Origin of the sequence: Luteibacter sp. ME-Dv--P-043b (assembly GCF_030209605.1) — a bacterium.
GTDB lineage: Bacteria > Pseudomonadota > Gammaproteobacteria > Xanthomonadales > Rhodanobacteraceae > Luteibacter.
Genome location: NZ_JARVRT010000005.1, coordinates 115,344 through 170,908 on the forward strand (window position 1 = coordinate 115,344; position 55,565 = coordinate 170,908).

Annotated in this window: 51 protein-coding genes and 6 tRNA genes (1 of these 57 only partly in view); 41 read left to right on the forward strand and 16 right to left on the reverse strand. The window is 66.5% G+C overall.

Annotated features, from left to right (window positions below):
• Positions 1–264 precede the first annotated feature (264 nt).
• The 6 genes from QRN34_RS03450 to QRN34_RS03475 all read left to right on the forward strand — a co-directional run bounded on the left by QRN34_RS03450 (position 265) and on the right by QRN34_RS03475 (position 5,785).
• Positions 265–774 (forward strand): CinA family protein, encoded by a 510-nt coding sequence (locus QRN34_RS03450; protein WP_285402006.1) that lies wholly within the window; start codon positions 265–267, stop codon positions 772–774.
• A 97-nt stretch (positions 775–871) separates the two neighbouring features.
• A complete protein-coding gene (gene recA / locus QRN34_RS03455) occupies positions 872–1,912 on the forward strand; it encodes a recombinase RecA (protein ID WP_036140566.1) in 1,041 nt (346 codons plus the stop codon).
• Positions 1,899–2,405 carry a regulatory protein RecX gene (locus QRN34_RS03460; RefSeq protein WP_285402008.1) on the forward strand — a complete coding sequence of 169 codons (507 nt, stop codon included), beginning with the start codon at positions 1,899–1,901 and terminating at the stop codon, positions 2,403–2,405. Before recA ends, QRN34_RS03460 begins: the two co-directional genes overlap by 14 nt.
• A gap of 70 nt (positions 2,406–2,475) precedes the next feature.
• A complete protein-coding gene (gene alaS / locus QRN34_RS03465; protein ID WP_285402011.1) occupies positions 2,476–5,109 on the forward strand; it encodes an alanine--tRNA ligase in 2,634 nt (877 codons plus the stop codon).
• Between the two features lie 303 nt (positions 5,110–5,412).
• The gene (csrA, locus tag QRN34_RS03470) at positions 5,413–5,616 is read left to right on the forward strand and encodes a carbon storage regulator CsrA (RefSeq protein WP_285402013.1); all 204 of its coding nucleotides are present in this window, start codon (positions 5,413–5,415) and stop codon (positions 5,614–5,616) included.
• A gap of 76 nt (positions 5,617–5,692) precedes the next feature.
• Positions 5,693–5,785, forward strand: a tRNA-Ser gene (locus QRN34_RS03475).
• 81 nt (positions 5,786–5,866) lie between these two features.
• Here QRN34_RS03475 and QRN34_RS03480 read toward each other — a convergent pair.
• The gene (locus QRN34_RS03480) at positions 5,867–6,907 is read right to left on the reverse strand and encodes a serine hydrolase domain-containing protein (RefSeq protein ID WP_285402015.1); all 1,041 of its coding nucleotides are present in this window, start codon (positions 6,905–6,907) and stop codon (positions 5,867–5,869) included.
• Between the two features lie 412 nt (positions 6,908–7,319).
• Here QRN34_RS03480 and QRN34_RS03485 point away from each other — a divergent pair, with 412 nt between their 5' ends.
• Entirely contained in the window at positions 7,320–8,471 is a 1,152-nt protein-coding gene (locus tag QRN34_RS03485) for a hypothetical protein (protein WP_285402017.1), read from the forward strand.
• A gap of 274 nt (positions 8,472–8,745) precedes the next feature.
• Positions 8,746–10,185 carry an HWE histidine kinase domain-containing protein gene (locus QRN34_RS03490; protein WP_285402019.1) on the forward strand — a complete coding sequence of 480 codons (1,440 nt, stop codon included), beginning with the start codon at positions 8,746–8,748 and terminating at the stop codon, positions 10,183–10,185.
• A 61-nt stretch (positions 10,186–10,246) separates the two neighbouring features.
• On the opposite strand, the gene QRN34_RS03495 is transcribed toward QRN34_RS03490, so the two are convergent.
• Positions 10,247–10,323, reverse strand: a tRNA-Pro gene (locus QRN34_RS03495).
• Between the two features lie 156 nt (positions 10,324–10,479).
• Here QRN34_RS03495 and hisS point away from each other — a divergent pair.
• Both hisS and QRN34_RS03505 read left to right on the forward strand, forming a co-directional pair.
• Positions 10,480–11,871, forward strand: a complete 1,392-nt coding sequence (gene hisS, locus QRN34_RS03500; RefSeq protein ID WP_285402021.1) for a histidine--tRNA ligase — start codon at positions 10,480–10,482, stop codon at positions 11,869–11,871.
• 30 nt (positions 11,872–11,901) lie between these two features.
• Positions 11,902–13,797 (forward strand): aromatic amino acid lyase, encoded by a 1,896-nt coding sequence (locus QRN34_RS03505; RefSeq protein WP_285402022.1) that lies wholly within the window; start codon positions 11,902–11,904, stop codon positions 13,795–13,797.
• Here the strand turns inward: QRN34_RS03505 and QRN34_RS03510 are convergent, their stop codons facing one another.
• Positions 13,798–14,496: a response regulator gene (locus QRN34_RS03510; protein WP_051938681.1), complete on the reverse strand. Its 699-nt coding sequence runs from the start codon at positions 14,494–14,496 to the stop codon at positions 13,798–13,800.
• A 146-nt stretch (positions 14,497–14,642) separates the two neighbouring features.
• Between QRN34_RS03510 and QRN34_RS03515 the strand changes: the two genes are divergently transcribed.
• The 9 genes from QRN34_RS03515 to hisIE are packed head-to-tail and all read left to right on the forward strand — an operon-like array spanning position 14,643 to position 22,014.
• Positions 14,643–14,960, forward strand: coding sequence for a YerC/YecD family TrpR-related protein (locus QRN34_RS03515; RefSeq protein WP_036140576.1), 318 nt, complete (start codon positions 14,643–14,645; stop codon positions 14,958–14,960).
• Entirely contained in the window at positions 14,957–15,850 is an 894-nt protein-coding gene (gene hisG / locus QRN34_RS03520; RefSeq protein ID WP_285402023.1) for an ATP phosphoribosyltransferase, read from the forward strand. The genes QRN34_RS03515 and hisG overlap by 4 nt, the downstream gene beginning before the upstream one ends.
• Positions 15,847–17,154 (forward strand): histidinol dehydrogenase, encoded by a 1,308-nt coding sequence (hisD, locus tag QRN34_RS03525; protein ID WP_285402025.1) that lies wholly within the window; start codon positions 15,847–15,849, stop codon positions 17,152–17,154. Before hisG ends, hisD begins: the two co-directional genes overlap by 4 nt.
• A complete protein-coding gene (hisC, locus tag QRN34_RS03530) occupies positions 17,151–18,209 on the forward strand; it encodes a histidinol-phosphate transaminase (protein WP_285402027.1) in 1,059 nt (352 codons plus the stop codon). Before hisD ends, hisC (QRN34_RS03530) begins: the two co-directional genes overlap by 4 nt.
• Positions 18,206–19,270, forward strand: coding sequence for a bifunctional histidinol-phosphatase/imidazoleglycerol-phosphate dehydratase HisB (hisB, locus tag QRN34_RS03535; protein WP_285402029.1), 1,065 nt, complete (start codon positions 18,206–18,208; stop codon positions 19,268–19,270). The genes hisC (QRN34_RS03530) and hisB overlap by 4 nt, the downstream gene beginning before the upstream one ends.
• Entirely contained in the window at positions 19,270–19,860 is a 591-nt protein-coding gene (gene hisH, locus QRN34_RS03540; RefSeq protein WP_285402031.1) for an imidazole glycerol phosphate synthase subunit HisH, read from the forward strand. Before hisB ends, hisH begins: the two co-directional genes overlap by 1 nt.
• Positions 19,857–20,609, forward strand: coding sequence for a 1-(5-phosphoribosyl)-5-[(5-phosphoribosylamino)methylideneamino]imidazole-4-carboxamide isomerase (gene hisA, locus QRN34_RS03545; RefSeq protein ID WP_285402033.1), 753 nt, complete (start codon positions 19,857–19,859; stop codon positions 20,607–20,609). Before hisH ends, hisA begins: the two co-directional genes overlap by 4 nt.
• The gene (gene hisF, locus QRN34_RS03550; protein WP_036140585.1) at positions 20,603–21,373 is read left to right on the forward strand and encodes an imidazole glycerol phosphate synthase subunit HisF; all 771 of its coding nucleotides are present in this window, start codon (positions 20,603–20,605) and stop codon (positions 21,371–21,373) included. The genes hisA and hisF overlap by 7 nt, the downstream gene beginning before the upstream one ends.
• A 35-nt stretch (positions 21,374–21,408) precedes the next feature.
• A complete protein-coding gene (hisIE, locus tag QRN34_RS03555) occupies positions 21,409–22,014 on the forward strand; it encodes a bifunctional phosphoribosyl-AMP cyclohydrolase/phosphoribosyl-ATP diphosphatase HisIE (protein WP_285402035.1) in 606 nt (201 codons plus the stop codon).
• A gap of 152 nt (positions 22,015–22,166) precedes the next feature.
• Here hisIE and QRN34_RS03560 read toward each other — a convergent pair whose 3' ends face one another.
• The 3 genes from QRN34_RS03560 to QRN34_RS03570 are packed head-to-tail and all read right to left on the reverse strand — an operon-like array spanning position 22,167 to position 25,518.
• Positions 22,167–23,840 carry a pseudouridine synthase gene (locus tag QRN34_RS03560; RefSeq protein ID WP_285402037.1) on the reverse strand — a complete coding sequence of 558 codons (1,674 nt, stop codon included), beginning with the start codon at positions 23,838–23,840 and terminating at the stop codon, positions 22,167–22,169.
• Positions 23,837–24,688, reverse strand: a complete 852-nt coding sequence (scpB, locus tag QRN34_RS03565) for an SMC-Scp complex subunit ScpB (RefSeq protein ID WP_285402038.1) — start codon at positions 24,686–24,688, stop codon at positions 23,837–23,839. Before scpB ends, QRN34_RS03560 begins: the two co-directional genes overlap by 4 nt.
• Positions 24,689–24,711: 23 nt before the next feature.
• Positions 24,712–25,518 carry a ScpA family protein gene (locus QRN34_RS03570; protein ID WP_285402144.1) on the reverse strand — a complete coding sequence of 269 codons (807 nt, stop codon included), beginning with the start codon at positions 25,516–25,518 and terminating at the stop codon, positions 24,712–24,714.
• Positions 25,519–25,910: 392 nt separating this feature from the next.
• Here QRN34_RS03570 and dinB point away from each other — a divergent pair, with 392 nt between their 5' ends.
• Both dinB and QRN34_RS03580 read left to right on the forward strand, forming a co-directional pair.
• Complete coding sequence (gene dinB, locus QRN34_RS03575; RefSeq protein ID WP_285402039.1) at positions 25,911–27,098, forward strand: DNA polymerase IV; 1,188 nt, start codon at positions 25,911–25,913, stop codon at positions 27,096–27,098.
• 155 nt (positions 27,099–27,253) lie between these two features.
• Positions 27,254–27,583 (forward strand): PilZ domain-containing protein, encoded by a 330-nt coding sequence (locus tag QRN34_RS03580; RefSeq protein ID WP_285402041.1) that lies wholly within the window; start codon positions 27,254–27,256, stop codon positions 27,581–27,583.
• Positions 27,584–27,910: 327 nt separating this feature from the next.
• Here the strand turns inward: QRN34_RS03580 and QRN34_RS03585 are convergent, their stop codons facing one another.
• Complete coding sequence (locus tag QRN34_RS03585; protein WP_285402043.1) at positions 27,911–29,602, reverse strand: AMP-binding protein; 1,692 nt, start codon at positions 29,600–29,602, stop codon at positions 27,911–27,913.
• A 358-nt stretch (positions 29,603–29,960) separates the two neighbouring features.
• Complete coding sequence (gene acnA, locus QRN34_RS03590) at positions 29,961–32,708, reverse strand: aconitate hydratase AcnA (protein ID WP_285402045.1); 2,748 nt, start codon at positions 32,706–32,708, stop codon at positions 29,961–29,963.
• A gap of 229 nt (positions 32,709–32,937) precedes the next feature.
• Between acnA and QRN34_RS03595 the strand changes: the two genes are divergently transcribed.
• A complete protein-coding gene (locus QRN34_RS03595) occupies positions 32,938–33,867 on the forward strand; it encodes a LysR family transcriptional regulator (protein ID WP_285402047.1) in 930 nt (309 codons plus the stop codon).
• Between the two features lie 180 nt (positions 33,868–34,047).
• Here the strand turns inward: QRN34_RS03595 and hflD are convergent, their stop codons facing one another.
• The 3 genes from hflD to QRN34_RS03610 are packed head-to-tail and all read right to left on the reverse strand — an operon-like array spanning position 34,048 to position 36,285.
• Entirely contained in the window at positions 34,048–34,674 is a 627-nt protein-coding gene (gene hflD, locus QRN34_RS03600; RefSeq protein WP_285402049.1) for a high frequency lysogenization protein HflD, read from the reverse strand.
• Positions 34,675–34,705: 31 nt separating this feature from the next.
• The gene (gene mnmA / locus QRN34_RS03605; RefSeq protein ID WP_285402051.1) at positions 34,706–35,800 is read right to left on the reverse strand and encodes a tRNA 2-thiouridine(34) synthase MnmA; all 1,095 of its coding nucleotides are present in this window, start codon (positions 35,798–35,800) and stop codon (positions 34,706–34,708) included.
• Complete coding sequence (locus tag QRN34_RS03610) at positions 35,797–36,285, reverse strand: NUDIX hydrolase (RefSeq protein ID WP_285402146.1); 489 nt, start codon at positions 36,283–36,285, stop codon at positions 35,797–35,799. Before QRN34_RS03610 ends, mnmA begins: the two co-directional genes overlap by 4 nt.
• A gap of 124 nt (positions 36,286–36,409) precedes the next feature.
• Between QRN34_RS03610 and clpS the strand changes: the two genes are divergently transcribed.
• Both clpS and clpA read left to right on the forward strand, forming a co-directional pair.
• Positions 36,410–36,742, forward strand: a complete 333-nt coding sequence (gene clpS, locus QRN34_RS03615) for an ATP-dependent Clp protease adapter ClpS (RefSeq protein WP_036140598.1) — start codon at positions 36,410–36,412, stop codon at positions 36,740–36,742.
• A gap of 78 nt (positions 36,743–36,820) precedes the next feature.
• A complete protein-coding gene (clpA, locus tag QRN34_RS03620; RefSeq protein WP_285402054.1) occupies positions 36,821–39,088 on the forward strand; it encodes an ATP-dependent Clp protease ATP-binding subunit ClpA in 2,268 nt (755 codons plus the stop codon).
• Positions 39,089–39,327: 239 nt separating this feature from the next.
• On the opposite strand, the gene infA is transcribed toward clpA, so the two are convergent.
• Together infA and QRN34_RS03630 are read right to left on the reverse strand one after the other, a co-directional pair.
• On the reverse strand, positions 39,328–39,546 hold the full coding sequence (infA, locus tag QRN34_RS03625; protein WP_019466733.1) for a translation initiation factor IF-1: 219 nt from the start codon (positions 39,544–39,546) through the stop codon (positions 39,328–39,330).
• Between the two features lie 96 nt (positions 39,547–39,642).
• Entirely contained in the window at positions 39,643–39,918 is a 276-nt protein-coding gene (locus QRN34_RS03630; RefSeq protein ID WP_285402071.1) for a polyhydroxyalkanoic acid system family protein, read from the reverse strand.
• Positions 39,919–40,079: 161 nt separating this feature from the next.
• Between QRN34_RS03630 and QRN34_RS03635 the strand changes: the two genes are divergently transcribed.
• The 16 genes from QRN34_RS03635 to QRN34_RS03710 all read left to right on the forward strand — a co-directional run bounded on the left by QRN34_RS03635 (position 40,080) and on the right by QRN34_RS03710 (position 51,733).
• The gene (locus QRN34_RS03635; protein ID WP_285402073.1) at positions 40,080–40,853 is read left to right on the forward strand and encodes an FHA domain-containing protein; all 774 of its coding nucleotides are present in this window, start codon (positions 40,080–40,082) and stop codon (positions 40,851–40,853) included.
• Between the two features lie 44 nt (positions 40,854–40,897).
• Positions 40,898–41,983 (forward strand): 3-phosphoserine/phosphohydroxythreonine transaminase, encoded by a 1,086-nt coding sequence (gene serC, locus QRN34_RS03640; protein ID WP_285402075.1) that lies wholly within the window; start codon positions 40,898–40,900, stop codon positions 41,981–41,983.
• Between the two features lie 80 nt (positions 41,984–42,063).
• The gene (gene pheA / locus QRN34_RS03645; RefSeq protein ID WP_285402077.1) at positions 42,064–43,164 is read left to right on the forward strand and encodes a prephenate dehydratase; all 1,101 of its coding nucleotides are present in this window, start codon (positions 42,064–42,066) and stop codon (positions 43,162–43,164) included.
• Positions 43,161–44,273, forward strand: coding sequence for a histidinol-phosphate transaminase (gene hisC, locus QRN34_RS03650; protein ID WP_285402079.1), 1,113 nt, complete (start codon positions 43,161–43,163; stop codon positions 44,271–44,273). The genes pheA and hisC (QRN34_RS03650) overlap by 4 nt, the downstream gene beginning before the upstream one ends.
• Positions 44,270–45,586, forward strand: coding sequence for a 3-phosphoshikimate 1-carboxyvinyltransferase (gene aroA / locus QRN34_RS03655; RefSeq protein WP_285402080.1), 1,317 nt, complete (start codon positions 44,270–44,272; stop codon positions 45,584–45,586). The genes hisC (QRN34_RS03650) and aroA overlap by 4 nt, the downstream gene beginning before the upstream one ends.
• A 37-nt stretch (positions 45,587–45,623) precedes the next feature.
• Positions 45,624–46,421: a 3-deoxy-manno-octulosonate cytidylyltransferase gene (gene kdsB, locus QRN34_RS03660; RefSeq protein WP_285402086.1), complete on the forward strand. Its 798-nt coding sequence runs from the start codon at positions 45,624–45,626 to the stop codon at positions 46,419–46,421.
• 211 nt (positions 46,422–46,632) lie between these two features.
• Entirely contained in the window at positions 46,633–48,456 is a 1,824-nt protein-coding gene (gene uvrC, locus QRN34_RS03665) for an excinuclease ABC subunit UvrC (protein ID WP_285402088.1), read from the forward strand.
• A 49-nt stretch (positions 48,457–48,505) separates the two neighbouring features.
• On the forward strand, positions 48,506–49,120 hold the full coding sequence (pgsA, locus tag QRN34_RS03670) for a CDP-diacylglycerol--glycerol-3-phosphate 3-phosphatidyltransferase (protein ID WP_036140610.1): 615 nt from the start codon (positions 48,506–48,508) through the stop codon (positions 49,118–49,120).
• Positions 49,121–49,158: 38 nt separating this feature from the next.
• Positions 49,159–49,234: transfer RNA gene (locus QRN34_RS03675), tRNA-Gly, on the forward strand.
• 77 nt (positions 49,235–49,311) lie between these two features.
• Positions 49,312–49,385, forward strand: a tRNA-Cys gene (locus QRN34_RS03680).
• A gap of 48 nt (positions 49,386–49,433) precedes the next feature.
• Positions 49,434–49,520, forward strand: a tRNA-Leu gene (locus QRN34_RS03685).
• A 25-nt stretch (positions 49,521–49,545) separates the two neighbouring features.
• Entirely contained in the window at positions 49,546–50,112 is a 567-nt protein-coding gene (yjjX, locus tag QRN34_RS03690) for an inosine/xanthosine triphosphatase (protein WP_285402091.1), read from the forward strand.
• Between the two features lie 86 nt (positions 50,113–50,198).
• On the forward strand, positions 50,199–50,462 hold the full coding sequence (locus QRN34_RS03695; RefSeq protein ID WP_285402093.1) for a hypothetical protein: 264 nt from the start codon (positions 50,199–50,201) through the stop codon (positions 50,460–50,462).
• Between the two features lie 59 nt (positions 50,463–50,521).
• Positions 50,522–50,731, forward strand: a complete 210-nt coding sequence (locus QRN34_RS03700) for a hypothetical protein (RefSeq protein WP_285402095.1) — start codon at positions 50,522–50,524, stop codon at positions 50,729–50,731.
• A 55-nt stretch (positions 50,732–50,786) separates the two neighbouring features.
• Positions 50,787–50,862: transfer RNA gene (locus QRN34_RS03705), tRNA-Gly, on the forward strand.
• Positions 50,863–51,136: 274 nt separating this feature from the next.
• Complete coding sequence (locus tag QRN34_RS03710) at positions 51,137–51,733, forward strand: hypothetical protein (protein ID WP_285402097.1); 597 nt, start codon at positions 51,137–51,139, stop codon at positions 51,731–51,733.
• A gap of 85 nt (positions 51,734–51,818) precedes the next feature.
• Here the strand turns inward: QRN34_RS03710 and QRN34_RS03715 are convergent, their stop codons facing one another.
• The gene (locus tag QRN34_RS03715) at positions 51,819–52,385 is read right to left on the reverse strand and encodes an XRE family transcriptional regulator (RefSeq protein ID WP_285402098.1); all 567 of its coding nucleotides are present in this window, start codon (positions 52,383–52,385) and stop codon (positions 51,819–51,821) included.
• 38 nt (positions 52,386–52,423) lie between these two features.
• On the opposite strand from QRN34_RS03715, the gene QRN34_RS03720 reads away from it, so the two are divergent.
• Positions 52,424–54,052 (forward strand): S41 family peptidase, encoded by a 1,629-nt coding sequence (locus tag QRN34_RS03720; RefSeq protein ID WP_285402100.1) that lies wholly within the window; start codon positions 52,424–52,426, stop codon positions 54,050–54,052.
• On the opposite strand, the gene QRN34_RS03725 is transcribed toward QRN34_RS03720, so the two are convergent.
• Together QRN34_RS03725 and QRN34_RS03730 are read right to left on the reverse strand one after the other, a co-directional pair.
• On the reverse strand, positions 54,049–54,396 hold the full coding sequence (locus tag QRN34_RS03725; protein ID WP_285402102.1) for a hypothetical protein: 348 nt from the start codon (positions 54,394–54,396) through the stop codon (positions 54,049–54,051). The genes QRN34_RS03720 and QRN34_RS03725 overlap by 4 nt on opposite strands.
• Positions 54,397–54,482: 86 nt before the next feature.
• Positions 54,483–55,565 carry the 3' portion of an MDR family MFS transporter gene (locus QRN34_RS03730; protein WP_285402104.1) on the reverse strand. It continues 489 nt past the right edge of the window, so 1,083 of the gene's 1,572 nt are visible here — the last part of the coding sequence; its start codon lies off the right edge, out of view; its stop codon occupies positions 54,483–54,485.

Consider the following 55,565-nt stretch of genomic DNA (forward strand, 5'->3'; position numbering starts at 1 on the left):
GAGCGCACCATCGGATCAACATCGAAGGGGAGTGCAGGGACGCTGTGCCGCAACCGCTGGCACGACGCCTCGTTTTTGAATGGCAATGTAGGTGTGACGTGCTACGTCACTAATGGGTTGCCATCGTAGCCGTGCGTCGTGGCCGCGACAATGCGTTCGGCATAGAACTTTTCTGAAAAATCGTCAGCATGTGGTGGGCGTTGCATCGACACGCCGACACGATCCGGGTTAGAACCTTGGCCTTTATCGACAGGTAGCCCAGGTATGGCCACACAGAACATGCCCACCGACGATGACCTCATGGTGCTCGCCCAGGCCGTCGCCGCTGCCGCCCAGGAGCGGCGCGTCATGGTGGCCACGGCCGAATCGTGCACGGGTGGGTGGATCGCCAAGACCCTGACGGACCTGGCCGGGAGTTCGGCCTGGTTCGAGGCGGGTGTGGTCACTTATAGCTATAGCGCCAAGGAGTCCCTGCTCGGGGTCAACCCGCGCACCCTGGAGCGCACGGGTGCGGTCAGCGAGGAGACGGTGCTGGAAATGGTCTCGGGTGCCCTGGCGCGCTACGGCGCGGGCGTCGCCGTGGCGGTTACCGGCATCGCGGGCCCGTCCGGCGGCACCCCGGACAAGCCCGTCGGCACCGTATGGATCGGCTGGAAGCGCCGCGGGGGCTACGCCCACGCCAGCCTTCACCATTTCGACGGCGACCGCGAGGCCGTCCGGCGACAGACGGTGGCGGCCGCACTTGTTGGAATGGCTGCCGAACTGAAGGGCTGAACCCCCCGGGCTATGGCAAACTTGGGGATTGCGGATCGCAGTCCCTGAGACGACGGTCCGTCAAGATACCTACCTACACAAGAGACCGGATATGACGATGGACGACAATAAGCGCAAGGCGCTGGCGAGTGCCCTCGGCCAGATCGAAAAGCAGTTCGGCAAGGGTGCGGTCATGCGTCTTGGCGACCGCGTCGACGACAACATCGACACGGTGTCCACCGGCTCGCTGGGCCTGGATATCGCCCTGGGCATTGGCGGCCTGCCGCGCGGCCGCGTGGTCGAGATCTACGGCCCGGAATCGTCGGGTAAGACCACCCTGACCCTGCAGGCCATTGCCTCGTGCCAGCGCGCGGGCGGCACGGCGGCCTTCGTCGACGCCGAGCACGCGCTCGACCCGAGCTACGCCGAGAAACTGGGCGTCAACGTCGCCGACCTCCTGGTCAGCCAGCCGGACACCGGCGAGCAGGCCCTCGAGATCGCCGACATGCTGGTGCGCTCGGGCGCCGTGGACATGGTGGTGATCGACTCGGTGGCCGCGCTGACCCCCAAGGCGGAAATCGAAGGCGAGATGGGCGACTCCCACGTCGGCCTGCACGCCCGCTTGATGAGCCAGGCCCTGCGCAAGCTCACGGCAAACATCAAGAAGACCAACTGCCTGGTCATCTTCATCAACCAGATCCGCATGAAGATCGGCGTCATGTTCGGCAGCCCGGAAACCACCACCGGCGGTAACGCGCTGAAGTTCTACGCCTCGGTTCGCCTGGATATCCGCCGCATCGGTGCGGTGAAGAAGGGCGACGAGGTCATCGGTTCGGAGACCCGCGTCAAGGTCGTCAAGAACAAGGTCGCGCCGCCGTTCCGCCAGGCCGAGTTCGAGATCCTCTACGGCGAGGGCACCTCGCGCGAAGGCGAGATCATCGAGCTGGGCGTGCGCGAAAACCTGATCGACAAATCCGGCGCCTGGTACAGCTACAAGGGCGACCGCATCGGCCAGGGCAAGGAAAACGTCCGTCAGTTCCTGCGTGACAACCCGGGCATCGCCAACGAGGTCGATACCGAGCTGCGCGCCCGCCTGCTGGTCAAGGCGGGTCCCAAGTCCGAAGCCTCCACCGAGGCCGACGAGCTTGAGGAAGTCTGATAAGGGCACCGGGCAGGGCGACGGCAAGGCCGCTCGCCCCACCCGTACCGCGTACGACAAGGCGCTGGGCCTGCTGGCCCGGCGCGAGCATTCCCGCCGCGAACTCAAGCAGAAGCTCGAGCGCGGCGGTTTTGCGCGTGACGAGTCCGCCGTCGCCCTGGAGCGGCTGGGCGACCAGGGCTACCAGGACGACGACCGTTTCGCGGCCTCGCTGTTTCGCAGCCGGGCAGGGCAGGGCTACGGGCCGGCCCGCATCCGTGCGGAACTGCGCAGCCAGGGCGTCAGCGACGCCACCATCCGCGAGTTGATGGAAAACACCGATATCGATTGGCACGATCTGGCCGCCGGTCAGCTCCGTCGGCGCTATGGCGGACCCTCGGCCGACCCGACTGAACGGGCCCGGCGGGCGCAATTCCTCTTGCGTCGCGGCTTCGCCGCCGCCACAGTACGGGGTCTAACTCACGCCGATGCGGAAGACGCCGACGACGATTGAAGGCCACCAGCCTTGATTGGGACGGAGCGTCGACGCAACGCGTCTCGCAGCTCCCAAGCCACGATCGCTCATGAAAACCGCCGAAATCCGTTCGACCTTCCTCGAGTTCTTCCGGTCCAAGGACCACACCATCGTGCCCTCGGCATCGCTGGTGCCGTCGAACGACCCCACGCTGCTGTTCACCAACTCCGGCATGGTCCCCTTCAAGAACGTGTTCCTGGGCAGCGAAAAGCCCGGGTATGTCCGTGCGGCCGACGTCCAGCGCTGCCTGCGCGCGGGCGGCAAGCACAACGACCTGGATGCCGTGGGCTACACCGCCCGCCATCACACCTTCTTCGAGATGCTGGGCAACTGGTCATTCGGCGATTACTTCAAGCGCGATGCCATCCGCTACGCCTGGGAGCTCCTGACGGGGGTCTACAAGCTGCCGGCGGAGCGCCTGTGGGTCACCGTGTACCACACGGACGACGAGGCCTTCGATATCTGGAACAAGGAAGTGGGCGTGCCGGCCGAGCGGATCGTGCGCATCGGCGACAACAAGGGCGCGCCGTTCGCTTCCGACAACTTCTGGCAGATGGCCGATACGGGCCCGTGCGGACCGTGTACCGAGATCTTCTACGACCACGGCGCCGATGTGGCCGGTGGCCCCCCAGGCTCGCCCGACGAAGACGGCGATCGCTACATCGAGATCTGGAACCTGGTCTTCATGCAGTTCGATCGGGCCCCGGACGGCACGCTGGCGCCGCTGCCGGCGCCTTGCGTCGATACCGGCATGGGCCTGGAGCGCCTGGCCGCCGTGCTGCAGCACGTGCACTCCAACTACGAGATCGACCTGTTCGCGCACCTCATCGCCGAGGCGGGGCGCCTGACCGGCACCGCCGACCTGTCGAACAAGTCGCTGCGTGTCATCGCCGATCACATCCGTGCCTGCTCCTTCCTTATCGTCGACGGTGTGCTGCCGTCGAACGAGGGCCGCGGCTACGTCCTTCGCCGGATCATCCGTCGCGCCCTGCGCCACGGCTGGATGCTGGGCGTGCGTGGCGACTTCTTCTGGAAGATGGTGGCCCCGCTGGTGGCCGAGATGGGCGAGGCCTACCCGGACATCGCCCGCAAGCAGGCCTTCGTGGAGCAGGCGCTGCGCACCGAGGAAGACCGCTTCGGCGAAACGCTGGAACACGGCATGCGCCTGTTCGACGACGTGGCCTCCAAGTCGGAGAAGGTGATCCCGGGCGAGCACGCGTTCCGCCTCTACGATACTTACGGCTTCCCCGTGGACCTCACCGCCGATATCGCGCGCGAGCGCGGCATGAGCGTCGACATGGACGGCTTCGAGCGCGCCATGGGCGAACAGCGCGCCCGCGCTCGCGCGGCCAGCAACTTCGCCACCAAGGCCCAGCTGCCGGCCGAGGTGGCCAGCGCCGTCGCGCCCACCGTCTTCACCGGTTACGACAGCCTCGAACTGACCGATGCGACCGTGGTTGCCATCGTGCGCGACGGCAAGTCGGTGGATCGTCTGTCGGACGGCGAGCAGGCCTTCCTGCTGCTTGATCGCACGCCCTTCTATGCCGAATCCGGCGGCCAGGTCGGCGATACCGGCATACTGCGCAATCCGGCGGGCGCGCTGGCAGTGGAGGACACCCAGAAGGTCGGTGGCGCGTTCTTCGCGCACTTCGGCACATGGCAGGGCTCCGCACCGCTGAACAAGGGCGATGTGGTGGGTGCGTCGGTGGATGCCGCCCAGCGCCAGGCTACCGTGCTCAATCATTCCGCCACCCATCTTTTGCACGCGGCGCTGCGCACCGTGCTCGGCGACCATGTGGCCCAGAAGGGTTCGCTGGTGGCACCGGAGCGCCTGCGCTTTGACTTCTCGCATTTCAAGCCGCTGACGGCCGACGAACTGGCGCTGATCGAGCGCATGGTCAACGACGAGATTCGTCACAACGACGCCGCCGAAATCCACAACATGGGCTACGACGAAGCGATCGAGTTCGGGGCCATGGCGCTGTTCGGTGAAAAGTACGGTGCCGAAGTGCGCGTGCTGAAGATGGGCGATTTTTCCACGGAACTGTGTGGTGGCACCCACGTGTCGCGCACGGGCGATATCGGCCTGTTCAAGATCGTCTCCGAATCCGGCGTCGCCGCCGGTGTCCGCCGCATCGAAGCGGTGACCGGTGCGGGCGCCATGGCGCGCGTGGCCGATGAGGAGCGCGTGCTGGGCGAAGTGTCCGGCCTGCTCGCCGCCACGGGCGACGACGTGATCGAGAAGCTTCGCCAGCTGTTCGATCGGCAGAAGAAGCTCGAGCGCGAGGTGGAGTCCTACAAGTCCAAGGCGGCCAGCTCGGCCTCGGCGGGCCTGGCCGAGTCGGCAGTCGACATCGCGGGCATCAAGGTGGTCGCCGCGCGCGTCGAGGGCCTGGATGCCAAGTCCCTGCGCGACAGCGTGGACGTACTCAAGCAGCAGCTGGGCGATTGCGCCATCGTGCTGGCCGGTGCGGTCGACGGGCGCGTCGCGCTCGTGGCCGGTGTCGGCGGTTCGGCGCTCGGCCGGGTCAAGGCGGGCGACCTGGTGGGCGAAGTCGCCTCGAAGATCGACGGCAAGGGCGGCGGTCGTCCCGACATGGCCCAGGGTGGCGGAGTAGATAGTCCGGCGTTGCCTGGCATCCTTGCCGCCATTCCGGGATGGGTGCAATCCCGTCTGGGCTGAACGGCGAGTGGACTACGCGAGCATGGACGGCTGTAAGGCCGTTTGTGTAAACGTCTTCACGTGCTTGCGCGTTGCTTACCCGGGATTGGCTCAGCTAGTATGATCCGAATGCCGAAAGCGTTTTTCGGTATCGATCCTTCGGATCGGAAATGGCAGGACAGCTGGTCAGCGACACACACAACTAGAGCCGGGGAAGGCAGTTCGGCCTTCGATGGTCGAAACGTCAATCCATCGACGGCAAGCACTCGGGGTGAGGTTGTCGTTGGTGGGGAAGCCAATACCTGATTTTATGGAGTATCAATCATGCTGATTCTGACCCGCCGGGTCGGTGAAACCCTGATGATCGGCGACGAGGTGACCGTCACCGTTCTGGGTGTCAAGGGTAACCAGGTGCGCATCGGCATCAATGCACCGAAAAACGTCGCGGTCCACCGCGAAGAGATCTACCAGCGCATCAAGAACGAAGGCGACGCCGGCACGCATCCCGGGGACGACCAAGACCAGTAAGGCCCGAGGCTTTACGAGGCGTGCAAGGTTAAGTATCCTTGCCGGCTCGTGAGGGCAGGTCCTTCACGACAATCCCGGAGAGTTGCCCGAGTGGCCGAAGGGGCTCCCCTGCTAAGGGAGTATAGGGTCAAAAGCCTTATCGAGGGTTCGAATCCCTCACTCTCCGCCAAAACATCTAAGCCTCGGTTTTCCGGGGCTTTTTTGTGCCCGCGAGAAATGTGTTGGCGTGGTGAGTTTGTCCGGGACACTCTCAGTGCTGGCTGCCCAGGTACACATCGAGAATGCTTGCGACCAGCTTGTAAGGCTGCGACGCCTGAAGGTTCGTCAGCACGATCACCGTCAGGTGTCGATCGGGGATCGTGGTGATCCAGACGGCCGCGCCGCCCCCGGTGTGTATCGTTACATGTCCCTGCTGGCTGTCGTGCATGAGCGCCAGGCCGAAGTCGCCGGTTTTACCGTCGGTCATCACGTAGGGTTTTGCCATCAGGGCGAGGCTTTCTGGCTTGATGATCCTGCCGTTCCACAGCGCGTTCTCCCAGGTGGACATCGCCTCGATATTGCCGCTCAGTCCCGCCGCGGGCAGCAACCATTCCGTCGCGATCTTCGAGCCGAAGGGGTGGATGCCGTCGGTGGAAAGTACCGGTGCGCTGTTCGCATCGAGCTGGAGCTTCGAGTGATCGGCCGTGGGCTGCAGCGCGGTATACAGCGAGGCACGACCCGGCACGAGCGTCCACGTATCACCCCACCGCAAGCCGGTGATGCCCAGCGGTTTCAGCAAGCGGTCGTCGATATATTTCTCGTAAGGCATGCCACTGACACGCGCGATGATGTCGCCGAGCAACATGTAGCCGGTCTGGTTGTAGGTCATCGATGCGCCCGGCGCCTTGACCGGTTTGCGGGCAAGCAAGGTCATCAGCTCCGCACGCGTGCCCGCCAATGGCAGCACGTTGACGGTATCGTTCACCACATTGTCGGGAAGGCCGGATGTGTGGGAAAGGCAGTGGCGGATCGTGACGGGCAACCATGAGGCAGGGAGTTCCGGAAGATATTTCCTGACCGGATCGTCGAGCGCGATCTTGCCTTGCTCCACCAGTGTCATGATCGCTACGGCGGTGAATTCCTTGGTCGTGGAAGCGAGCGGATACAGCGTCGCGTTCGTCGCGGGCACGTTCAGTTCGACGCTGGCGAGCCCATAGCTCTTCTCGAACACCACCTTGCCGTCCTTGATCACGGCGACGGATGCACCGGGCGTATGGCGAGCCGCCATGTCCTTGGCCACGACGGCGTCCACCTGGGTTGCCATGGAGGTTTCCGCGTGTGCCAGCGGCGTCTGCGACAGGACGACGGCCATCAATAGACCCGCGAGATGCTTTGCCATGGCGGCCCCTGCTCCGATGAATGACTGGATGCATCCTAGAGAGGGCCAAGCCCCAACGTACGTGCCGGTCGGCCTCCGTACTTGTGGCCTACCGCGAGCCGGCCAGGCACCGGTCAGGCGGACCTTTCCTCGTACTTCGCCATGAAAAAACCCTCGGAGATTGGACGGGTGTCCAACTTCCGGGGGGGGGGGGCAGTTCACCTCCTGTGGCCTCGCCCTTATTCCTTACGCTAACATCCCGCCTCACGGAGATATAACTAAGAGGAAGGGGCAGATGGCTCTGCGATCTGTTATGTGGCTAAGGGCTCTTGTCGCCAGCGTTTCCATGATTGCCTTGAGCGCCCACGCCGCAACCGAGTGTGAGCAGAACTATTCGTCCAAGCCCAGCGCCGACGGTGGCACTATCCATCAGAGCTTCGTCGGCCTTTACGGTGTCGACACCGCCCAGGCCATGACCAGCCTCGAATCCAGTGCACGAAAGATCGGATTCCAGCCCCTCGGTGAACCCCACGTTGCCGCCGATGGCCTCATCACGCTGGCTGTCGCGCAGAAAGCTACTGTCAAGGCACGCGGCTTTCCGATCGTCATGGCAGTCTCGCCCCAGACCGACTCGGCCATCATCGCGTTTCAGCTGGCCAAGGGCGTGGGCGCCGCGACAGCGATGGGCAATATCTGCTCATTCTTCGACTCGGCCGGCCTGAAAGGTAATACCACGAATGCCAGCGGCAAGAAGAGCGTAGCCAACGCCCAGCTTGCCCTGCCGCTGCTCGGCAGCCTCAACGGCACGATGATCGACGTACAGGCGGCCAAGGCCACGATGGCGGCGAGCGAAGCCGCCAGCGGTCAGGTTGCTGCGGATGCCGCCAACGCACGTGGCGCGGCACCGGCCATCGCAGACAAGCGCAAGGTGATCACGCCCAAGTCGGTCTTCGATCCGAAGGCTGTCGATGCCAGCGCGCTTGCGGACGGTAATGCGACCATCAGCGGCATCACATGCGGTGTTGTCGGCGGCCAGAATCGACCGGCGGCTGATCAGGCCATTACGCTGTTCCCGTATAGCCCGTATCTCAAAGAAGCGATCGATCTGATCGATTCGAATCGTTATAAGGGTAATAAGGTCAGGGTGGATATCGATAAGCGTGTTTTCGACACCCGCCTCGATGGCAAGACCAACAGCAATGGCGACTTCCGCTTCACCCGGGTAAAGCCCGGTCGCTACCTGGTGATGACGGTATTCAGCGGCACCGCCACCTCGGTTCATAACAACCTCCGCTCGTCCTACGATCCGTCGCGAAACACCATATACGAGTGGACTGAGCAGGAGGAATCCACCTCGTCGGCGACGGATGTCCTTCAGGCTGATGTCACGGTGAAACAGGATGGCCAGGTGGTTGATGGTGTGGTGGTGAAGCCTATGGGCAATGGTCGATTTTTACCTGTACTCAGCAGCGTGTGTAAGTGGCATCACAACGGCTGACGGTTCCAGAAAGCCCTCCAGGATGCCGACTGGGATGGTGACCAGGTCACTCTCTGCCCTGATTGACCATCCGGACATCGAACCGACGGGGCAATGTTCGGCCACTCTCCTGCATCCGGCTCGTCGCACTCCCCGCCATTTTGCAAAAGGCCCTGTTTAAACAGGGTTTTTTGTGCCCGCTGAACGGCCCCGTCAGCGCGCAAGGCGGCAAGCCCCTTTCCCCCGGGCATCCCCATTATCCTCCGCACTGGTTCCCCTACAGCTGCGCACCCCCATGCCTGTCCCGTTGCCTCACCGACTCAATCCGGGCCGGATCGCCGCACTTCGCCGCAGTGGCATCCTCGACGAGCCCGGCGGCGTGCAGTACGCACATCTGGTCGAACTGGTGCGGATGATGCTCGGCGTGCCAGTGGCCATCGTTTCCATCGTCGACGAGCACCGCCAGGTGTTCGCCGGCCACAGCGGCTTGCCCGAGCCGTGGTCGTCCCGAGGGGAGACGCCCATTACCCACTCCTTCTGCCAGCACGTGGTGGACCGGGGCGCGGTGCTCTCGGTGAACGACGCCTATGCGGAGCCGCTGGTGCGGGACAACCTCGCCATTCCCGACCTGGGGGTGGTGGCCTATCTGGGCGTGCCCATTCGGCTGCCCGACGGTGAACTGATCGGGGCACTGGCCGCCATCAACACCCGGCCGCACGCCTGGACGGTGCACGACCAGCGTTTTCTCGAGTCGGTGGCGGTCATCGTCGACAAGGAGATCCGCGTCGGTGCGTCGGAGCGGCGCTACCGCACGCTGTTCGCACAGATGCGCGAGGGCTTTTATGTCGGTGACGTGGTCCGCGATGGCAACGGCACGGTGGTCGACTTCCTTTTCGACGAGGCCAACCCGTCCTTCAACCACCTCACGGGGCTGGGCCCCGTGGAGGTCAACGGCGCCTTGCTCAGCCACATGGCACCCGGCGCATGCGCTGAACTCCTGCCGGTGTTCGCGAACATCGTGGACAAGCAGGTACCCGGCGTCCATGTCGCCCGCTCCACCCTGCTGGCGGGACGCTGGTTCGAAACGCGCATGACCCCGCTGGGGCCGGATCGGATGATCGGCTTCGTCAGCGACGTGACCGAGCGACGCACGCGGGAAGAACTGCAGGAGGTGCTCAAGCACGAGATGAGCCACCGGCTGAAAAACACGCTGATGATGGTGCAGGCGCTGGCGACGCAGACGTTGCGCGCAGTGCCCGAGCGCGCGCCGGTGGAGGCGCTGGAAGAACGCATCACGGCACTGAGCTCGGCCCACGACATCCTGTTCGACAAGAACTGGGAAGGCGCCTCGGTGGAGGCGATCTCCCGGGCGGCCCTGGGGCGCCTGTGTATCGACAGCCGCATCGACTTCCGCGGGCCGCCGGTCGAGATCGGCCCCAAGGCCACCTTGTCTCTATCGCTGCTGCTGCACGAACTGGCGACCAACGCCCTGAAGTACGGCGCGCTGTCGAATGCGCAGGGCCGTGTCGAGCTCGGCTGGGCGCAGGAGGGCGGCGATTTCCTGATGACCTGGCGCGAGGTGGATGGCCCGGCCGTCATGCTGCCGTCCCGCAAGGGCTTCGGCTCCAAGCTGATCGCCATGGGCCTGGGCTCGGGCAGCGTGAAGACCGAATACCTCGCCGAGGGCCTGCTGCTGCAGCTGTCCGCGCCGGTGTCGCACCTGCAACAGGCCTAGGCCGGCCGCACAAATAAAAACGCCGGCGCTAGGCCGGCGTTTTCATAACGAACGTATTCGTTGGTCGGGGAGACAGGATTCGAACCTGCGACTTCTACGTCCCGAACGTAGCGCTCTACCAGGCTGAGCTACACCCCGACGGGAGCCGCGTATATTAGCCATGCACCCACCGGATGGCAACAGGGCGCTCCAACTTTTTTACCATCCCGCCACGGGAGCCGGCCCTGGCCATCTGCTAACCTAGGCGGCTGCCGCGTGGCGGCGCCCGTACAGCCTGTCCCCAAGAGGAATTGCATGGCACTCACCCCGGCCCGCACCATGCCCGGTGTCCTCGAGCTCCTGCCGCTCGACCAGATCGCCTTCCAGCGCATGCTGGACACGATCCGTCGCAACTACGAAAAGTTCGGCTTCCTGCCGATCGAGACGCCCGTCATCGAGCACAGCGACGTCCTGCTGACCAAGACCGGCGGCGAGACCGAACGCCAGGTGTACTTCGTGCAGTCCACCGGCGCGCTGGGTGCGGCGGCGGAGAAGGACGCTGGCGGCGTACCCGACCTGGCGCTGCGTTTCGACCTCACGGTGCCCCTGGCCCGTTACGTCGCCGAGCACGAGCACGACCTCAGCTTCCCGTTCCGTCGCTACCAGATGCAGCGCGTGTACCGGGGCGAGCGTGCGCAGCGCGGACGCTTCCGCGAGTTCTACCAGTGCGACATCGACGTGATCGGCAAGGATTCCCTCTCGGTGCGCTACGACGCCGAGATCCCGGCGGTCATCTACAACGTGTTCAAGGAACTGAACATCGGTGCGTTCACCATCCAGATGAACAACCGTAAGCTGATGCGCGGTTACTTCGAGAACCTGGGTATCGCCGACGCGGAGCAGCAGATGCTGGTGCTGCGCGAGGTGGACAAGCTGGACAAGCGCGGCGCCGACTATGTGCGCGACACGCTCACCGGCGACGCGTTCGGCCTGTCGGCCGAGGTGGCGGCGAAGATCCTCGCCTTCGTGCAGGTGCGTTCCACGTCCGTGGCCGATGCCTTCGCCCACCTGGATGCGCTGGGTTCCGGCTCGGAAACCTTCGAGCAGGGCAGGGCCGAACTGAAGGACGTGCTGACGATGATCCGCGACTTCGGCGTGCCGGAGACGCATTTCGCGCTCAACCTGTCGATCGCGCGCGGTCTGGATTACTACACGGGTACGGTCTACGAGACCACGCTCAACGACCACCCCGGCATCGGTTCCATTTGTTCGGGCGGCCGCTATGAGAACCTCGCCGGGCAGTACACCAAGTCGCACCTGCCGGGCGTGGGTATCTCCATCGGCCTCACGCGCCTGTACTGGCAACTGCGCGACGCCGGCCTCGTCTCCACCGCGCGCAGCACCGTGGACGTGCTGGTGACGCAGATGGACGCGGCTCAGTTGCCCACCTACCTGGCGGTGGCCACCGAGCTGCGCAATGCCGGCATCGCCACGGAAGTGGTGCTGGAAGGCGGCAAGCTGGGCAAGCAGTTCAAGTACGCCGACCGCGCCGGCATCCGTTTCGTCGTGGTGCTGGGCGAGGACGAGATCGCCAAGGGCGTCGTTACCGTGAAGGACCTGCGCCGCGAAGACCAGTTCGAGGTGGCACGCGCCGACCTGATCAAGACCTTGCGCGTCGAACTGGCCCAGGCCGACATCGGTCGCTGATCCTCCCTTTTACTTCGCACGGCATCGCTCATGACCTCTTCTATCCTTCTCGATGGCCGCAGCCTCACGCGTGCCCAGGTGGCGGCCATCGCCCGTCGTGGCGTCTCGATTCGCCTGGACGACGCGCAACTGGTCAAGGTGAAGCGCGCGGCCGACTTCCTGGCAGAGAAGGTGGGTGGCGGCGAGCCGATCTACGGCGTGACCACGGGTTTCGGCAGCAATGCCGACAAGCTGCTGGGCGCCCACCGCGTGCGCGACGAACTGGCCGGTGGCAACCCCGAGCCGCGCGAGGGTACGCTGCTGGAGGAACTGCAGCACAACCTGATCATCACCCATGCGGTGTGCGTGGGTAAGCCGTTCGCCGAGGACGTGGTGCGCGCGATGCTGGCCATTCGCGTCAACACGCTGATGAAGGGGCACTCCGGCATCCGCGTGGAAACCCTGCGCGCGCTGGCCGAGTTGCTCAACCGCAACGTGATCCCGGTGATCCCGGAGAAGGGCTCGGTGGGTGCCAGTGGCGACCTCGCGCCGCTTTCGCATTTGGCCATCGTGCTGCTGGGCGGTGGCGAAGCCTTCTACCAGGGCGAGCGGCTGCCCGGTGCGGAAGCGCTGAAGCGTGCGGGCCTGGCCCCGGTGCGCCTGTCGTTCAAGGAAGGCCTGGCGCTCAACAACGGCACCACGCAGATGCTGGCCACCGGCGTGCTTGCGCTGGACACGATGGACATGCTGATCCGCACGGCCGATCTGGCTGCGGCGATGACGCTGGACGCTTTCGCCGGTCGCACCGGCGCCTATGCCGAGCAGGTGCACGCGCTGCGCCCACATCCGGGCCAGGTGACCGCGGCGCGGAACATACGCGGCCTGCTCGACGGCTCGACGCTGGCCGACATCGCGTACCACATGGTGCCGCGATTCCGTCCCTGGTTGTCCGACTCGTGGGCCGATCCGGCCGACCAGGGTCACCGTTTCGACATCGGCTGGGACTGGGTGCCGGCCACGCAGCGGCATGGCAAGGAGGCGTTCTACTCGCGCTTCCTGCCCTTCAAGGGTGGCAAGAAGCACCAGCCGCAGGATGCGTACTGCCTGCGCTGCGCGCCGCAGGTGCACGGCGCCGTGCGCGATGCGTGGGAGCAGGCCTGCCGCGTGTTCGACGTCGAGCTCAACGCGGTAACCGACAACCCGCTGGTGTTCCCCGATGCCGAGGATGCCCAGGTCATCGAGGACCAGGTGATCTCCGCCGGTCATTTCCACGGTATGCCGCTGGCCCTGGTGATGAGCTACGTCAAGGCATCGATCCCGGTGCTGGCCTCCATCTCCGAGCGGCGCACGGCCAAGCTGGTGGACCCGGCCAACAACGACGGCCTGCCGGCCTTCCTGATCGGCAACGAGGACGCCACGGATTCCGGCTTCATGATCGTGCAATACACCGCCGCGGCCCTGGTCAACGACTTGGCCACGCGCGCGCACCCGGCTTCCGTGTATTCGATCCCGACTAGCGCCAACGCGGAAGACCACGTGTCGATGGGTGCCAACGAGGCGCGTCACGTGCTGGAGATGACCGAAGACCTCGGCCATGTACTGGCCATGGAGCTGTACACGGCCGCCCAGGCGCTGGAATACCGCCAGGACATGCTCAACGCCGCCCGCACGCTGGCCATGCGCGGCGACTGGCAGGCGCTGGCCGCCAAGATCGCCGGTGCGCCACGCGCCGATTCGCCGCACTACGCCCGTTTCGAGACGGAAGTGCGTGCCTTGATGGATGCCCTGGCCGGTGCCGAAGACTTCCATGGCGGCGTGGCGGTGCGCAACGCCCTGGCCACCGTGCGCGAGTACATCGCCTTCATGCAGCGCGACCGCGCGATGGACGGCGAAGTGCGCCTGATGTGCGAACTGGTGGCCTCCGGCCGGCTGGTGGCCGACGCCTGATCAGGGCGCGCAGAAGTTGAGGCTGGCGGCGGCCTCGTCCGCCGGCGACCAGTCGTCCAGCATGCCTGCGCGCACGCCGGCCAGGTACTGGTACAGCTGGGCGTCGTTGGCCAGGCCCAGCTTGAGCATGGCCGAGCGCTTCTGCCGGCTGATCGTCTTGAAGCTGCGCCCCATCGCCCTGGCGATCTCCGCCAGCTGGTAGCCCTGGGCATAGGCCCGCAGGACCTCCACCTCGCGTGGGGACAACCGCGTGACCAGTTCCTTGTCGGTGGGTGCGCAGTCCGTCTCGTGGAACAGCCGGCGGATGGCCGGGCTGAGGTAGCAGCGGCCGACATCCGCCGCATGCACGGCCACCGGGATATCGCGCAGGCTGGTGCGTTTGTCGAACAGCGCCGCCACGCCCATGTCGAGCAGGCTGCGCAGGATGGCCACGTTGGACAGCATGGTGAGGACGACGATGCCGGTGTCCGGCCGCAGGGCGCGTATGCGGCGGATCATCGGCATGCCGTCCGGACGGCTGCCCTCGGGCATGGAGAAGTCGGTGACGACGACATCGCACGGGTGATCGGTCAGGGCGTCGAAGAGGGCATCGGTGTCGTGCGCACGCGCCACGATGTCGTAGCGGTGCGACCTCAGGATGGTCTCGACCCCTGCAACCACGACCGGGTGATCGTCCGCGATGATCACGGTGCTCGGCATGGGTAGGGCTCATGGAAAAGATGGCGTCATGGTGGCGGGGAGCCGCGGCGCGGTATATGGAACAAAAGCGCAATTCGGGGTCGCCGCTTGCCACGATTCGGTTGCCCAAGTTAGTATGCGTTATCGTATTAACGCATTAGTACATTATGAAGCGACGCCACCTCGATCCCGAGACACCCGCGGACTCCGCCGAGGCCAGCCTGTGCGAGGCCCTGGCCGGCCTGGCCACGGTCGAGGAGATGCGGGCCTTCCTGCACGACCTCTGCACCCCGGCCGAGATCGAGGTGATGGTCGATCGCTGGCGCGTGGTGCCGTTCCTGCTGGAAGGGCGGTCGTACCGCGAGATCCACGAGCGCACGGCGGTCAGCATCACCACCATCGGGCGCGTCGCCCGTTACCTCAACCAGGGCAATGGCGGCTACATGGCCGCCGCCGCCCGCCGCAACGCCGGGAGTGCCGCATGAAGCCGCGTGATCGACTGCGCATCGCCATGCAGAAATCGGGGCGGCTCACGGAGCCCGCCCAGGACCTGCTAGCCCGCTGCGGGCTCAAGTTCCGCCAGAGCCGCGACAAGCTGTTCTGCTTCGGCGAGGGCGAGCCGGTGGACCTGCTCCTGGTCCGTGACGACGACATCCCCGGCCTGATCGCCGAGGGCGTGTGTGACCTGGGCATCGTCGGCCGCAACGTGCTGCGCGAGTTCCAGCTGTCCAACCCGGCGGCCGGCACTGGCATCGACGAACTGCGCTCGCTGGGCTTCGGCCACTGCCGGCTGTCCATCGCCGTGCCCCAGGACGACACCTACGAGAGCCCAGCGCAGCTCGCCGGGCAGCGCATCGCCACGTCGTACCCCGGCCTCACCGGCGAATGGCTGCGCACGCATGGCATCGACGCCACCGTGTTCATGCTCAACGGCTCGGTGGAAATCGCGCCGCGCCTGGGTACTGCCGACGCCATCTGCGACCTGGTCTCCAGCGGCGCCACGCTGGTCGCCAACCAGCTGCGCGAAGTGGCCGTGGTGATCGAGAGCGAAGCCGTGCTGGCCGGCCATGCGGAACTGCCGCTGGACGAACGCGGCGAGATCGCCGAACTGCTGCTGCGCCGCCTGGACGGTGTGATCCAGGTGCGCGACTCGCGCCTGATCCTGATGCAGGCGCCGCGCGCGGCGCTGGCGGAGATCACCCGGCTGCTGCCCGGTACGCCGGTGCCGACCTTGACCCCGGTGGACGGCGCACCCGACCAGGTGGTGTTGCAGGCGCTGTGCGCCGGCTCGGTGAGCTGGCGCCAGCTGGAAGACATGAAACGCGCCGGTGCCCGCGACATGCTGGTGCTGCCGGTGGAGAAGATGCTGGCATGAAACGGATCGACTGGACCTCCCTCGACGACACCGCGCGTAACGCCGCGCTGGCGCGTCCCATGCAATCGCGCGCCGCCGACCTGCGCCAGGGCGTGGAAGCCATCGTGGCCGACGTCCGTGTACGGGGCGACGTGGCCCTGCGCGAACTCACCGCGCGCTACGACGGCACCTCCCTCGACGACCTCGCGGTCACCGACGCGGAATTCGACGCCGCCGAGGCGCGCCTTGCACCGGCGCTGAAAGCCGCCGTGCGCGAGGCGGCCGGCCGTGTCGAGCGCTTCCATCGCGCCGCCGCGCCTACCGAGGTCGCGGTCGATACCGCACCGGGTGTCCGCGTGGAGCGCGTGCTCCGGCCCATCCGTCGCGTGGGTCTGTACGTGCCGGCCGGTGGTGCACCGCTGCCCTCCACGGCGATCATGCTGGGCGTGCCCGCGGCCATCGCCGGTTGCCGCGAGGTGGTGCTGTGTACGCCGGTGCAGGCGAACGGACGCTGCGACGATGCGGTGCTGTTCGCGGCGCGTGCGACGGGCGTGCATCGTGTGTTCAAGCTGGGTGGCGCGCAGGCGATCGCCGCGATGGCCTACGGCACCGCCTCGGTGCCGCGTTGCGACAAGCTGTTCGGGCCAGGCAACGCCTGGGTTACCGAAGCCAAGCTGCAGGTGGCCGGCGATCCCGCCGGCGCCGCCATCGACATGCCGGCCGGTCCGTCGGAAGTGCTGGTGGTCGCCGACGCCGAGGCCAATCCGTCTTTCATCGCCGCCGACCTGCTCTCGCAGGCCGAGCATGGGCCGGATTCCCAGGTGCTGCTGGTCAGCCCGTCGGCCGACCTGCTCGATCGGGTCGAAGTGGAAGTGGAGCGCCAGCGCCGCGAACTGCCGCGTGCCGAGGTCGCCGCCGTGGCGTTGTCGGAGAGCCGACTCGTCCTCGTTGCCGACCTGGCCGAGGCGATCGAGGTCAGCAACCGCTACGCGCCGGAGCATCTCATCATCCAGACGGCCGACCCGCGCGCGTTGCTCGCCGAGGTGGAGTCCGCCGGCTCGGTGTTCCTGGGTGAATGGACGCCCGAATCCCTGGGTGACTATTGCAGCGGCAGCAACCATGTCCTGCCGACCTATGGCTACGCGCGCAGCTACAGCGGCGTGTCGGTGGCCAGCTTCCAGAAGCAGGTGACCGTGCAGGAAGCCACCGCCGAGGGCCTGCGTGCCATCGGTCCGTGCGCGGCGACGCTGGCGGAAGCCGAGCAACTGGAAGCACACCGCCGTGCGGTCACCCTGCGCCTCGCCGCCATGGAGGCCGCCGCATGAGCGTGCTCGATCTTGCCCGCGCGGATATCCGCGCCCTCGCGCCTTACTCCAGCGCACGCATGGAAGCGCAGGGCGGTACGGTGCTGCTCAATGCCAACGAATCCTCGCGTTCGCCGAACATCCCCGGCGGTGAAGGCCTCAATCGCTATCCCGACCCGCAGCCGCGCGGCCTCGTCGACACGCTGGCCGAGTTGTACGGCAGCGTGAGCGAGCGCGTGCTGGTGACCCGCGGCAGCGACGAAGCCATCGACCTGCTCACCCGCGCGTTCTGCCGCGCCGGGCAGGACGCCGTCCTGGTGTCGCCGCCCACGTTCGGCATGTACGCCGTGTGCGCACGTATCCAAGGGGCGACCGTTATCGAGTCGCCCTTGCCGGCCGACGGTGCGCTGGATGCCGACACGCTGCTCGCCGCCGTCACCGACGCCACGAAGCTCGTCTACGTGTGCTCACCGAACAACCCCACCGGCAACCTGGTGGATCTGCCCACCATCGAGCGCATCGCGCACGCGTTGCAGGGCAGGGCGGTGCTCGTGGTCGACGAGGCGTATCTCGAATTCAGCGGCACGCGCAGCGCGGTGGGACTGATCGACGCGTACGACCATGTCGCCGTCCTGCGTACGCTGTCCAAGGCCTGGTCGCTGGCTGGCGCACGCATCGGTACGCTGGTCGCGCGGGAAGAGGTGATCGCGCTGCTGCGCCGGATCATCCCGCCGTACCCGCTGCCGTCGCCGTGCGTGGACGCCGCGCTGGGTGCGGTGTCCTACGAAGGGCGCCGCCTGCAGCGGCATCACGTGCACGAGGTGCTCAACGAGCGCGCGCGCATGGTGGTCGAGCTGGCGAAGCAGCCGGGCGTTCGCGCGGTGCTGCCTTCGCACGCCAATTTCCTGGCCGTCCGTTTCGACGATGCGGCCGGTACCTATCGCCGCCTGCTCGCCGCCGGCGTGGTGGTGCGTGACATCACGAAGTATCCCGGCCTGGGCGATGCCTTGCGTATCACGGTGGGCACGGGCAACGAGAACGACCGCGTGCTCGCGGTGCTGAGGGCAGGAGCATGAGCCGCAAGATCCTTTTCGTCGACCGCGACGGCTGCCTGATCGAGGAGCCGGCCGACCAGCAGATCGACAGCTACGAGAAGCTGGCATTGCTGCCGGGCGTGATCGCCGCGTTGCAGCGTTGCGTGGCCGCCGGCTACGAGCTGGTCATGGTCACCAACCAGGATGGCCTGGGCACGCCGTCGTTCCCGCAGGAAACCTTCGACGGCCCGCATGCCTTGCTGCTGCGTATCCTCGCCTCGCAGGGCATCACCTTCCGCGAACAGCTGATCGACCGCAGCTTTCCGCACGAGCACTGCGACACGCGCAAGCCGGGCGTCGGCCTCGCGCGCCACTGGCTCGCCGACGACGGCTGGAGCCGGGCGCAGTCGGCCATGGTCGGCGACCGCGAGACCGACCTGGCCTTTGCCGCGAACATGGGGGTGCGTGGCTTCCGCGTCGGGCCGGAAGGCATCACCTGGGCCGAACTGGTCCATGCCTTGCTCGATGCCCCGCGCACCGCCGAGGTGGTACGCAAGACGAAGGAGACGTCCATCACCGTCGCCGTCGATCTCGACCGCGTCGCCGATCCCGTCGTGCACACCGGCCTGGGCTTCTTCGACCACATGCTCGAGCAGATCGGCAAGCATGGCGGCTTCGCCCTGCAACTGCGCTGCGACGGCGATACGCACATCGACGAGCACCACACCATCGAGGACTCCGCGCTGGCGCTGGGCCAGGCCCTGAAACAGGCGCTCGGCGACAAGCGTGGCATCGGCCGCTACGGTTTCGCGTTGCCGATGGACGAGAGCGCGGCGCGTGCGGAACTGGATCTTTCGGGTCGTCCGTATTTCGTCTTCGACGGCCAGTTCCCGCGTGAGCGCGTCGGCGACATACCGACCGAACTGGTGCCGCATTTCTTCCGTTCGCTGTGCGAGACGCTGGGCGCCAACCTGCACCTCACGGTGCACGGCGACAACGCGCACCACATGGTCGAAGGCTGCTTCAAGGTCGTCGCCCGTACGCTGCGCCAGGCCATCCGCCGCGAGGGGTCGGAACTGCCCAGCACGAAAGGAAGCCTGTGATGCGCGTGGTCCTGGTCGACGCGGGCGGTACGAATATCGGCTCGGTGCGTTACGCGCTGCAGCGCCTGGGTACGGACGCGGCGCTGACCTCGGACGCCGACCGCATTCGCGCCGCCACGCATGTGATCCTGCCCGGTGTGGGTGCCGCCGCGCCCGGCATGCGCAGGTTGCGCGAGGCCGGTCTGGTCGAGGTGATGCGCGGCCTGACCCAGCCGGTGCTCGGCGTCTGCCTCGGCATGCAGTTGCTCTGCGCGCGTTCGGAAGAGGGCGATACCGAATGCCTGGGCGTGATCCCGGCCACGGTGCGGCGCTTCGACGAGCAGCCGGGCCTGCGCGTGCCGCACATGGGGTGGAACACCCTGCGCGCGACCCGCGGCCACCGCCTCACCGATGGCCTGCGCGAAGGCGACGCCGCTTATTTCGTCCACAGCTATGCCGTCCCCACGGGTGACCACACGCTGGCGTCCAGCGAGCACGGCCTGCCGTTCTCCGCCGTCGTCGCGTCCGGCAACTTCATGGGCATGCAGTTCCACCCCGAGCGTTCGGCGGGTGTCGGCGCTCAACTCCTGCGGAATTTTCTCTCGCTATGACGTTACCCATTCCCGCGATCGACCTGCGCGAAGGCAAGGTCGTGCGCCTGTACAAAGGCGATTACGCGCAGCAGACCACCTTCGCGTTCGAACCCGAGGCGCTGGCTGCACGGTATGCCGACGAGGGGGCCGGTTGGCTGCACGTCGTCGACCTCGACGGTGCGCGTACCGGTCGCTTCGAAAACCTTTCCACACTCGCTGGCATTGCTTCCAGCGGACGATTGAAAGTGCAGGCCGGCGGCGGCGTGCGCGACGAGGGCGGTGTGCGTCGCCTGCTGGACGCCGGCGTGCAGCGCGTGGTGGTCGGCAGCGTGGCGATGCGCGACCCGGAGACCGTGGCCGCGTGGATCGGTCGCTACGGTGCCGATCGCATCGTGCTCGCCCTCGACACGCGTTTCCGTGACGGTCTCTGGAAACTGCCCAGCGCGGGCTGGACCGCCGACGAAGAGCGCACCCTGGACGACCTGGTGCCGTGGTACCAGACGGCAGGCGCGCGTCACCTGCTCTGCACCGACATCGACCGCGACGGCACCATGACCGGTCCGAACCTCGCCCTCTATCGTCACCTGGCCACGCTGGCGCCGGGCCTCGACGTGCAGGCGTCCGGCGGCGTGCGCTCGCTGGACGATATCGCCACGCTGGCGTTGCAGGGCGTAGCCGGGGTGATCCTCGGTCGCGCGTTGCTCGAGGGCGCCTTCGCGCTTCCCGACGCCTTCGCCGTGGCCGACAAGGCGAGTGCGTCATGCTGAGCCGCCGCATCGTTCCATGCCTGGACGTGCGCGACGGCCAGGTGGTGAAGGGCGTGCGCTTTCGCGACCACGTGGTGGTCGGCGAGATCGTCGAGCTGGCCTTGCGCTACCGCGACGAAGGCGCCGACGAACTGGTGTTCTACGACATCACGGCCAGTCCCGAGGGTCGCCGCGTCGACCGCGACTGGGTCGAGCGCGTGGCGCGCGAGATCGACATCCCGTTCTGCGTCGCCGGCGGCATCCGCAGCGTCGACGACGCGCGCGAGGTATTGCACGCGGGTGCCGACAAGATCTCGATCAACTCGCCTGCGCTGGAACGCCCGGCGCTCGTTGCCGAGATCGCCGACGCGTTCGGCGTGCAGTGCGTGGTGGTCGGCGTGGACAGCCTGCGTGACGACGACGGTGAGTGGCGCGTGCGCCAGTACACCGGCGATCCTTCGCGCACTAAGGCGCTGCGCAAGCGCACGCTCGACTGGATCGAGGAAGTGCAGGCGCTGGGTGCGGGTGAGATCGTGCTCAACTGTATGGGCACCGATGGCGTGCGCCGTGGTTACGACATCGAACAGCTCAGCGCCGCGCGTGCCCTCAGCCGCGTGCCGCTGGTCGCGTCCGGCGGTGCCGGTACGCCAGCACATTTCACCGAGGTGTTCCGTGTGGCGGACGTGGACGCGGCGCTGGCCGCCAGCGTGTTCCACAGTGGCGACATCGGCATTCCCGCCCTGAAACGCGAACTGCGTGCGCAGGGCATCGAGGTAAGACTATGAGCGTCGCGTCAGACGATGAGTGTCGAGGTAGGACGATGAGTGAGATGACGACACCCGATTTCGCCAAGGGCAACGGTTTGCTGCCGGCCATCGTGCAGCATTCGCGCACGGGCGAGGTATTGATGCTGGGCTACATGGACGAAGTCGCGCTGGCGAAGACACGCGAGCTCGGCCTGGTCACGTTCTTCAGCCGCAGCAAGCAGCGCCTGTGGACCAAGGGCGAAACCTCCGGCGACACGTTGACGCTGGTCGATCTCCGGATCGATTGCGACGCCGACACCTTGTTGGTGCAGGCGATCCCGGCCGGTCCGACCTGTCACACCGGCACGACCAGCTGCTTCGGCAACGATGTGGCGCCGTCGCTGGGGTTTCTCGGCGAACTGGATGCCCTGGTCGCCTCACGCCACGCGGAGCGGCCGGAAGGCAGCTACACGACGACGCTGTTCGAAGGCGGCATCCGCCGGATGGCGCAGAAAGTGGGCGAGGAGGGCGTCGAGACGGCCCTCGCGGCGGTCGCCGAAGACGACGACGCATTGATCGGCGAAGCCGCCGACCTGGTTTTCCACCTGATGGTGGTGCTACGTGCCCGGGGCATCGGCTTCGATGCGATAGCGGCCAAGCTGGCCGCCCGCCACCGCTGACCGTCACCACGACCGTAACGGTGTAGGAGCGCACGATGTGCGCGAAAAGCCAACGAAGCGGCGATGAGGCACCCCCCATCGCCGACGTATCCCCCCATCGCGCACATCGTGCGCTCCTACACAGGTTCGTTCGTAGACGCCGGTTTCGTTGGTTACCGGTTACCGCTGCGGTTGCCGCCACCGGCACCGCCGCCGCGATTGCCACCGCCGCCGCCGCCCGGACGCGGGCCACGGTTGCCGCCGCCACCGCCGCCCGCACGCGGACCGCCACCGGCGCGATTGCCACCGCCACCGCCACCGCCGCCTGCACGGTTACCGGCGTTGCCGCCGCCACCGGGACGACCGCCACGATTGCCGCCGCCTTCGAAGCGTGCGCCACCGCCGCCACCCGGGGCGGCGCGGTTGCCGTCGCGGGCGGGACCGGCGGCACGGTTGCCACTCGGACCGGCCGCACGATTGCCGCCCGGGCCGGCGGCGCGATTGCCACCGGTGCCCGCGGCGCGGTTGCCATACCCGCCACTGCTGCCGGTATTGCCGTAGCCGCCACCAGCGCCCGCGTTACCGGTGTTGCCACCGCTGCGGCCGGCCGGACGCGGCCCACGGTTGCCCGCGCCGTTGCCCGTTGCATTGCCTGCATTGCCGCCGCCGGTACGCGAGTCGCCCGCGAACCAGGTGCGCACGCCCGGCAGTTCCTGGCCCGGTGCGACACGACGCTTGCGCTGCGCGCCGCCGGCGGCATTGCCACCGCGTTCCGGACGCGCCACGTTGCCGTTGACCTCGCGACGCGGGGCGCCGCCCTGACCGCCACGGCCGCCGGCACCGCCGCCGCCCGCACGACCACCACGGCCGCCGCGCGGGTTGTCGTCGCGCAGGCGATCGAACGCGGTCAGCTCACGGGCTTCGTCGTGACGGCCCGAGCTCCAGGCGCTGGCGCCACCGGCGTTCGGCTTGTATTCGGTGACATGGCGCGGCGCGCGGCGCTGGTGCACCACGGCGCTCAGCGTCAGCACCGGCGCGGGAGCGCCCAGGCCGGACCGCTCGCGCAGTTCCTTGATGGCGGTTTCGTCCAGCGATTCGCAGTCGCCGCGGCGCAGCGCGCGCGGCAGCTCGACGGTGCCGTAGCGGATGCGCTTGAGGCGGCTGACGAGGAAGCCGGCGAAATCCCACAGGCGGCGGACTTCGCGGTTGCGACCCTCGCGGATGGTCACGCGGAACCAGCTATGGCTGCCACCGCGGCTGATCGTGGCGATCTCGTCGAAGCGGGCGGGGCCGTCTTCCAGTTCGACGCCGGCCTTCAGGCGCTCGATGGTCTCGTCGGGCACTTCGCCGTGCACGCGGCAGAGGTATTCGCGCTCGAGCCCGCTCTTGGGATGCATCAGCGCGTTGGCCAGTTCGCCATCCGTGGTGAGCAGCAGCAGGCCGGTCGTGTTGATGTCCAGGCGACCCACGGCCACCCAGCGCGCACCCTTCAGGCGCGGCAGCTGTTCGAACACGGTGGGGCGACCTTCGGTGTCGTCGCGCGTGGTCACCACGCCTTCCGGCTTGTGGTAGACCAGCACTTCGGCGTCGTTGCGGTTGTCGGTGGCGACGACGAACTGCTTGCCGTCGATCGTCACGCGATCGCCGGCATGCACGCTGGCGCCGATGGTGGCGACGGTGCCGTTGACCTCGACCTCACCGGCCTGGATGCGCTGCTCGAGCATGCGGCGGGAGCCGAGGCCGGCGTTGGCCAGGACCTTGTGCAGGCGCTCTTCGAGCTGCGGGCCTTCTTCGGTGCGGTTCTCACCGCGCTTCAAACTGAGTACGGAACGTTGCGGCGCATTCATGCGCGTGACTCCTCGGTATCTTTGCGGGCGTCGTCGACGACGTCGCCTTCGGGGTTCTCTGCCTCGTCGGCAGTGGGGGAAGCCGCGGCGACGTCATCGTCGCCGGCAGGCAGGTGGTTCGCCACGTCGATGTCGTCGCCCTCGTCGGGCGCGGTCTCCGTGGCGGTGTCTTCGATCGTCGGGGCCTCGGCCTCGACATCATCGGCAGGTGGGGCGGGCGTCGGGTCTTCGTCGTCCACGTCGACCGGAAGATCGGTCGGCAGGGACGCCTTGGCGGGAACGCCGTCCGCGTCGCCCAGGCGAAGCTGCGGGTTGAGCTCCTCCAGGTCGCGGATCTCGGAAAGCGGGGGCAGGGCGTCCAGCGATTTCAGGTTGAAGTAATCGAGGAACAGCCGGGTGGTGCCGAACAGGGCGGGCTTGCCGGGTACGTCGCGGTGGCCGACGACACGGATCCACTCGCGTTCTTCCAGGGTCTTGATGATATTCGAGGACACCACCACGCCACGGATCTGTTCGATCTCCGGACGGGTGATGGGCTGGCGGTAGGCGATCAGCGCCAGGGTCTCGAGCAGGGCGCGCGAATAGCGGCTGGGCTTTTCGGCCCACATCCGCGAGACCCAGGGATGCACATCACGGCGGACCTGGTAGCGCCAGCCGGTGGCCACTTCCTTCAGTTCCACACCGCGACCGTCGGTATCGTGCGTCAGGGAGGCCAGGGCGACGACCAGGTCGTCGTCGGTGACTTCATCCTCTTCGGCGAAGATCGCCTTCAACTGCGCGACCGTCATCGGCTGGGTCGACGCGAGTAGCGCCGCTTCCACGATGGGTTTGAGTTGTTCGGGTTGCATAGGCCTTCGGGTGCTTGCTTGGGTCAGGCGAGCGCTTCTTCGCGCGCGGCCTCCGTCTGTACCTTCGTCTTCAGGTAGATCGGCCCGAGGGCCTCCTCCTGAACGATCTCGATGAGCATTTCCTTGGCGAGCTCGAGCATGGCCAGGAAGGTAACCACCACGCCGAGCCGGCCTTCGCTGACGTCGAACAGCGTTTCGAACCGGCGGAAACCGCCACCTTCGCTCAGCGTGCCGAGCAGGTCGCCCATGCGCTGGCGGACGCTGAGCGGCTCGCGCTGGATCGCATGGTGCGTGAACAGGTCGGCGCGTCCCAGCACGTCCTTGAGCGCCAGCAGCATCTCCTTCAGGTCCAGCGGCGGCGGCACCCGGACCACGGTGTGCTCGCCGACGAAGGCGTGGACCACCGCCGTGTCGCGTTCCAGCCGGGGCAGCTCGTCGATATCCGCCGCGGCCCTCTTGAAGCGTTCGTACTCCTGCAACCGCCGGACCAGTTCGGCACGGGGGTCGTCTTCCAGGCCTTCTTCCGCGGGAGGTCTCGGCAGCAGCAGCCGCGATTTGATCTCCGCGAGGATGGCGGCCATCAGCAGGTATTCCGCCGCCAGCTCCAGGCGCATCACCTCGCGCATCATCTCGATGTAATCCATGTACTGCCGGGTGATTTCGGCGACGGGGATGTCGAGGATGTCCAGGTTCTGCCGGCGGATCAGGTAAAGCAGCAGGTCCAGCGGACCTTCGAACGATTCGAGGATGACCTCGAGCGCGTCCGGTGGGATGTACAGGTCCTGGGGCATGTGCAGCACGGGTTGCCCGCGCACCAGCGCAAGGGGCATTTCCTGTTGCTGCGGAATGCCCGCGAAGGCACCCGGCATGTTTTCGACCACCTGGACGTCGATTGTCTCGTTAGTCATCGGCACACGTCAGAAGGGTCGCGAGTGCGACCGGGAACGCAACAATCGATGCCGTCCGGCGGCCATACCGCCGCCTCGTCCGGCATGCCACGCATCGTCGCCGACGAGCGAAAGGCCTTGCCGCTGGACACCCCAGGAGGGTCACCGCCTGTGAAGAATCGTCGGAAGCTGTCTGCTGCCGGTCCAGAAGACGGACCGGGGAGGGCATGACGCCCGAATAAGTTCACCCGAATGGACACAGGGTATCGCCTGTGTCCGCGCAAGTCCAGCGGGGCCATGCGCCGGGCACTCCGCGGTTTTGGCACAATGGGCGAATGCAACCCGCCGACCGCGCGATCATCCACGTCGACATGGACGCCTTCTACGCGTCCGTCGAGGAGCTGGACGACCCCAGTCTCGTGGGCAAGCCGGTCATCGTGGCCGGTCTCGGGCGGCGCGGCGTGGTGTCCACGGCCAACTACCAGGCCCGTACCTACGGCGTGCGCTCGGCCATGGCCACGGCCGAGGCGCGCCGCCGCTGCCCGCATGGGATCTACATCTACCCGCGCCATGCGCGCTACACGGAGATATCCCGGATCGTGTTCGGGGTGTTCGCCGAGGTCACCCCGATGATCGAAGGCCTGTCGCTCGACGAGGCCTTCCTCGACGTGACCGCCAGCCTGAGGCTGTTCGCTTCCATCGAAGCGATCGGGCGCCGGGTCAAGGAGGCGATCCGGGCCCGCACCGGCCTCAATGCTTCGGTGGGCATGGCCCACAACAAGCTGCTGGCCAAGCTGGCCAGCGAGCTGTCCAAGCCCGACGGGTTCCTGGTTATCCCGCCGGACCAGGTGCGTGGTTATCTCGACCCGCTCCCCATCGGGCGCATGTGGACGGTCGGCAAGGTGGCCGAGGAGGCCTTGCAGCGGGTCGGCATCCGTACCATCGGCGACCTGGTGCACGCGGATGCCTGGCGCCTGAACAAGGCCGTGGGGGAGCGCCATGCCGCCCAGCTGCGCCAGCTTTGCCGGGGCGAGGATCGCCGCCCGGTGGTTACCGACGCGCCTGAGGTGTCGATCGGCGCGGAGTGGACCTTCGAGTACGACGTGGAGGACCTGGGCATCGCCGAGGCCTGGCTGCTGCGCCAGTGCGAGCGGGTCGGCGCGCGTGCACGCAGCCGTGCCGTGCAGGCGCGTACGGTATCGGTCAAGCTCCGCGAACCACCCTTCCTGACCCATAGCCGCCAGGCCCAGTTGCCCGTTCCCGGCAACGCTACGCCCGATATCTTCGAAGTGGCACGTCGCTTGCTTCATGTCTGGTGGAACCAGCATCCGCGACCGCGATTGCGGCTGCTGGGGGTGACGCTTTCGGGTTTTGACGCGCGGCGCGGCGACGAGCAGCAGGACATGTTCGCGGCGCCCGCAACGAAAAAACCGTCCGATGGCGTGCAGGATCTGATCAACGGGCGCTTCGGCGCCGGGGCGCTGGTACGTGCGGGTGTGCTTAAAACGCGTGGCAGCGAATGAACGCTTACGTTAAGGAGCGGAACCTCCGACTGCGCTAATGTGTCCGTTTGTGACACGAAAGGTAAGTCGGTCGAGGTGTGACCATGCAAATCGCCACAAGCACGAACGTTGAACCGGTATGGACCCAAAGGCAGATGTCGTCTGACAAGGAAGGAATGCGTTACCGCCACGCGCGCATGAAAGTGCACAGTGCCGTGCTGATGAGCCGTGGCGGCGAAGCGCACCCCACCGACCTCGTGGATATCTCTGCCACGGGCGCCTTGCTGCGCCGCCCGCTCGGCTGGCGCGGCGAGCCCGGCCAGACCTGGGTCCTGGACATGATCTTCGGCCACGACCTGCACATCCACATGGAAGCCAGCGTCGCGCGCGTGTCCGCCCGCCAGATTGGCCTGGAATACACCCTGATTCCCGAAGACAAGCAAGCCGCGCTATGGGAACTGCTGGGTGGCTATGCCGACACCCTCGAGGCCTGGCAGGACTCGTAATACGTCACAAGCCCCCCTCCTCGAAACGCACGCGCCCGCCAAAACAAAGGTGTAGGAGCGCACGATGTGCGCGACCCCTCAACCTCCGCCGACGCGAATGAAGCCCTCCGCCCCAAACAGGCGAGCGCTTCCGTGAACCCGGCATTCGCTCTTCTGGCGCACCATCATTTCTTCCGACGCCCGGAAACGCTCGCACGGATGCCGTGCACCGCCTCATTGGCCATAGCGATGTTTAGGGTTCGCGCACGTGCGTGCGCTCCTACGCATGGCGTTTGCGTTTACGGTTGCCGTCGCCGTTGGTCGGTTCGCGCGCGAACGCTTGCCGGGTCAGGCCTTGGCGCGCTTGCGGCGATCCTCGTCGCGCAGTTCGCGGCGAAGGATCTTGCCGACGTTCGTCTTCGGCAGGGCGTCGCGGAACTCGATCTGCTTGGGACGCTTGTAGCCGGTGAGGTTTTCCCGGCAATACTCGCGCAGGGCTTCCTCGGTCAGCGACGGGTCCTTGCGGACCACGAACAGCTTCACCACCTCGCCCGAGTGCTCGTCGTCGATGCCGACGGCGGCCACCTCATTGACGCCGGGGTGGCGGGCGACGATGTCCTCGATCTCGTTCGGGTACACGTTGAAGCCCGAGACCAGGATCATGTCCTTCTTGCGGTCGACGATGAAGGCCTGGCCGTTCTCGTCCATCTTGGCGATATCGCCGGTACGCAGCCAGCCGTCGGCGTCGATCGCCTTGCTGGTTTCCTCGACCTGGTTCCAGTAGCCCTTCATCACCTGCGGGCCCTTGATGCAGAGCTCGCCAGCCTCGCCCACGGGCAGCACGCGGTCGTCTTCGCCACGGATCTGGGCGTCGGTATTAGGGATGGGGTAACCGATGGCGCCGGTGTAGCCGGTCACGTCCACGCGGTTGGCGAACGCGACGGGGGAGGTTTCCGTCAGGCCGTAGCCTTCGATGATGACGCGCCCGGTGACCTTCTGCCAGCGATCGGCCACGGAGCGTTGCAAGGCCATGCCGCCGGCCATGGCCAGGTGCAGGTGCGAAAAATCGACCTGGTCGAAACCCGGCGTGTTGAGCAGGCCGTTGAACAGCGTGTTGACGCCGGTGATCGCGGTGAACTTCGTCTTGCGCAGTTCCTTGACGAAGCCCTTCATGTCGCGCGGGTTGGTGATCAGGTGGTTCAGGCCGCCCAGGCTGGCGAAGATCAGGCAGTTCACCGTGAGCGAAAAGATGTGGTACAGCGGCAGCGCGGTGATCACCGTTTCTTCGCCGAGTTTGGCGAAGCCGGCCACCCACGGGCGCGTCTGCAGCATGTTGGCGACCATGTTGCGGTGGGTGAGCATCGCGCCCTTGGCCACGCCGGTAGTGCCGCCGGTGTACTGCAGGAATGCCAGGTCGTCCGGCTTGATCGTGACGGCAGGCAGCGCATGCGCCTTGCCCCTGGCCAGCGCATCCTTGAAGCGGATGGCCTGCGGGATGCGGAAGGGCGGCACTTCCTTGCGGACGCTCTTCACCACGAAATTGATGATGTTGCCCTTGGGGAAGCCGACCATGTCGCCCACGGCCGTGGTGATCACCTTCTGTACCTTGGTGCCGTCCAGCGCGTGCTGCGCGGTGGCGGCGAAGTTGTCCAGCACGACCAGCGCCTTGGCACCGGAGTCTTCCAACTGGTGGTGCAGTTCCCGCGCGGTGTACAGCGGATTGGTGTTGACCACCGTGAGGCCGAGGCGCAACGCACCGAACAGGGCGATGGGGTACTGCAGGAGATTGGGCAGCATGATGGCGATGCGGTCGCCCTGCTTCAGACCCATCTCGCCGGAGAGAAAGCCTGCGAAGGCCGCGGAGAGTTCGTCGAGCTGCCCGTAGGTCAGGACCTTGCCGAAGTTCGAGAACGCGGGGCGGTCACGAAATTTCTTAAAGGATTCTTCGAAAACGGCAGCGACCGAGGAGTAACCGTCGATGTCGACCTCGGCCGGGACACCGGCCGGGTAGTGGGCAAGCCAGGGACGCTCAATGCTCATGGATCGGACGGGCTCCGTAGTGTGACGTGACGCACGGCAATCGTCGTACGATCGCGGCATTGGAGCATACGCCTGCGTATAGCGGCAAGCCGCAATGCAACGTGAAACAGGCGGGGAGACGGCGTCGTCGGGCGCGTTGCGTTGGGCCACGTCGTGGTGTGTGGCGTGGCGGGGATCGCCGACATCGTGGCCTCCTACGTGGGCGTGGCGTGGATGGGGTCGCCCATGTCGTGGTGGTCATACGGTTTAAACGACATCGCCCACATCGTGGGCTCCTACACGGTGCCATACGGCGTCCCTGTAGGAGCCCACGATGTGGGCGATGCGTTTTTTACATGCCGATCGGGCTAGAAAACCCTCAGGCCGCCTTTGCCAGCTGGCGCAGCACGTACTGCAGGATGCCGCCGTGGCGGAAGAACTCGCGCTCCTTCGGGGTCAGCAGCAGCACCTTCACGGTGAACTCCTTGACCGAGCCGTCCGGGCGCGTGGCCTTGACCGTCGCGGTCTTCGACTCGCCGCCGTTGAGGCCGGTGATGTCGAACACTTCGTCGCCCTTCAGGCCCAGCGTCTGCGCGTTCTCGCCTTCCTGGAACTGGCAGGGCAGCACGCCCATGCCGACCAGGTTCGAGCGGTGGATGCGCTCGAAGCTCTCGGTGATCACCGCCTTGACGCCGAGCAGCAGGGTGCCCTTGGCCGCCCAGTCACGCGAGGAGCCGGTGCCGTATTCCTTGCCGGCCAAGACCACCAGCGGCGTGCCGTCGGCCTTGTACTTCATGGCGGCGTCGTAGATCGCCATCTCTTCGCCGGTCGGGATGTACTTGGTGAAGCCACCCTCGACGCCGTCCAGCATCAGGTTCTTGATGCGGATGTTGGCGAACGTGCCGCGCACCATCACGTCGTCGTTGCCGCGACGCGAGCCGTAGGAGTTGAAGTCCTTCGGCTCGACGCCACGCGAGATCAGGAAGCGGCCCGCCGGGCTGTCCTTCTTGATCGAGCCGGCCGGCGAGATGTGGTCGGTGGTGATCGAGTCGCCGAAGATACCCATGGCGCGGGCACCGTGGATGTCCTCGATGGTGCCGGCCTCGGCGGACATGCCGTCGAAGTAGGGCGGGTTCTTGATGTAGGTCGAATCGTCCCAGGCGTACGTCTGGCCATCCGGCGAGGCGATCTGGTTCCAGCGGCTGTCGCCCTTGAAGACGTCGGCGTAGCTGTCCTTGAACATCTGCGGGTTGATCGCACCCGCGATGGCGTCGGAGATTTCCTGGTTACTCGGCCAGATGTCCTTCAGGTACACGGGCTGGCCGTCGCTGCCGTTGGCGATCGGATCCTTGGTCAGGTCGATGTTGAGCGTGCCGGCCAGCGCGTAGGCGACCACCAGCGGCGGCGAGGCCAGGTAGTTCATCTTCACTTCCGGGTGGACGCGGCCTTCGAAGTTGCGGTTACCCGACAGCACCGACGCCACGGCGAGGTCGCCCTCGGCGATACCCTTGCTGATCTCGGCCGGCAGCGGGCCGGAGTTGCCGATGCAGGTGGTGCAGCCGTAGCCGACCACGTAGAAGTTGACCTTCTCCAGCTCCGCGAGCAGGCCGGTCTTCTTCAGGTATTCGGTGACCACGAGCGAGCCCGGCCCGAGCGAGGGCTTGACCCAGGGCTTGGAGGTGAGGCCACGCGCGGCGGCCTTCTTTGCCAGCAGGCCGGCGGCGAGCATGACGGCCGGGTTGGAGGTGTTGGTGCACGAGGTGATCGCGGCGATGACCACCGAGCCGTCGTTGATGCGGAACGAGGTGCCGTCCTTCTCGACCAGCACGCCGCCGTCTTCACCGACGTTGTTGGCTTCGTTGCCGACCGCGGTGCCGCCGCCTTCATTGCTGAAGCTGGCTTCGCCGTGGCTCTTCGGCTTGCGGTTGGCGGTGAGCGAGCCGACCACGTCGAGGAAGCTCTGCTGCACGCCTTCCAGCAGCACGCGATCCTGCGGACGCTTCGGGCCGGCGAGCGACGGGCGGACGTCGGCGAGGTCGAGCTCGAGCACGGTGGTGAACTCGGCTTCCGGCGTGTCGGCGTCGTGCCAGAGGTTCTGCGCCTTGGCGTAGGTCTCGACCAGCGCGATCTGCGCCTCGTCGCGGCCGGACAGGCGCATGTAGTTCAGTGCTTCCTGGTCGATCGGGAAGATGCCGCAGGTGGCGCCGTATTCCGGCGCCATGTTGGCGATGGTGGCGCGATCGGCCAGCGGCAGGTTCTGCAGGCCGTTGCCGAAGAACTCGACGAACTTGCCGACGACGCCGAGCTTGCGCAGCATCTGGGTCACGGTGAGGACGAGGTCGGTGGCGGTGACGCCTTCCGGCAGCTTGCCCTTCAGGCGGAAGCCGACGACCTGCGGGATCAGCATGGACGACGGCTGGCCGAGCATGGCCGCTTCGGCCTCGATGCCGCCCACGCCCCAGCCCAGCACGCCGATGCCGTTGATCATCGTGGTGTGCGAATCGGTGCCGAACACGGTATCCGGGTAGGCGAACGACTCGCCGTCCACTTCATTGGTGAACACGACGCGGGCCAGGTTCTCCAGGTTGACCTGGTGGACGATGCCCGTGCGCGGCGGCACGACCTTGAAGTTGTTGAAGGCCTTCTGGCCCCAGCGCAGGAACGAGTAACGCTCCTGGTTGCGCTCGAACTCGATCGCGACGTTCTCTTCCAGCGCGCTGGACGAGCCGAACGCGTCGACCTGCACCGAGTGGTCGATGACCAGTTCGGCCGGCGCCAGCGGGTTGATCTTGTTCGGGTCACCGCCCAGCTTGGCGACGGCGTCGCGCATGGCGGCCAGGTCGACCACGCAGGGAACGCCGGTGAAATCCTGCAGGACCACGCGCGCCGGCATGAAGGAGATCTCGGTGTCGGGCTCGGCCTTGGCATCCCACTTGGCCACCGCCTCGATTTCCTTGGTGGTGACGTTCACGCCGTCTTCCTGGCGGAGCAGGTTTTCCAGCAGGATCTTCATGGAGTACGGCAGGCGCTTGATATCGTGCTGCGCGCCGAACTTGGCCAGGCTGGCGATGGTGTGCCGCTTGCCGTTGACTTCGATGCTGTCTCGTACCGAGAACGAGTCTTTCATGCTGTACTCCTGGCGTGACGTTCTTTAGCTGGGGAGGCCGGCGAAACCCCCGAGGGCGTCCGCCAAAGCGTCGATTATCGCGCAGTCCGCTGCCCCTGTGCGACCGCCACGGTTCTGGCGTCGGGCTAGAATGGCGGGCTTCGGGGCATGGCCGGGCGATGATTCGGCGGCGAAAGGATGGAGCGGCAGGCGGATGGGTGCAAACGTATTTGATGGCACGCAGCGTTCGATGATATCGATGGCCCTCTCGTCGGTGTCGCTGCGCGACCTCGCCCTGGTCCAGGCCGTGGCCCGGGAAGGCAGCTTCACCGGTGCCGCGCGGGCCATGCACATCAGCCCCTCGGGCCTGTCGCACCAGGTGCAGAAGGTGGAGCAGGCCCTGGGCGCGCCCCTGTTCGAGCGCGGCGGCCGCCGTGTGGTGGCCACCGTAGGCGGACAGCGCCTGCTGGGCTTCATCGAGGCGGTGCTGGGCTCCGCCGAGCACCTGGAGCACGCGGCACGCGCCGGCGATGTCGCTTTCGGTGGCGAACTGCGGCTGGGCGTGCCTTCCACCCTCGGGCCCTACCTGCTGCCCCATTTCATCGAGCCGTTCCCGCAGCGCTTCCCGGGCGCGCGGCTGACCATCTCCGAAGGCAAGCCACGCGGCCTGCTGCGGCGCTTGCACGAGGGCGAGCTGGATGCCGTGCTGGCGCCGCCCAGCGTCACGGCCACCGGGCTGGAATCGGCGCCGCTGTTCTTCGAGCCCTATGAGTTGCTGCTCAACGCGGCGCATCCGCTGGCCGGACGCGCCGCCATCGCCCTGACCGAGCTGGACGCGGCGGAAGCTACCCTCATGGCGGAAAGCCACGGCAACGGCGTGTCCGACCTGGGCATGGCCGGCGCGGCGCGACCCGAGCGCATCCAGGACGTCAGCCTGGAAAGCCTGGCCACCCTGGTGGCCATGCGCGGCGGCTACACCCTGGTGCCGATCCTGGCGCACGAGCGCCTGGGCTCCATCCGCAACGTGGTGCTGGCCGGCGTGGACGCCGCGCGACCCGGCCGGCATATCGCCCTCTACTGGCGCAGCGCCACGCCCTGGCGCGACGACCTGGACCGCTTCGGCGACCTGCTACGCGAGCTGGCGCGGACCATCCCAGGGCTGGATGCCGCCACGGGCTAGACGCCCTGTCGGTTTTTCGCGCACATCGTGCGCTCCTACCCCCACCCTGTTACGTCCAGTAGGAGCGCACGATGTGCGCGATCCGGGTCCCTCATGACCAATGATCGGCACGCGTTGTGGGATGTCGCGTCGCCGCTTCGTTGGCTTTTCGCGCACATCGTGCGCTCCTACATGGCCTTTTTAACCCCCGTCGTCGAGCGTCGATCCGGTCAGCAGGCCGCGGGCCAGCATCGCGCATTGCTTGCGGTAGATCAGCAGGTGCCATTGCCGGCCGCCGATCTGGTGGTAGAGCACGGCCGAGCGTACCGACGCCAGCAACGCGGCGCGTACCCGGTCCACGTTGCCCTTCTGCTGCAGGTGGGTGGGGTTGCCGGTCACCATGACGCGGGGCTTCAGGGTGGACAGGGTGCCGGCGTAGACCTCGGCCAGCCGGGCGGCCACGTTGGGATGCTCGATCCCGAAATGCTCCACCTGCCGCTGCGTGGCCACGATGCCCTCGCGCAGGCGATCGAGCAGGGCGCGGTTGCGTGACAGCGAGCGCTCCAGCCGCAGCACGGTGATCGCCATGCGCATGACGGCGACGTCGCGGGTGGCGTCCTCGAACTGGGACACCAGCGTACGCAGGCCACGGCGCACCTTGCCCACCCCGCCGTACACCGAAGCCACCGAGTCGGCATCGATGCGGAACACGCTGCCGATGCTCGCTTCGAACGCCACGTCGTCGCAGCGGCCCTCGGTGGCCAGCTGCTGGGCCAGCGAGGCGCCCTGGAAAACACCCGCAAGGGCGAGCACGCGTTCTTCGTTCATTCGCAAAGCCTGGAAAAGGAGACGGCGCGGCTCACGCCAGGCCGCCGTAGATGGCATCGGTGGCGTCGATCACGGCGCCGCCGAGGCAGGTTTCATCGTCGTAGAACACGACGGACTGGCCGGGGGTGACCGCGCGCTGGGGATCGTCGAAGCGCACGTGCACGCTGGCGCCGCTCACGTCCACCTGGCAGGCCTGATCCGCCTGGCGGTAACGGGTCTTGGCCGTGCAGCGGAAGCTCGCCGCCGGGGGCTCGCCCGCCACCCAGGTGGCGTCGCCGGCGCTCAGGCGGGTGGACTGCAGCCAGCGGTTCTCGCCGCCCTGGGCCACGATGAGCGTATTGGCAGTCACATCCTTGCCGACCACGTACCAGGGCTCGTTCGGCGCATCCGCCCGGCCGCCGATGCCCAGGCCGTTGCGCTGGCCCAGTGTGTAGTACATCACGCCCTGGTGCTCGCCGATGACACGTCCCTCGGGATCCACCATGGCGCCCGGCCGGGCAGGCAGGTAGCCCGAGAGGAAAGCCCGGAAATCGCGCTCGCCGATGAAGCAGATGCCCGTGGAATCCTTCTTGGCGTGCGTCGGCAGCGCGGCATCGCGGGCCATCTGGCGGACCAGCGGTTTCTCGATCTCGCCCACGGGAAACAGCGTGGCGCCGAGTTGCTTCTGGCCCAGCGCATGCAGGAAGTAGCTCTGGTCCTTGGCGGCATCCACGGCGCGAAGCAGGCGATAGCGGCCGTCGCGGTAATCCACGCGCGCGTAGTGGCCGGTGGCGATCTTCTCGGCGCCCAGGGCCTGGGCATGGTCCAGGAAGGTCTTGAACTTGATTTCCCGGTTGCACAACACGTCCGGGTTCGGCGTGCGTCCCGCGGCGTATTCGGCCAGGAAGTAGGCGAACACGCCGTCCCAGTATTCGCCGGCGAAATTTCTTGCGTGGAACGGAATGCCCAGGCGGCCGCAGACGGCCACGGCGTCCCGGCGGTCGTCGTCGGTGGTGCAGGGGCCCGAGCGGTCGTCCTCTTCCCAGTTCTGCATGAACATGCCTTCCACGTCGTGGCCCGCCTGCTGGAGCAGGAGGGCCGCGACCGAGGAGTCCACGCCGCCGGAAACGCCCAGGATCACCTTCACGCGTCTACGCCCGGCAACCGGCAGTTCACGGTATCCAGGGGCAGGCGGCGCCCGTCCAGCCAGGCATCGATGGTTTCGAGCACCAGCGGACTGCGCAGACGGGTCCCCAGGGCTTCTATTTCGTCGCGGCGCAGCCATATCGCCCGACGGATGCCCTCATCCAGGGGACGGTCCGCATCGTATGACTCCACATGACCCGCGAAACCGAAGCGCAGCACCTGTTCGCCATGTTCCGGGCTGGCCCACTGCCAGACGCCCAGGAAGTGGTCCAGGACGATGGTGTGCCCCGTTTCCTCCAGGGTTTCGCGGATGGCCGCGGCCTGCAGGCTCTCGCCCGGATCGAGGTGCCCGGCCGGCTGGTTGTAGGCCACTTCGCCGAAGACATCCTCCTCGACGATCAGGTAGCGGTCGCCACGGGCGACCACGCACGCCACCGTGGCACGGGGGCGCCAGACGTTTTCGGGCTGGGAAGGTGTCGGCGGCATGGGCGTCGTGATCGGGCTGGCTCTGGAAAAAGGCATATTGTGCCATCACCTGTGGAAATCGAGCCGGAGGGCGGTCGAATTCCGGTGTATATAATCGAATCGCGCACCGACAGGTTCTCAATTAATGTCCCAGGAACACGAACACGATCAGGAAAGTGATCGCGGCCACGGGCTGGCGGTCGAGACGGTCCGTCCGGAAACGGCAAGACCGCCCCTTTTCCAGGTCGTTTTGCTCAATGATGACTTCACCCCCATGGATTTCGTGATCGAGGTGTTACGCAGTTTCTTCGGCATGGACCAGGAGCGGGCCGTGCAGGTCATGCTCCACGTGCATACCCGCGGCAAGGGCGTGTGCGGCGTGTTCACTCGCGAAGTGGCAGAAACCAAGGTGACGCAGGTCAACGAGTACGCGCGGGCCAATCAGCATCCGCTGTTGTGCACTATGGAAAAAATGTAAGCGCTACCCCATCTGGTGTTCATGCGGCAAGACGAAGGGGCTGGTCCCTGCCGCCCACATCTATCGGAGACGGTCCGTATGTTCAGCAAGGATCTCGAAGTCACCATTGGGCACTGCTACAAGCAGGCCCGTGAGCAGCGCCACGAATTCATGACCGTCGAGCACCTGCTGCTTGCGCTCACTGAAAACACGTCCGCTTTGGCCGCCCTGCGTGCCTGCGGCGTCGATCTGCCGAGGCTTTCGGCCGATCTGCAGCGCATCGTCGCCGAAACCGTGCCGGTGCTGCCGGCCGGTGACGAGCGCGACACGCAGCCCACGCTGGGTTTCCAGCGAGTGCTGCAGCGCGCCGTGTACCACGTACAGTCGTCGGGCCGGAAGGAAGTCACCGGCGCCAACGTGCTGGTGGCGATCTTCGGCGAAAAAGACTCCCACGCGGTCTATTTCCTGCATCAGCAGGAAATCACCCGTCTGGACGTGGTCAATTACATCTCCCACGGCATCGCCAAGATCGGCGATGAGGCCGCCGCGGCTGCGCAAAGCCCCGAGCGCGAGGGGGAAGAGAGTGGCGAAGGCAAGGGCAACCCGCTCAGCGAATACGCCGCCAACCTCAACGAACTGGCGGTGCAGGGCAAGATCGACCCCCTGATCGGTCGCCAGGACGAAGTGGAGCGCACCATCCAGGTGCTCTGCCGCCGGCGCAAGAACAACCCGCTCTACGTGGGCGAGGCCGGCGTGGGCAAGACCGCCCTGGCGGAAGGCCTGGCCAAGCGCATCGTCGAGGGGCAGGTCCCCGAAGTGCTGGAGGACTGCACCATCTGGTCGCTGGACCTGGGCGCCCTCGTGGCCGGTACCAAGTACCGCGGCGATTTCGAGAAGCGGCTGAAAGCCGTCATCGGCCAGCTCAAGAAGCAGCCCAATTCCATCCTCTTCATCGACGAGATCCACACCATCATCGGTGCGGGCTCGGCATCGGGCGGCACGATGGACGCGTCTAACCTGATCAAGCCGATGCTGGCCTCGGGTGAACTGCGCTGCATCGGCTCGACCACCTTCCAGGAATTCCGTGGGGTGTTCGAGAAGGACAGGGCGCTGGCGCGCCGTTTCCAGAAGATCGACGTGGTCGAGCCCACCGTGGCCGACTCGATCGAGATCCTCAAGGGCCTGAAGACCCGCTTCGAAGAGCACCACTCGGTGGAATACACCGGTGAGGCGCTGCGTGCGGCCGTGGACCTGTCGGTCAAGCACATCCCCGACCGTCTGTTGCCCGACAAGGCCATCGACGTCATCGACGAAGCCGGTGCCCGCCAGCGCCTGCTGCCCGAGGAAGAGCGTACGGGCAAGGTCGACGTGCCGGAAATCGAATATATCGTGGCCAAGATGGCGCGTATTCCGGCCAAGCAGGTCTCGGCGTCGGATCGCGACGTGCTGCGTAACCTGGAGCGCAACCTCAAGATGGTGGTGTTCGGCCAGGACGGGGCGATCGAGGCCCTGGCCTCGTCGATCAAGATGGCGCGTTCCGGCCTGGGCGATCCGTCCAAGCCGATCGGCAGCTTCCTGCTCGCCGGCCCTACGGGCGTCGGCAAGACGGAAGTGACCCGCCAGCTCGCCATGCAGCTGGGCATCGAGATGGTGCGCTTCGACATGTCCGAGTACATGGAGGCCCATTCCGTGTCGCGCCTGGTCGGTGCGCCTCCGGGCTACGTCGGCTTCGACCAGGGCGGCCTGCTGACCGAGCAGATCACCAAGCATCCGCACTGCGTGCTGCTGCTGGACGAAATCGAGAAGGCCCATCCGGATGTGTACAACATCCTGCTTCAGGTCATGGATCGCGGCGTGTTGACCGATACCAACGGTCGCGAAGCCAACTTCAAGAACGTGATCATCGTGATGACCACCAACGCGGGTGCACAGCTGGCCTCGCGTCGCGGCATCGGCTTCGTCAAGCAGAACCACGCGCCGGACGCCATGGAGACCATCCGTCGCCTGTTCACGCCGGAGTTCCGCAACCGACTGGACGCGGTCATCCAGTTCAATGCGCTGGATTTCGACCACATCCTGCGCGTCGTGGACAAGTTCCTGATCGAGCTGGAAGCGCAGCTGGCGGAGAAGAAGGTGAGCGTGGATGTGACGCCGGAAGCCCGCCGCTGGCTGGCGGAACATGGCTTCGATCCGCAGATGGGCGCCCGCCCGATGGCCCGCGTGATCCAGGACAAGGTGAAGCGCGCGCTGGCCGACGAACTGCTGTTCGGCAAGCTGGCCGACGGCGGCAAGGTTACCCTCTCGGTCGAGGGCGACGAGCTGCACGTGGAAACCGAGTCGGCGGAGCCGGCCACGGCCACGGCGTGACCGAGGCGCGCGTCTGGCACAGGCCAGGCGCGCGCTTCCTCCAGGTGCGATATCTGCTTCCGTAGGAGCGCACGAGGTGCGCGAAAAACCAACGAAGCGGCGATGTCGTATTCCGAGGTAATCCGTAATCGCGCACATCGTGCGCTCCTGCCGGGTAGGGTTCGGGCACGAAAAAAAGCCGCGCTTAGCGCGGCTTTTTTTTATCCGTGACCGGTGAAGCGGGGCGACGAGCGCGCCGCTTACTTCATGCGGTACGTGATACGACCCTTGGTCAGGTCGTAGGGGGTCATCTCGACCTTCACCTTGTCGCCGGTGAGGATGCGGATGTAATGCTTGCGCATGCGGCCGGAGATGTGGGCAGTAATGACGTGCCCGTTCTCGAGCTGCACGCGGAACATGGTGTTGGGCAGGGTCTCCTGGACCGTGCCTTCCATTTCGATGACGTCGTCTTTTGCCATGTGTTCCGGGTCGATGAACGGCCGAAATGGCCGCATAAGTCCCTTAGTATGCCATAGCGGGCCGGCCCGGGCCAGCCCATGGGGCGTTGCGAAGGCTCAGGCGAAGTGCTCGTCCAGCTTCTTCCGGATCTCTTCCTCGATGGTGCCCTTCAGGGGCGACAACAGCATGCCCAGCTCGGCGGTGACATGCACATCGGAGGGCGACACGGCGATGGCGCCCTTTACCCCGGAACGGGCGAAGCTCATCGTGTCGCCGTCCCAGCGGCCCTCGGTGCCGAACTTCTCGCTCATGCGGGCGGCCACTTTCTCGACCACGGCGCGTGCTTCCGCGACGGTCCTGCCATGCGGGCGGCGGATATCGATTCTTGCCATCGGAGCACCCTCTGCGCTGAAAGCGGCGAAGTCTAGCAGGGCGGGGCGCCAAGCTTTGCGGGGCGGGGCATCACGCCGCGTCTACACCTTCATCGACACCTTCTGGGTCAAACAGATAGCGCACTCTGCTAAAGTTACTTCGTCAACGTCCCGGTTCCTCCATGCGCATCGAATTCGTCAGCTCGGCTCGCGGTGATTTCCACTGGTCACGGCCCGTGCTCACGATCGGCCGTGGCGAGGATAACGACCTGGTCGTGTCCGAAAACCACGTAGCCGCCCGGCACGTCACCCTTCATCGCGACCGTCGCGGCATGGTGCTCGAGGTGGCCCCGTCCACGGGGCGCGTCTACGTCAACGCCCGCCCCGTGCGTGAACGCGCGATCCTGCGCCCCGGCGACAGCCTGTCGCTGGGCGACTGCCGCATGTTGCTGCGCGACGATGCCGACCTCGACGCCCGGCCCACCGTGGAGCCGACGGACGCCCGTTGCACCGTCGCGTTGCGGCCGGTGGCCGGCCCCTTGTCCGGCCGTGTCATTACCGTGGGTGATCGTCTCGAGCTGGGCGCCACGCATGGTGCCTTGCCGCTCGAATTGCCCGGCAACGATGTCGCCCTGCTGTTGCTGGCGTGGGAGGACGACGAGCTGATCCTCGATGGCTCACGCGTTCCGGCGCGCCATGCCGTACGCGTCAACGGCATCACCGCCGTGCGCGCGGTGCTGCAGCCGGGCGACCAGATCGGCCTGGCCGCGCATCGCTTCGTGGTGGATGCCCCGGGCTGGTCGGCGGAGCCACCGGTGGTGCTGCCCGAGCCCGCTCCCACGGTCGACCCCGGCAGCGAGGACGCCGCCGGCGCACGCGGCGACGTCTGGTGGCTGATCCTCACCGCGGCGTTGCTTGCCGTGGGTATCGCGCTGGTGCTGTTCGTCAAGCTCTGAAGCGGGCGCATAATCGGGGTTTCCTTCCCGAGGGTGCATCGAGCATGACAAGAGCCTGGAACTTCAGCGCAGGCCCGGCGGCCCTGCCGGAAGCGGTGCTGCGCCGCGCCCAGTCGGAACTGCTCGACTGGAACGGCACCGGCGCCTCCGTGATGGAACTGTCCCACCGCGGCAAGGATTTCATGGCCCTGGCGGCCAGTGCCGAAGCGCGCCTGCGCCGGCTGATGGCGGTGCCCGAGGGCTACACGGTGCTGTTCCTGCAAGGCGGGGCCACGCAGCACTTCGCGCAGATCCCCATGAACCTGGCCGGGGCCGATGCGTCGGCCGATTACATCGTGACGGGCCACTGGGGCGAGAAAGCGGTGCGCGAAGCGTCGCCTTACCTCACCGCCCGCGTGGCCGCCACCTCGGAAGACGCCCAGTACCTGGCCCTGCCGGCGCGCGACACCTGGCAGCTCGATCCTCGCGCTGCCTACCTGCACTACACGCCCAACGAGACCATCCACGGCGTGGAGTTCCACGACGTGCCCGACGCGGGCGACGTGCCACTGGTGGCGGACATGTCGTCGAACATCCTCAGCCGGCCGGTCGATGTATCGCGCTTCGGCCTGATCTATGCCGGTGCGCAGAAGAACATCGGGCCATCCGGCCTGGTGGTGATGATCATCCGCGACGATCTGCTGGCCCGCGAAGGCCGGCCCATGGCGAAGATCTTCCGGTACGCCGAGCACGCCGCCAACGATTCGATGCTCAACACGCCCAACACGTGGGGCTGGTATCTCGCGGGGCTCACGTTCGAGTGGCTGGAAGATCAGGGCGGCCTCGAAGCGATGGGCGAACGCAATGCGCGCAAGGCCGCCACGCTGTATGCCGCGATCGACGGCTCGGGCGGTTTCTATCGCAGCCCGGTGGCCGTGGCCTCGCGCTCGCGGATGAACGTGCCTTTCACCCTGCACGACAGTGCGCTGGATGCCGCGTTCCTCGCTGAATCCGCCGCGGCGGGATTGCTGGCCCTCAAGGGACACAAGGCCGTGGGCGGCATGCGCGCGTCGCTGTACAACGCCGTGCCGCAGGACGCTGTGGATGTGCTGGTGAACTTCATGCGGGACTTTAGCGCGCGTCACGGTTAAAGTCGGGATTCACCGCATTGCAGCATGCGTAATGCGGTGATAACCGTTTCATTTGCAACCACTTAGCCGCCTGGAAGTCCATGAGCAAGACCCCCACCGATAAGCAAGCCACGCTGATCGAAGCGCGTACGCGCATCGACAGCATCGACCAGCAACTGCAGTCGCTCATCAGCGAGCGCGCCCGTTGGGCACAGCAGGTCGGCCGGGCCAAGGGCCCGTTGAAGGCGGCGGTGGAGTATTACCGACCCGAGCGCGAGGCCCAGGTGCTGCGTGGCGTGATCGACCGCAACGACGGCCCGCTGCCCAACGGCGAGCTGGTGCGGCTGTTCCGCGAGATCATGTCGTCGTGCCTGTCGCAGCAGCAGCCGCTGAAGATCGGCTTCCTCGGCCCCGAGGGCACCTTCAGCGAGCAGGCCGTGCGCAAGCACTTCGGCCATGCCGCCTATGGCCTGCCGCTGGGCAGCATCGAGGAAGTCTTCCAGGAAGTGGCTGCCGGTAATGCCGATTTCGGCGTGGTACCGGTGGAAAATTCCGGGCAGGGCATGATCCAGATGACGCTGGACATGTTCCTCGTGTCGAAGGCCACCATCTGCGGCGAGGTGGAACTGCGCGTCCACCAGAACCTGCTCTCGCTCAACGGCGAGCTGAAAGAGATCAAGCGCGTCTACTCGCACCCGCAGTCGTTGCAGCAATGCCAGGGCTGGCTGCGCGTGAACCTGCCCAACGCCGAGCGCATTCCCGTTTCCAGCAACGCCGAGGCCGCGCGAACGGCCAAGCTGTCGCCGGAATCCGCCGCCATCGCCGGCGAGACGGCTGGCCGCGTGTACGGCCTGAAGACGATCGCCGGCCCGATCGAGGACCGCTCGGACAACACCACGCGGTTCCTCGTCATCGGTCGCTCGATCTTCCCGCCCTCCGGCAACGATCGCACGTCGCTGCTGGTGTCCGTGCGTGACAAGCCCGGCGCGCTGTACGACGTGCTCAGTCCGCTGGCGCAGCACGGCATCAGCATGAACCGTATCGAGTCGCGCCCGGCACACACGGGCAAGTGGCAGTACGCGTTCTTCATCGACGTATCGGGCCATGTCGACGACGACGCGATGAAAGCCGCCCTCGACGAGATGAAGCCGGCCGCCGCCGACGTGCGCGTGCTCGGTTCCTATCCGGTCGCCTTGCCGTGACCGTCGGGTTCGACGCGGCCGCGCTCGCGAACCGGGCGACGGCCGCGCTGCGCGCGTACGATCCAGGCCACGACCTGCCCGCGCTGCGGCGACGCTTCGGTGCGACCATCGCCGAGCTGGGCTCGAACGAGAATCCGCTCGGCCCCAGCCCGCTGGCGATGCAGGCGGCCACGCGGGTGCTGCAGGACATGTGGCGCTACCCCGACCCGACCGGCATGGCGCTCAAGGCCTGCCTCTCGACCGAGCTGGGCATCGCACCGGCAGGCATCACGCTCGGCAACGGCTCGCACGAACTGCTGATGCTGCTGGCGCAGTGCTTCGCCGACGCCGAGCATCCGGTGGTGTTCTCGCAGTACGGTTTCGCGGTGTTCCCCATCGCCGCCGCGGCGGCCGGCGCGCAGGGCATCGCCGTGCCCGCCTTGCCGGCCGACCACCCCGAGGCACCATACGGGCACGACCTGGACGCGATCGCGCACGCGGTGACCCCGGCGACGCGGCTGGTCTACCTCGCCAATCCCAACAACCCGACCGGCACCTGGTTCACGGCCGCCGCGCTCGCCGCGTTCCTCGGGCGCGTTCCGCCGTCAACCCTGGTGGTGGTGGACGAGGCTTACCACGAGTACGTGGACGCCGCCGGTCCCGACACCGCCGTCACCCTGATGGATCGCTTCCCCAACCTCGTCGTGACCCGCACCTTTTCGAAGGCGCACGGCCTGGCCGGGCTGCGTATCGGCTACATGGCCAGCCATCCGTCGGTGGCGGCGGTGTGCGAGCGGCTGCGCGAATCGTTCAATGTCAACGCCGTGGCGCTGGCCGCCGCGGAGGCCGCGCTCGCGGATCGCGCCCATCGCGATCGCGTGCGCGAGGTCAACGCGGGCGACCGTGCGTGGCTGGCCGATGCGCTGACCGCGCGCGGCATGCGCGTGCTGCCGTCGCAGGCCAACTTCCTGCTGGTCGACCTGGGTCGCGATGCCGGGCCCGTCGAAGCCCATCTGTTCGAGCGCGGCGTGATCGTGCGGCCCATGGGCGGCTACCGCCTGCCTCATACGGTTCGCATCAGCATCGGCAGCCGTGCCGAACTTCACCGTCTACTGGAGAACCTGCCATGAGCCGCATGGACTGGCAAAGCCGCACGGGTCGCCCCCTGCACGGCGAGATCGTGGTACCGGGCGATAAATCCGTGTCCCATCGCGCGCTGATGTTCGGCGCGCTGGCCGAGGGCGTCACCCACATCCGCGGTTTCCTCGAAGGCGAGGACACCCGCGCCACCGCGGCGATCCTCGGCACGCTGGGCGTGCGTTTCGACACGCCGGCCCCGGGCGAGCGCGTGGTGCACGGCGTGGGCCTGCATGGCCTGCGCGGCAGCACGGACAATCTGGACTGCGGTAACGCGGGCACCGGCATGCGCCTGCTCGCCGGGCTGCTGGCCGGGCAGGCGTTCGACAGCACGCTGGTCGGCGACGCCTCGCTGTCGCAGCGGCCGATGCGTCGTGTTACCGATCCGCTGGCGCTGATGGGTGCCTCGATCGACAGCGCCGACGGCAAGCCGCCGTTGCGCATCCACGGCGGTGCCCGGCTCAAGGGCATCAGCTACCAGCCACCCGTGGCGAGTGCGCAGATCAAGTCGGCGCTGCTGCTGGCCGGTTTGTACGCCGAAGGCAGCACGGAGGTGATCGAGCCGCATCCCACTCGCGACTACACCGAAAGCATGCTCAAGGCCTTCGGCTGGCCGATCGAGTATTCGCCGGGCAAGGCGAAGCTGGAAGGTGGCCATCGCCTCACGGCCGTGGACGTGGACGTGCCGGCGGACTTCTCGTCGGCGGCGTTCTTCATCGTGGCCGCCTGCGTGGTGCCCGGTTCGAACGTGCGCATCAAGGGCGTGGGCCTCAACCCGCGCCGCACCGGGCTGCTGGCCGCGCTCGAACTCATGGGCGCGGACATCGCCGTGGAAAACGAGCGCAGCAGTGGAGGTGAGGACATCGGCGACCTCGTGATCAAGTATGCGCCGCTGCATGGTGTGGCCCTGCCGCTGGATATCGTGCCCGACATGATCGACGAGTTTCCCGCGTTGTTCGTTGCCGCAGCCGTGGCCGAGGGCATGACCACGATCCGCGGTGCCGCCGAGTTGCGGGTCAAGGAGTCGGATCGCATCGCCAGCATGGCCAACGGGCTGAAGGCCTGCGGCGTGCTGATCGACGAACTGCCGGATGGCGCGATGATCCGTGGCGGCAGCATCGGTGGGGCGCATATCGACAGCCATGGCGATCACCGCATCGCCATGAGCTTCGCCGTCGCCGGCCTGGTCGCCAGCGCACCGATCGTCATCGCCGACTGCGCCAATGTCGCCACCTCGTTCCCCGGCTTCGTGGCGTTGGCCAACGGGCTGGGTTTCGACCTGTCGGATTCCGTGCCGTCCGCTTAGGCGCTACGCTCGGCGTCTTCCCTGACTGGATGCCCCCATGGCAGACAAGCTTCCCCCGTTCGTCGTCGTCGTTCCGGCGCGGTTCGGCTCGACCCGCCTGCCGGGCAAGCCGCTGCTGAAGATCGCCGGCGAATCGATGATCCGGCGGGTGGCGGTGCGGGCAGGGCAGGCCGGCGCCGCGCAGGTGGTGGTCGCCACGGACGACGATCGCGTGGCGACCGAGCTGCGCGGCTGCGGCGACCTGCTGGTCTGCATGACCCGGACCGACCACGCCTCGGGCAGCGACCGTATCGCCGAGGCCGTCGCGCACTTCGGCTGGCCCGACGATACCATCGTGGTGAACCTGCAGGGCGACGAGCCCTTCGCCCCCGCCGCCGGCATCCGTGCCGTGGTGGCCACGCTGGCCGGGGACGACGCGCCCATGGCCACGCTGGCGACGCCTATCGTGCACGCCGACGAGTTCTTCGACCCGAACATCGTCAAGGTGGTGCGGGGCCAGAACGGTCGCGCTCTCTACTTCACCCGCGCCCCGGCGCCCTGGGCCCGGGACGATTTCGCCAGGGATCGGGACGTGCTGCCCCCGGGCTCCCCGTTCCTGCGCCACATCGGCATCTACGCCTATCGGGCCGGCTTCCTGCGCCGGCTGGCGGCCCTGCCGCGTACCCCCCTGGAGCAACTGGAGTCGCTGGAGCAGCTGCGCGCCCTGGAGCACGGCCATGCCATCGCGGTCCAGCCCACGCCGGAGCCGTTCCCACCCGGGATCGACACCGCCGAGGACCTGGAGCGTGCCGAGCGCTGGGTGGCGGCGCAGGCCGGGGGAGCGAGGTCCTCCTAAGGGATTTCCTACACGGGTATCTGGTCGCCACCTACAGGGATATTCGGTCTCGGCCGGGCGCGCCCCGTAGGGCGACGACGTAACCTATCCCTGTCGCCAAGCTCTCTCCCCCTAAGGACGGCGACGCTCCCACGGAAGGTCCGCGCCGGCATGATTCATCCCATGCCGGCGTTTTCGCGTCCGGCGTACGCCTACGCGGTAAAATGGGCGCATGGAGCACACCGAGTCGCACCCCTTCGACGGCAAGGCCTTCGTCCGCCACCTGACCACCTCGCCCGGCGTCTACCGCTATTTCGATGCGGAGGACGAGCTGCTGTACGTCGGCAAGGCCGCCAACCTCAAGAAGCGCGTCAGCAACTACTTCCTGAAACCGCCCATGGACCCGCGCATCGCCTCGATGGTGTCGCAGATCGCGCGGGCGGAAGTGACCCTGACCCGCACGGCGGGCGAGGCGCTGCTGCTCGAATCGCAGTTGATCAAGTCGCTGAAGCCGCGTTACAACATCGTGCTGCGCGACGACAAGAGTTACCCCTACATCTATCTGTCCAGCACCGATGAGTATCCACGGCTGGGCTTCCATCGGGGTGCCAAGACCGCGTCGGGGCGCTACTTCGGTCCCTATCCGAGCACGTTCGCCGTCCGCGAGAGCCTGGGCCTGATGCAGAAGCTGTTCAAGGTGCGCCAGTGCGAGGACAGCTATTTCCGGAACCGTTCGCGGCCCTGCCTGCAGCACCAGATCGGCCGGTGCAGCGCGCCCTGCGTGCGCCTGATCGACGTGCCGGATTACCGCAACGACGTGCGTCACGCCGAGATGTTCCTGGAAGGGCGCAGCAGCGCCGTGATCGACGAACTGGCCGTGGCCATGGAGACCGCCAGCCAGTCGCTGCACTTCGAACGTGCGGCCACCCTGCGCGACCAGGTGGCCGCCCTGCGCCGGCTCCAGGCCCAGCATTTCGTGCAGGGTGCGAGCGCGGATATGGATGTCATCGCTTGCAGCATGGAAGGGGGGATGGCCTGCGTCAGCGTGCTGTTTTTCCGCAACGGCGTCAGCCTGGGATCGCGCGATTTCTTCCCGCGGCTGGGTACGGATGCGTCGATCCCCGATGTCCTCGCGCAGTTCATCGCCCAGTACTACCTCGAGCGCCAGGTGCCGCGCGAGCTGGTGCTCAGCGACGACGTGGAAGACATCGATGTGCTGGCCGGCGTGCTGTCGGAGCATGCCGGGCACACGGTGTCGCTGAAGCCCAGCGTTCGCGGCGAGCGCGCCCGCTTCCTGGAAATGGCCCAACGCAACGCAGGCGCGGCGCTGACCTCGCGCCTGGCCAGCCGGCACACGCTGCTGGCGCGCTTCGACGACTTGCAGAAGGTGCTCGAACTGACCGACATGCCGAGGCGCCTCGAGTGCTTCGACATCAGCCACACCATGGGTGAGGCCACGGTGGCCTCCTGCGTGGTCTTCGGTCCCGAGGGTCCGGAAAAGTCGCACTACCGGCGCTTCAACATCGCCGGGATCACCCCGGGCGACGACTACGCCGCCATGCACCAGGCACTGACCCGGCGCTTCAAGAAGGTCGTGGAGGGCGGTGTGCGGCCCGATATCCTGCTGATCGACGGCGGCACAGGCCAAGTGGGGCAGGCGATGGATGTCCTGCGTGAGCTCGGCGTCGAGGGCATCCGGGTCGTCGGTGTGGCCAAGGGCCCCGGCCGTCGCGCCGGCGAGGAAACCCTCGTGCTCGCCGACAGCGGCCGGACCTTGCACCCCGGCACGTCGTCGCCGGCCCTGCACCTCGTGGCCGCAGTTCGTGACGAAGCGCACCGTTTTGCGATCAGTGGCCATCGCCGCCGCCGTGAAGCGGCCCGCGAACGCAGTACGCTGGAAGACGTGGCCGGCGTGGGCGCGCGCCGACGCGCAGCCCTGTTGAAGGCCTTCGGCGGACTGGCCGGCGTGGAAGCGGCCGGTGTGGAGGAATTGATGAGCGTGAAGGGCATTGATCGCGGGCTCGCGGAGCGCATCTATGCCATGCTGCATCCCTGATCGAACGGAGGTGTCGGCTCGCACCGATCCCTCCCGTACTGGCTGACCTATGCGCATCAACCTTCCCACCTGGCTGACCCTGTTCCGCGTGCTCCTGCTGCCGGTCATGGTCGTCGTCTTCTACCTGCCGTTCCGCGGCGCCAGCCTGACGGCGGCACTGGTCTTCGTGCTGGCCGCCTTCACCGACTGGCTGGACGGCTACCTGGCGCGGCGCATGAACCTGACCTCGGCGTTCGGCGCCTTCCTCGACCCGGTGGCGGACAAGCTGATGGTCGCCGTCACGTTGTTCCTGTTGGTGCAGTCCCACCCGGGCGGGTGGCAGGGCATCCTGCTGGCGGTCACGGCCGCCGTCATCGTCGGCCGCGAAATCAGCGTGTCCGCGCTGCGCGAGTGGATGGCCGAGATCGGCGCGCGCTCGCGGGTCAAGGTCGCCTTCCTCGGCAAGCTGAAGACCACGATGCAGATGGTGGCCCTCGTGGTCCTGCTGCTGCAGCACGACGCGGAGACGCTGCGCCTGTACCACATCGGCGAGGCCCTGCTGGTCATCGCCGGCATCCTGACGATCTGGTCCGGGCTGGATTACCTGCGCGCCGCATGGCCAGCCCTGCGTGGCGACGCCGAGGCGGTCAACAAAAATGAAAAAAAACCGCTGCAAGGTGGTTGACACATGGGCGTCGTGATCTAGAATAGCGGGACAACGACGCGGGAATAGCTCAGTTGGTAGAGCACGACCTTGCCAAGGTCGGGGTCGCGAGTTCGAGTCTCGTTTCCCGCTCCAAAGTTTTCACGAAGCCTCGGTCACCCGGGGTTTTGTTTTTTAGGCGCCACGCGATACTCTCGCGCTGCGCCAGCGATGGCCGGGTGGCAGAGTGGTCATGCAGCGGACTGCAAATCCGCGTACGCCGGTTCGATTCCGACCTCGGCCTCCATCGCATTCCAAGGCGCTCCGCTCACGCGGTGCGCCTTTTTTCTTGAAAGCCCGGATGGCGAAATCGGTAGACGCAAGGGACTTAAAATCCCTCACTCGTAAGAGTATGTCGGTTCGAGTCCGACTCCGGGCACCATGTCTACCGAAAGCAGATCGATCCCATGACATCCCGCCTGGTGCTCAAGGTCATTGTTGGTTCGCGCAACCCGATCAAGATCGGCGCTGTGCGCAACGCGCTCGCGCTGCTCTTTCCCGAGCATGTCCTCGCCTGCGAAGGCATGCATGCGCCATCCGGCGTCGCCGATCAGCCGATGACCGCGACGGAAACGCGTCAGGGCGCCATCCAGCGCATGCAGTACTGCCAGCGACACGGCGGTGAGGCCGACTTCCATGTTGCGCTGGAAAGTGGGATCGAGATGGGTGAGGACGGTCCGGGATCGGTCGGTTACGTGGCCATCGCCGGGGGCGACCGCGTATCCGTAGGTCGCAGTGCCTGGCTACCCGTTCCACCGATTGCCTACGAGGCCCTGCTCGAAGGCGAGGAGTTGGGCGACGTGATGGATCGGTTGTTTGGCACGGTCAACGTCAAGCAGCAGGGAGGCGCCATAGCCCTCGTCACACGGGGGCATGCCACTCGCGAGGGCGTCTATACGCAGGCCGTGTTGCTGGCGATGGCGCCGTTCCTTAACCCCGATCTCTACGGTTTGGCTTCGCGAGTCGTCCCGTGAGCGATGACGCCCGTGTGTCGGTTTGGCGACAGGTCACACCCCCGTAACGCGGCCTGTGAGAAACGTGGGTATTAGGGAGGTGCGCCATGCTCGGATCTACCCAGGCCACGGTGACCGCCGCCGCGACCGAACACGTCAAGCCACTGCGCGTCTATGTCTTCTATCCATCGATCAATCACCGTGCATGGTGGGTCCTGCTTCCGGGATCGGCCAAGGAGTCGTTCGACTCGGAAGGCGCGGCGATCGAGTTCGCGGTGACACGCGCCCGCACGTTGCGTGGCCACGGTCGCCCGGTCGAGGTGCTTCAGGAAAAGATCTCGGGATCGTGGATGGCCGTTCGCGTGTCGTGAGTTTCCCCTTATCGTGAGTGCTTGCTGATCCCGTTCGACCTGTCCGGAGGTGTTTCGCCATGACGACCGCGTACGACACGATCAACCAGCGCCTCATCGGCGAACTCAAGGCGCACCGTCGGGAGATGCGCAGCCCTGCGATCCTCGATCCGCGGCGTTACCGCGACCCCGAGGACGAGGCAGCGCAGCTGGCCTATCCCGGCGATGCGAGCGCAGCGGATGTGGCTTGCGACGACGCCGAGCGCGGGCAGGTGGAAGACGATCACTGAAACGCTTCGAGGGCTTGCAATGCGCGCAAGGCTTGCCTAGAATTGCCGGCTCGATGCGGGAATAGCTCAGTTGGTAGAGCACGACCTTGCCAAGGTCGGGGTCGCGAGTTCGAGTCTCGTTTCCCGCTCCAGATTGTGATCCACAGACGTCCATTGGCCTCTGTAGGTCTTTGAAAAAAAGGAGCTTCGGCTCCTTTTTTCGTTTGAATAAACCCCACGCAAGTCCACCGACAGCCAGCGTCTTCGAGGCCACATTGAGGCCAAAGCATGCGGGCGGTGTCGGTTCCGGATGGTTACCGGGGTTGGACCGGATGACCAGCAAGCATGGTGGGCCATGCTGCAGAATGCCCGCTCCGAACCATGCGTAGCGCCCGAGCCCATGAACACCCCGAAGAGAAAAATAGCATGACCGTTATCCGCTTCCTGGCAGCTGGTCTGTTGTCGTTCTGCGCCGCAGCGCCCGTGTTTGCCGCGCCGGCAGCACTGCATTCGGGCAAGTACGAAGGACTGATGCTGGCGGTAACGCCTGAGGGCCAGGTTGAAGGTTATTACGCCGAGGAGCTGGGCGAGGGCGTGACCCGACGTTGCACCTTCTACCTGAAAGGTGAGCCCGCAGCACTCACCACCTGGCAGGACGATGCCTATCCCGGGAGGGTGGTGGCCTCGTCCGATGGCGTCACCCTGACCGTGGAGCAGGCCCGTCAGCATCCTGGCTGCATGAGTGTGTTGATACCGGAGATCGCCACCGGCCTGGAACTGACCCGAACCGCTGATGCTCACTGGATCGGCCTGGTAACGGTGTCAACCGATAAGGCTCATCTGCTGAACGAGCCTGGCGTGGAAGCGACGAACCGGCCGTATATCGTCAAGGGTGATGTGGTGGGAGTGCTGGCTTACAGGGATGGCTGGGCCAAGGTCGAATTCACCAGTGCCAGGAATCGTACCTACACCGGTTGGATCAGCCATGACCAATACAAGCGGTTGTCAGCGCCCAAGGGCTGAGAAGCGACGCTTTCCCACGTGAAGGCTTCTTTTTCGCTGCAGTGACCGCTACGGAAATGCGCCGGTAGCCGGCGTCTTGGTGAGTTCACCACGCCGTGCACCGGAAAAAACGTACCGCCCCCTTCATCTTGTTGGCGAAGGCGTGTTTCTGCGCACTGTCGAACACATGGTTGCCGGCCATGACCTCGATCGTTCCCGTTTCCAGTTCGAGGGTAAGGCACCCTTCGACGACGAAGATCATCACATGCCAGCCTGCCGGGTCGGCAGCGGCCTGGTAACGCTCGCCCGGTTCCAGCCGCCACTCCCACAGCTCCACCTCGCGGCGCGCGTCGATACTCCAGCGCAGCACCCCTTCGCCGCCCTTGTCGCCGTGCCAGCCCACGCGATCCACACGCGCACTTCGCAGCGACGACGGTTCGGCAACGAGATCGGCTAGCGTGGCATTCAATGCGATGCCGATCCGGTCCAACGTAGCCGTGCTGACGCTTGTCGCACCGTTTTCGATCCCGCCGACCATGCGTAGGCTGACGCCCGAGGCTTCCGCCAGGGCTTTCTGGCTCATGCTCGCGGCGACGCGGCGAGCACGCACATTGGCCGCCACATAGGTGAGGAATGATGGCGTCACTTGACTAGGCAAAATTTTGCTTCCCATAATGAGGCAATATTTTACTTATAAGGCGTCTGCCTTCCATGTCAATGCGCTGGTCCGCCTACGTCCTTGGCATCGGCTGCCTGTTCGCGACGGTGGCCTCACCGGTGGCCCGGTCAACATCGGTATCCACGTCGCTGACGGCGGCAGGCGCACGGGAAGATCTGGAGCTGGCCATCGCCGCGGTCGAAGCCGCCTTGCCGAACCTCTACTGGCACCAGAGCCGGCGGGCGTGGGCGTCGGCGAAGACCCTCGCCCGCACGCGCGTCGGCGCGGTGACCGATTCTGAATCGCTCTGGCGCGTACTACGCCCGCTGCTCGCGCAGATCGGCGAGGGTCACCTGGGGGTGCAAGTCAGCGATGGCATGAAAGAGCACTATCGCGACGCGCTGCGCTTTCCGCTGGATGTGCTGTGGACCGACAAGGGCGCTTTCGTCCTCGCAGGTTACGGAACGGCCGCGGATGTCGTGACGGGAACGCGCCTGGTCTCGGTGGATGGGCGCAGCGACGATGCATTGCTGGACGAGATGGTCGCGATCAGTCCCCACGATGGTGTGATCCGCACCGGTGTCATGCGTGACCTATCAGGCCGCGGCTTTGCCCAGGACCTGTATCGCTTGCGCGGGCCCCTGACGTATTACCGCGTGGTGCTGGAAGGACCGGGCGGACGCACGATGCGCGATCTTGCCGCGGTGCCGCGACTTGCGCGCCCCGCCGAAGCCGACGATCCATCGCCGTTGCCCACCCTCGCCTGGCTGGACGATCACACGGCGTACCTTGACGTGCCGACCTTCAGCAACAAGCGACTGCGTGCGAGCGGCGCCGCTTTTCCGGAGGCAATCCACACCGTGTTCGAGCAGATCGCACAGCACGGCACCCGGGACCTGATCCTGGATCTGCGCCAGAACGGCGGCGGCTCGGAACCCAACGAGAGCATTCTCTTTTCCTACCTCGTGGAAAAACCACTGCATAAATATGCCGCCGTGGACGCACGTGCCCGACACATCGCCGTGACCAGCCTGAGCGGGAAACGCTTCGACGTCGACGTGTTCGCTGAGGAGGACGATGCGCAGCGGCTGCTGCCCGGCGGGCGCTGGACACGTCGCAACACACCGCCGCACGGGCTGATGTCCCGATGGACGACGTTCGCTCCTGTATTCCATGGCCGCGTCGTCGTGCTGGCCGGCGGCAACACCTTCTCGGGCGGTGCGGAAGTGGCCTCGATGCTCCGGCATACCGACCGGGCCGTGTTCGTCGGCGAGGAGGTCGGTGGGGCCGACGAAGGCAATACCAGCGGTTACCGTTGGAACCTGGCGTTGCCCAACAGCCGGATGACGATCACGATCCCGTTGTTGCAGTTCCGCATGGCATGGGCGGCGCCAGCCGGCCGCGGCGTACTTCCCGACTGTCCCGTGCCTCCCGAAGCCACCGAAGTCGACGAGCCACGGGACCATGCATGGCGGGTGGCGGTCGCACTCTTGCAGCAGGACTGGCGCGTGCCAGGCAATGCGCGGTGTCCGGATACCCGAAGCGCAGGTCGGGCAGCGCTCTCAGCGCAATCCGCGCGCGATCCTTACCCCGTCCATGCCCGGAAGCCCGGCAAGCGGCAGCTTGGCCGTCGTCTGTCGCGGGCTCACGCCTGGTCCAAGCCCATCAGGCACCTTGCTTAAGGATCAGCCACGACCCACAGCGCCGGCATGTGCAGCTCTGCGCACCCGTGCCGGCAGGCAAACGTGCTGTGCTCGCCGACCAGGAAGACACGCTTTCCGCCAGCAAGCGTGATATCGAGCGTGCCGGACACCCCGGCATCCCCGCGGACGGTCGTGCGCTTGTTGGCGGTGACCGCCTCGGTGAACGACTTCGTCCCCCAGTGCCAGGTGATCGAGCCCAGCTTGCCGCGAAGGGTGATGTCTGCAGGGTCCGCACCCTTGCCCGCGAGGTGGAGGTCGTCGCCCGCGCAACCGGCGAGGAGCAGGGGGAACAGGAAGAGGCCGAGTACGCGGTAGCGTTTCACGTGATGTCCAGCCGGAGGGTCGCTACCGTTAACGGCTGAGGGCGGCAAAGCTTGATGCCGCTGGGACGCGCCCGTGTATATGCGATTCATGTGCCCGCCTCGAGAACGCGTTCCTCCGGCGCGACCGGCTTGCCGGCCATGGCGGATGCCTCCGGTGGCGCCCGGCGCAGCGGCGTGTCCTTCAGCCACCAGGCGACCACGAACGCCACGGCCATCACGAAAGCGCCGACGTCGTACACCGTATGCAAGGAGGCACCGAAGGCCGCCAGGTAGGACGCATGGATATCGGGTGGCAGGGCGTTCACGGCCTCCGGGCGAAGCGACCTCGCCGGCGAGCCGGCAGGCAGCAGGTCGGCCATGCGCGACTGCAAGCCGTTACTGAATACGGCACCGAACACCGACACGCCCACGGAGCCGCCGATCGAGCGGAACAACGTCACGCCGGAGGTGGCCACGCCCATGTGCTTCATGTCGACGCTGTTCTGCGTGGCGAGGACCAGCACCTGAAGGATCATGCCCAGCCCCACGCCCAGCAGCCCGGCATAGGCGTACATGAGGGGAAGCGGACTGTCGTTGTGCAGCGTGCCCAGCAGCGTCAGCGCCACGGTGGCGAGGAACGTGCCGACGATAGGAAAGACACGATAACGTCCCATCCGGCTGATCAGGCGACCGCTGACGATGGAACTGACCAGCAGGCCGCCCATCAGCGGCAGCAGCTGCATGCCGGCCGCCGTGGGCGACACGCCCTTGACCACCTGCAGGTACAAGGGCATGAAGGTGGTCGAGCCGAACAGCGCCGCGCCGACGAACAGGCCGATGATGCAGCTGAGCAGGAAGGTGCGGTGCCGGAACAGTCCCAGGGGAATGATCGGCTCGCTGGCGACCGATTCCTCGTAGACAAACCCGATCACGCCGACGATGGCGAACGCCAGGATGAACCACAGCTCCCCGGACGACCACGGCAGCATCGTGCCGCCCTCGGTGGTGAAAAGGATCAGGCAGCTCAGCGCCAGAGTCAGCCACGCGGCACCCCAGTAATCGATGGTGTGCTTCACGTGGCGCACGTGGGGATGGAACGCGGCGGCGATGACGCCGATGGCGACCAGGCCCAGCGGCAGGTTGACGTAGAAGATCCAGCGCCATGAGAGATGGTCGACCATGAACCCGCC

Excerpts from the sequence above, each read along its gene's own strand:
- QRN34_RS03610 (WP_285402146.1), bottom strand. The coding sequence starts at position 36,285 with ATGCCGCCGACACCTTCCCAGCCCGAAAACGTCTGGCGCCCCCGTGCC.
- clpS (WP_036140598.1), top strand. The coding sequence starts at position 36,410 with ATGTCCCAGGAACACGAACACGATCAGGAAAGTGATCGCGGCCACGGG.
- QRN34_RS03490 (WP_285402019.1), top strand. The coding sequence starts at position 8,746 with ATGCCTGTCCCGTTGCCTCACCGACTCAATCCGGGCCGGATCGCCGCA.
- QRN34_RS03485 (WP_285402017.1), top strand. The coding sequence starts at position 7,320 with ATGATTGCCTTGAGCGCCCACGCCGCAACCGAGTGTGAGCAGAACTAT.
- QRN34_RS03695 (WP_285402093.1), top strand. The coding sequence starts at position 50,199 with ATGCTCGGATCTACCCAGGCCACGGTGACCGCCGCCGCGACCGAACAC.
- QRN34_RS03560 (WP_285402037.1), bottom strand. The coding sequence starts at position 23,840 with ATGAATGCGCCGCAACGTTCCGTACTCAGTTTGAAGCGCGGTGAGAAC.
- serC (WP_285402075.1), top strand. The coding sequence starts at position 40,898 with ATGACAAGAGCCTGGAACTTCAGCGCAGGCCCGGCGGCCCTGCCGGAA.
- QRN34_RS03635 (WP_285402073.1), top strand. The coding sequence starts at position 40,080 with ATGCGCATCGAATTCGTCAGCTCGGCTCGCGGTGATTTCCACTGGTCA.
- QRN34_RS03720 (WP_285402100.1), top strand. The coding sequence starts at position 52,424 with ATGTCAATGCGCTGGTCCGCCTACGTCCTTGGCATCGGCTGCCTGTTC.
- hisD (WP_285402025.1), top strand. The coding sequence starts at position 15,847 with ATGAAACGGATCGACTGGACCTCCCTCGACGACACCGCGCGTAACGCC.
- hisH (WP_285402031.1), top strand. The coding sequence starts at position 19,270 with ATGCGCGTGGTCCTGGTCGACGCGGGCGGTACGAATATCGGCTCGGTG.
- QRN34_RS03570 (WP_285402144.1), bottom strand. The coding sequence starts at position 25,518 with ATGCCCCTTGCGCTGGTGCGCGGGCAACCCGTGCTGCACATGCCCCAG.
- QRN34_RS03630 (WP_285402071.1), bottom strand. The coding sequence starts at position 39,918 with ATGGCAAGAATCGATATCCGCCGCCCGCATGGCAGGACCGTCGCGGAA.
- hisIE (WP_285402035.1), top strand. The coding sequence starts at position 21,409 with ATGAGTGAGATGACGACACCCGATTTCGCCAAGGGCAACGGTTTGCTG.
- infA (WP_019466733.1), bottom strand. The coding sequence starts at position 39,546 with ATGGCAAAAGACGACGTCATCGAAATGGAAGGCACGGTCCAGGAGACC.
- pheA (WP_285402077.1), top strand. The coding sequence starts at position 42,064 with ATGAGCAAGACCCCCACCGATAAGCAAGCCACGCTGATCGAAGCGCGT.
- recA (WP_036140566.1), top strand. The coding sequence starts at position 872 with ATGGACGACAATAAGCGCAAGGCGCTGGCGAGTGCCCTCGGCCAGATC.
- hisS (WP_285402021.1), top strand. The coding sequence starts at position 10,480 with ATGGCACTCACCCCGGCCCGCACCATGCCCGGTGTCCTCGAGCTCCTG.
- kdsB (WP_285402086.1), top strand. The coding sequence starts at position 45,624 with ATGGCAGACAAGCTTCCCCCGTTCGTCGTCGTCGTTCCGGCGCGGTTC.
- hisB (WP_285402029.1), top strand. The coding sequence starts at position 18,206 with ATGAGCCGCAAGATCCTTTTCGTCGACCGCGACGGCTGCCTGATCGAG.
- QRN34_RS03450 (WP_285402006.1), top strand. The coding sequence starts at position 265 with ATGGCCACACAGAACATGCCCACCGACGATGACCTCATGGTGCTCGCC.
- QRN34_RS03580 (WP_285402041.1), top strand. The coding sequence starts at position 27,254 with ATGCGTTACCGCCACGCGCGCATGAAAGTGCACAGTGCCGTGCTGATG.
- pgsA (WP_036140610.1), top strand. The coding sequence starts at position 48,506 with ATGCGCATCAACCTTCCCACCTGGCTGACCCTGTTCCGCGTGCTCCTG.
- hisG (WP_285402023.1), top strand. The coding sequence starts at position 14,957 with ATGAAGCCGCGTGATCGACTGCGCATCGCCATGCAGAAATCGGGGCGG.
- hisA (WP_285402033.1), top strand. The coding sequence starts at position 19,857 with ATGACGTTACCCATTCCCGCGATCGACCTGCGCGAAGGCAAGGTCGTG.
- clpA (WP_285402054.1), top strand. The coding sequence starts at position 36,821 with ATGTTCAGCAAGGATCTCGAAGTCACCATTGGGCACTGCTACAAGCAG.
- alaS (WP_285402011.1), top strand. The coding sequence starts at position 2,476 with ATGAAAACCGCCGAAATCCGTTCGACCTTCCTCGAGTTCTTCCGGTCC.
- dinB (WP_285402039.1), top strand. The coding sequence starts at position 25,911 with ATGCAACCCGCCGACCGCGCGATCATCCACGTCGACATGGACGCCTTC.
- aroA (WP_285402080.1), top strand. The coding sequence starts at position 44,270 with ATGAGCCGCATGGACTGGCAAAGCCGCACGGGTCGCCCCCTGCACGGC.
- hisF (WP_036140585.1), top strand. The coding sequence starts at position 20,603 with ATGCTGAGCCGCCGCATCGTTCCATGCCTGGACGTGCGCGACGGCCAG.
- acnA (WP_285402045.1), bottom strand. The coding sequence starts at position 32,708 with ATGAAAGACTCGTTCTCGGTACGAGACAGCATCGAAGTCAACGGCAAG.
- QRN34_RS03585 (WP_285402043.1), bottom strand. The coding sequence starts at position 29,602 with ATGAGCATTGAGCGTCCCTGGCTTGCCCACTACCCGGCCGGTGTCCCG.
- hisC (WP_285402027.1), top strand. The coding sequence starts at position 17,151 with ATGAGCGTGCTCGATCTTGCCCGCGCGGATATCCGCGCCCTCGCGCCT.
- QRN34_RS03595 (WP_285402047.1), top strand. The coding sequence starts at position 32,938 with ATGATATCGATGGCCCTCTCGTCGGTGTCGCTGCGCGACCTCGCCCTG.
- QRN34_RS03505 (WP_285402022.1), top strand. The coding sequence starts at position 11,902 with ATGACCTCTTCTATCCTTCTCGATGGCCGCAGCCTCACGCGTGCCCAG.
- QRN34_RS03515 (WP_036140576.1), top strand. The coding sequence starts at position 14,643 with ATGAAGCGACGCCACCTCGATCCCGAGACACCCGCGGACTCCGCCGAG.
- uvrC (WP_285402088.1), top strand. The coding sequence starts at position 46,633 with ATGGAGCACACCGAGTCGCACCCCTTCGACGGCAAGGCCTTCGTCCGC.
- yjjX (WP_285402091.1), top strand. The coding sequence starts at position 49,546 with ATGACATCCCGCCTGGTGCTCAAGGTCATTGTTGGTTCGCGCAACCCG.
- QRN34_RS03510 (WP_051938681.1), bottom strand. The coding sequence starts at position 14,496 with ATGCCGAGCACCGTGATCATCGCGGACGATCACCCGGTCGTGGTTGCA.
- scpB (WP_285402038.1), bottom strand. The coding sequence starts at position 24,688 with ATGCAACCCGAACAACTCAAACCCATCGTGGAAGCGGCGCTACTCGCG.
- QRN34_RS03700 (WP_285402095.1), top strand. The coding sequence starts at position 50,522 with ATGACGACCGCGTACGACACGATCAACCAGCGCCTCATCGGCGAACTC.
- hflD (WP_285402049.1), bottom strand. The coding sequence starts at position 34,674 with ATGAACGAAGAACGCGTGCTCGCCCTTGCGGGTGTTTTCCAGGGCGCC.
- QRN34_RS03715 (WP_285402098.1), bottom strand. The coding sequence starts at position 52,385 with ATGGGAAGCAAAATTTTGCCTAGTCAAGTGACGCCATCATTCCTCACC.
- csrA (WP_285402013.1), top strand. The coding sequence starts at position 5,413 with ATGCTGATTCTGACCCGCCGGGTCGGTGAAACCCTGATGATCGGCGAC.
- QRN34_RS03710 (WP_285402097.1), top strand. The coding sequence starts at position 51,137 with ATGACCGTTATCCGCTTCCTGGCAGCTGGTCTGTTGTCGTTCTGCGCC.